The sequence below is a fragment of the Microbacterium sp. CJ77 genome, assembly GCF_002911615.1.
Taxonomy (GTDB): domain Bacteria; phylum Actinomycetota; class Actinomycetes; order Actinomycetales; family Microbacteriaceae; genus Microbacterium.
Window position 1 is genome coordinate 456,838 of sequence record NZ_PQBR01000025.1, and the last position, 50,164, is coordinate 507,001.

41 protein-coding genes, 1 tRNA gene and 1 riboswitch (1 of these 43 cut by a window edge) are annotated in these 50,164 nt (G+C 68.8%); of the genes, 29 read left to right on the forward strand and 13 right to left on the reverse strand.

Features of this window, described 5'->3' with window-relative positions; translation table 11 throughout:
* The 4 genes from C2868_RS16925 to C2868_RS16940 all read left to right on the forward strand — a co-directional run.
* On the forward strand, positions 1 to 267 hold the final stretch of the coding sequence (locus C2868_RS16925) for an ABC transporter ATP-binding protein (RefSeq protein ID WP_100810028.1). Its footprint begins 1,671 nt before the window's first position; 267 of the gene's 1,938 nt are visible here — the last part of the coding sequence; its start codon lies beyond the left edge, outside the window; the stop codon is at positions 265 to 267.
* Positions 264 to 2,084, forward strand: a complete 1,821-nt coding sequence (locus tag C2868_RS16930) for an ABC transporter ATP-binding protein (RefSeq protein WP_100810029.1) — start codon at positions 264 to 266, stop codon at positions 2,082 to 2,084. Before C2868_RS16925 ends, C2868_RS16930 begins: the two co-directional genes overlap by 4 nt.
* Before the next feature lie 61 nt (positions 2,085 to 2,145).
* Positions 2,146 to 3,117 (forward strand): acetylxylan esterase, encoded by a 972-nt coding sequence (locus C2868_RS16935; protein ID WP_100810030.1) that lies wholly within the window; start codon positions 2,146 to 2,148, stop codon positions 3,115 to 3,117.
* Positions 3,118 to 3,172: 55 nt separating this feature from the next.
* On the forward strand, positions 3,173 to 3,970 hold the full coding sequence (locus tag C2868_RS16940) for an alpha/beta fold hydrolase (RefSeq protein WP_100810031.1): 798 nt from the start codon (positions 3,173 to 3,175) through the stop codon (positions 3,968 to 3,970).
* A 21-nt stretch (positions 3,971 to 3,991) separates the two neighbouring features.
* Here C2868_RS16940 and C2868_RS16945 read toward each other — a convergent pair whose 3' ends face one another.
* On the reverse strand, positions 3,992 to 4,444 hold the full coding sequence (locus C2868_RS16945) for a GNAT family N-acetyltransferase (protein WP_100810032.1): 453 nt from the start codon (positions 4,442 to 4,444) through the stop codon (positions 3,992 to 3,994).
* Positions 4,445 to 4,642: 198 nt separating this feature from the next.
* Here C2868_RS16945 and C2868_RS16950 point away from each other — a divergent pair, with 198 nt between their 5' ends.
* Entirely contained in the window at positions 4,643 to 6,859 is a 2,217-nt protein-coding gene (locus C2868_RS16950) for an NADP-dependent isocitrate dehydrogenase (protein ID WP_100810103.1), read from the forward strand.
* Positions 6,860 to 7,209: 350 nt separating this feature from the next.
* Here the strand turns inward: C2868_RS16950 and C2868_RS16955 are convergent, their stop codons facing one another.
* Positions 7,210 to 8,643 carry a L,D-transpeptidase gene (locus C2868_RS16955; RefSeq protein WP_100810033.1) on the reverse strand — a complete coding sequence of 478 codons (1,434 nt, stop codon included), beginning with the start codon at positions 8,641 to 8,643 and terminating at the stop codon, positions 7,210 to 7,212.
* 99 nt (positions 8,644 to 8,742) lie between these two features.
* Entirely contained in the window at positions 8,743 to 9,207 is a 465-nt protein-coding gene (locus C2868_RS16960; protein ID WP_100810034.1) for a hypothetical protein, read from the reverse strand.
* 62 nt (positions 9,208 to 9,269) lie between these two features.
* Here C2868_RS16960 and C2868_RS16965 point away from each other — a divergent pair, with 62 nt between their 5' ends.
* Positions 9,270 to 10,490, forward strand: a complete 1,221-nt coding sequence (locus C2868_RS16965; RefSeq protein ID WP_100810035.1) for an extracellular solute-binding protein — start codon at positions 9,270 to 9,272, stop codon at positions 10,488 to 10,490.
* Positions 10,491 to 10,516: 26 nt separating this feature from the next.
* Here the strand turns inward: C2868_RS16965 and C2868_RS16970 are convergent, their stop codons facing one another.
* From C2868_RS16970 to C2868_RS16980, 3 genes are read right to left on the reverse strand one after another with little or no spacing between them, the layout of a single operon-like run.
* A complete protein-coding gene (locus C2868_RS16970; RefSeq protein ID WP_100810104.1) occupies positions 10,517 to 11,920 on the reverse strand; it encodes an FAD-linked oxidase C-terminal domain-containing protein in 1,404 nt (467 codons plus the stop codon).
* Between the two features lie 14 nt (positions 11,921 to 11,934).
* On the reverse strand, positions 11,935 to 12,345 hold the full coding sequence (locus C2868_RS16975) for a YrdB family protein (protein ID WP_100810036.1): 411 nt from the start codon (positions 12,343 to 12,345) through the stop codon (positions 11,935 to 11,937).
* 22 nt (positions 12,346 to 12,367) lie between these two features.
* Positions 12,368 to 14,158, reverse strand: coding sequence for a sigma-70 family RNA polymerase sigma factor (locus tag C2868_RS16980; protein ID WP_100810037.1), 1,791 nt, complete (start codon positions 14,156 to 14,158; stop codon positions 12,368 to 12,370).
* A 444-nt stretch (positions 14,159 to 14,602) separates the two neighbouring features.
* Positions 14,603 to 14,687, forward strand: a riboswitch (ZMP/ZTP riboswitch).
* 35 nt (positions 14,688 to 14,722) lie between these two features.
* Here C2868_RS16980 and glyA point away from each other — a divergent pair.
* Together glyA and C2868_RS16990 are read left to right on the forward strand one after the other, a co-directional pair.
* Positions 14,723 to 15,997 carry a serine hydroxymethyltransferase gene (glyA, locus tag C2868_RS16985; protein ID WP_100810038.1) on the forward strand — a complete coding sequence of 425 codons (1,275 nt, stop codon included), beginning with the start codon at positions 14,723 to 14,725 and terminating at the stop codon, positions 15,995 to 15,997.
* Positions 15,998 to 16,300: 303 nt separating this feature from the next.
* The gene (locus tag C2868_RS16990; RefSeq protein WP_100810039.1) at positions 16,301 to 17,185 is read left to right on the forward strand and encodes a bifunctional methylenetetrahydrofolate dehydrogenase/methenyltetrahydrofolate cyclohydrolase; all 885 of its coding nucleotides are present in this window, start codon (positions 16,301 to 16,303) and stop codon (positions 17,183 to 17,185) included.
* Positions 17,186 to 17,328: 143 nt separating this feature from the next.
* Here the strand turns inward: C2868_RS16990 and C2868_RS16995 are convergent, their stop codons facing one another.
* Positions 17,329 to 17,886 (reverse strand): hypothetical protein, encoded by a 558-nt coding sequence (locus tag C2868_RS16995; protein ID WP_100810040.1) that lies wholly within the window; start codon positions 17,884 to 17,886, stop codon positions 17,329 to 17,331.
* A 126-nt stretch (positions 17,887 to 18,012) separates the two neighbouring features.
* A complete protein-coding gene (locus C2868_RS17000; RefSeq protein ID WP_100810041.1) occupies positions 18,013 to 18,807 on the reverse strand; it encodes a transglutaminase family protein in 795 nt (264 codons plus the stop codon).
* 137 nt (positions 18,808 to 18,944) lie between these two features.
* On the opposite strand from C2868_RS17000, the gene C2868_RS17005 reads away from it, so the two are divergent.
* A complete protein-coding gene (locus C2868_RS17005; protein WP_100810042.1) occupies positions 18,945 to 20,015 on the forward strand; it encodes an alpha/beta hydrolase in 1,071 nt (356 codons plus the stop codon).
* 61 nt (positions 20,016 to 20,076) lie between these two features.
* Positions 20,077 to 20,535, forward strand: a complete 459-nt coding sequence (locus C2868_RS17010; RefSeq protein ID WP_100810043.1) for a hypothetical protein — start codon at positions 20,077 to 20,079, stop codon at positions 20,533 to 20,535.
* A 50-nt stretch (positions 20,536 to 20,585) separates the two neighbouring features.
* On the opposite strand, the gene acs is transcribed toward C2868_RS17010, so the two are convergent.
* On the reverse strand, positions 20,586 to 22,553 hold the full coding sequence (gene acs / locus C2868_RS17015) for an acetate--CoA ligase (RefSeq protein WP_103663568.1): 1,968 nt from the start codon (positions 22,551 to 22,553) through the stop codon (positions 20,586 to 20,588).
* 422 nt (positions 22,554 to 22,975) lie between these two features.
* On the opposite strand from acs, the gene C2868_RS17020 reads away from it, so the two are divergent.
* From C2868_RS17020 to C2868_RS17065, 10 genes are all read left to right on the forward strand, one after another.
* Positions 22,976 to 24,268 carry a TadA family conjugal transfer-associated ATPase gene (locus tag C2868_RS17020; protein ID WP_103663569.1) on the forward strand — a complete coding sequence of 431 codons (1,293 nt, stop codon included), beginning with the start codon at positions 22,976 to 22,978 and terminating at the stop codon, positions 24,266 to 24,268.
* Positions 24,265 to 25,185 (forward strand): type II secretion system F family protein, encoded by a 921-nt coding sequence (locus C2868_RS17025; protein ID WP_103663583.1) that lies wholly within the window; start codon positions 24,265 to 24,267, stop codon positions 25,183 to 25,185. The genes C2868_RS17020 and C2868_RS17025 overlap by 4 nt, the downstream gene beginning before the upstream one ends.
* A gap of 153 nt (positions 25,186 to 25,338) precedes the next feature.
* Entirely contained in the window at positions 25,339 to 25,542 is a 204-nt protein-coding gene (locus C2868_RS17030) for a DUF4244 domain-containing protein (RefSeq protein WP_103663570.1), read from the forward strand.
* Positions 25,543 to 25,613: 71 nt separating this feature from the next.
* Positions 25,614 to 25,910 carry a TadE family type IV pilus minor pilin gene (locus C2868_RS17035; protein WP_258034469.1) on the forward strand — a complete coding sequence of 99 codons (297 nt, stop codon included), beginning with the start codon at positions 25,614 to 25,616 and terminating at the stop codon, positions 25,908 to 25,910.
* Positions 25,910 to 26,245: an Rv3654c family TadE-like protein gene (locus C2868_RS17040; RefSeq protein ID WP_103663572.1), complete on the forward strand. Its 336-nt coding sequence runs from the start codon at positions 25,910 to 25,912 to the stop codon at positions 26,243 to 26,245. The genes C2868_RS17035 and C2868_RS17040 overlap by 1 nt, the downstream gene beginning before the upstream one ends.
* 226 nt (positions 26,246 to 26,471) lie before the next feature.
* The gene (gene topA / locus C2868_RS17045; protein ID WP_036301768.1) at positions 26,472 to 29,186 is read left to right on the forward strand and encodes a type I DNA topoisomerase; all 2,715 of its coding nucleotides are present in this window, start codon (positions 26,472 to 26,474) and stop codon (positions 29,184 to 29,186) included.
* On the forward strand, positions 29,186 to 29,836 hold the full coding sequence (gene tmk / locus C2868_RS17050; RefSeq protein WP_051514201.1) for a dTMP kinase: 651 nt from the start codon (positions 29,186 to 29,188) through the stop codon (positions 29,834 to 29,836). The genes topA and tmk overlap by 1 nt, the downstream gene beginning before the upstream one ends.
* Before the next feature lie 168 nt (positions 29,837 to 30,004).
* Positions 30,005 to 31,165 (forward strand): DNA polymerase III subunit delta', encoded by a 1,161-nt coding sequence (locus C2868_RS17055; RefSeq protein WP_036301770.1) that lies wholly within the window; start codon positions 30,005 to 30,007, stop codon positions 31,163 to 31,165.
* Positions 31,162 to 32,709 carry an alpha/beta hydrolase gene (locus C2868_RS17060; RefSeq protein WP_374935795.1) on the forward strand — a complete coding sequence of 516 codons (1,548 nt, stop codon included), beginning with the start codon at positions 31,162 to 31,164 and terminating at the stop codon, positions 32,707 to 32,709. The genes C2868_RS17055 and C2868_RS17060 overlap by 4 nt, the downstream gene beginning before the upstream one ends.
* 199 nt (positions 32,710 to 32,908) lie before the next feature.
* A tRNA-Thr gene (locus C2868_RS17065) sits at positions 32,909 to 32,984 on the forward strand.
* Between the two features lie 116 nt (positions 32,985 to 33,100).
* Here C2868_RS17065 and C2868_RS17070 read toward each other — a convergent pair.
* Positions 33,101 to 34,096 carry a LacI family DNA-binding transcriptional regulator gene (locus C2868_RS17070; RefSeq protein WP_051514202.1) on the reverse strand — a complete coding sequence of 332 codons (996 nt, stop codon included), beginning with the start codon at positions 34,094 to 34,096 and terminating at the stop codon, positions 33,101 to 33,103.
* 156 nt (positions 34,097 to 34,252) lie between these two features.
* Between C2868_RS17070 and C2868_RS17075 the strand changes: the two genes are divergently transcribed.
* The 3 genes from C2868_RS17075 (at position 34,253) to C2868_RS17085 (ending at position 40,408) form a co-directional block, all read left to right on the forward strand.
* Positions 34,253 to 35,602: an MFS transporter gene (locus tag C2868_RS17075; RefSeq protein ID WP_051514204.1), complete on the forward strand. Its 1,350-nt coding sequence runs from the start codon at positions 34,253 to 34,255 to the stop codon at positions 35,600 to 35,602.
* 64 nt (positions 35,603 to 35,666) lie between these two features.
* Positions 35,667 to 38,162 (forward strand): alpha-L-rhamnosidase, encoded by a 2,496-nt coding sequence (locus tag C2868_RS17080; RefSeq protein WP_036301777.1) that lies wholly within the window; start codon positions 35,667 to 35,669, stop codon positions 38,160 to 38,162.
* Positions 38,159 to 40,408 (forward strand): glycoside hydrolase family 3 C-terminal domain-containing protein, encoded by a 2,250-nt coding sequence (locus C2868_RS17085; RefSeq protein ID WP_036301779.1) that lies wholly within the window; start codon positions 38,159 to 38,161, stop codon positions 40,406 to 40,408. Before C2868_RS17080 ends, C2868_RS17085 begins: the two co-directional genes overlap by 4 nt.
* Positions 40,409 to 40,487: 79 nt before the next feature.
* Here C2868_RS17085 and C2868_RS17090 read toward each other — a convergent pair whose 3' ends face one another.
* The gene (locus C2868_RS17090) at positions 40,488 to 41,132 is read right to left on the reverse strand and encodes a GntR family transcriptional regulator (protein WP_036301780.1); all 645 of its coding nucleotides are present in this window, start codon (positions 41,130 to 41,132) and stop codon (positions 40,488 to 40,490) included.
* 23 nt (positions 41,133 to 41,155) lie between these two features.
* Positions 41,156 to 41,695, reverse strand: a complete 540-nt coding sequence (locus C2868_RS17095; protein ID WP_036301782.1) for a VOC family protein — start codon at positions 41,693 to 41,695, stop codon at positions 41,156 to 41,158.
* A 178-nt stretch (positions 41,696 to 41,873) separates the two neighbouring features.
* On the opposite strand from C2868_RS17095, the gene C2868_RS17100 reads away from it, so the two are divergent.
* Genes C2868_RS17100 through C2868_RS17110 form a run of 3 tightly spaced genes read left to right on the forward strand, consistent with a single transcriptional unit; the run spans position 41,874 to position 46,825 of the window.
* Complete coding sequence (locus C2868_RS17100) at positions 41,874 to 44,051, forward strand: thiamine pyrophosphate-dependent enzyme (protein ID WP_036301784.1); 2,178 nt, start codon at positions 41,874 to 41,876, stop codon at positions 44,049 to 44,051.
* A 2-nt stretch (positions 44,052 to 44,053) separates the two neighbouring features.
* Positions 44,054 to 45,415: a dihydrolipoamide acetyltransferase family protein gene (locus C2868_RS17105; RefSeq protein ID WP_100814177.1), complete on the forward strand. Its 1,362-nt coding sequence runs from the start codon at positions 44,054 to 44,056 to the stop codon at positions 45,413 to 45,415.
* A gap of 27 nt (positions 45,416 to 45,442) precedes the next feature.
* Positions 45,443 to 46,825 (forward strand): aldehyde dehydrogenase family protein, encoded by a 1,383-nt coding sequence (locus C2868_RS17110; RefSeq protein WP_036301794.1) that lies wholly within the window; start codon positions 45,443 to 45,445, stop codon positions 46,823 to 46,825.
* 7 nt (positions 46,826 to 46,832) lie between these two features.
* On the opposite strand, the gene C2868_RS17115 is transcribed toward C2868_RS17110, so the two are convergent.
* The gene (locus C2868_RS17115; RefSeq protein ID WP_036301807.1) at positions 46,833 to 47,693 is read right to left on the reverse strand and encodes a LysR family transcriptional regulator; all 861 of its coding nucleotides are present in this window, start codon (positions 47,691 to 47,693) and stop codon (positions 46,833 to 46,835) included.
* On the opposite strand from C2868_RS17115, the gene C2868_RS17315 reads away from it, so the two are divergent.
* From C2868_RS17315 to C2868_RS17125, 3 genes are all read left to right on the forward strand, one after another.
* The gene (locus C2868_RS17315) at positions 47,637 to 48,152 is read left to right on the forward strand and encodes a Xaa-Pro peptidase family protein (RefSeq protein WP_051514215.1); all 516 of its coding nucleotides are present in this window, start codon (positions 47,637 to 47,639) and stop codon (positions 48,150 to 48,152) included. The two genes, C2868_RS17115 and C2868_RS17315, sit on opposite strands and share 57 nt — an antisense overlap.
* An 86-nt stretch (positions 48,153 to 48,238) precedes the next feature.
* Positions 48,239 to 49,018, forward strand: a complete 780-nt coding sequence (locus tag C2868_RS17120) for a cyclase family protein (protein WP_103663574.1) — start codon at positions 48,239 to 48,241, stop codon at positions 49,016 to 49,018.
* 121 nt (positions 49,019 to 49,139) lie between these two features.
* Positions 49,140 to 49,895, forward strand: coding sequence for an MBL fold metallo-hydrolase (locus C2868_RS17125; protein ID WP_103663575.1), 756 nt, complete (start codon positions 49,140 to 49,142; stop codon positions 49,893 to 49,895).
* The last annotated feature ends 269 nt before the right edge of the window (positions 49,896 to 50,164 follow it).

Below are 50,164 nucleotides of genomic sequence, written 5' to 3' on the forward strand. Positions count from 1 at the left end.
CCCTCGACCGTCGCGCTCGCCGATCGCGTCGCGCTGCTCGAGGACGGCCGCATCACGGGTGTCGGCACGCACTCCGAGCTGCTGCGCACGAGTGCCCACTACCGGCACGTCATCTCGAGTCTCGAGGCGGAAGCGAGCAATCCGAGGCCCGAGCGCCCGGACGGGATACCGGACGCCTCGATCGCCGAGGCCGACCCCCTGTCATCCGCATCCATCGTCGACCGTGAGGGGCCCGGCGCCGCCGGCCTGGGAGGGGTGAACCCGTGAGCACCGTCACCGGAACCGAGGGCGAAGACCGCTCCGACTATACCCGGGCCGAGAGTCGACAGATCCGTCGCCGGTCGCTGCGCCTGCTGGGCTCGCTGCTCACGCCCGTGCGCGGCAACCTGATCCTCGCGCTCACCGTCCTGGTCGTCTCGACCGCGCTGCGCGTGCTCGGCCCCGCCCTGATCGCCTACGGAATCGACACGGCGCTGCCGGCGGTGCTCTCGCGCGCCGACTGGCTGCCGACGATCGGTGTCGTTGCGGCATTCGTCGTGTCGGCGATCGGCGGAGCTGTGCTGATCGGCTGGTACGTCGTCGTGACCGCACGCCTGACGCAGACGATCATGCTCGACCTGCGGATGCGGATCTTCCGCCACACGCAGCTTCTGAGCCTCGAGTTCCATGAGTCCTACACGTCGGGTCGCATCATCTCGCGGCAGACGAGCGACCTCGACTCGATCCGGGAGCTGCTCGACGGCGGCCTGAACGAGCTCGTCTCGGGCCTGCTCTACGGCGGATTCACCCTCATCGCGCTCGTGCTGCTCGACTGGCAGTCCGGCATCATCCTCGTCGTGATGGGCGTGCCGCTGTGGCTGCTGATGCGCTGGTTCTACCGGCGTTCGCAGCTCGTGTATCGCGAATCTCGGGTGGTCAGCGCACAGGTGATCGTGAAGTTCGTCGAGACGATGACGGGCATCCGCGCCGTCAAGGCGTTCCGACGCGAGAAGCGTGACGACGAGGACTTCGGCGAGCTCGCCAGCCAGTACCGTGACGTCAATATCCGGTCGATCCGCCTGTTCGGAACGTTCGAGCCCGGCCTGATGGCGGTGGCAGCGACCACCGTCGCGCTCGTGGTGCTCTGGGGTGGCCTCCGTGTCGCGGGTGTCGCCGGGGGCGCCCTCGACGTCGGTGTTCTGCTGGCCGCGGTCCTCTACGTGCGCAACTTCTTCTCACCGCTGCAAGAGGTGGCGTTCTTCCTCAACTCGTACCAGTCCGCGACCGCGGCGCTCGAGAAGGTTTCGGGCGTGCTCGAGGAGCAGCCGACGGTGCCGGATCCCACGAAGCCCGTCGACCTCTGGAAGGCCCGCGGTCACGTGCGATTCGACGGGGTGGAGTTCGGCTACGGCGGCGACCGCACGATCCTGCCCGACTTCACGCTCGACATCCCGGCCGGCCAGACGGTCGCGCTCGTGGGAACGACGGGTGCGGGCAAGTCCACGCTGGCCAAGCTCGTGTCGCGCTTCTACGACCCCACGCGGGGCCGCGTGACGCTCGATGACGTCGACCTGCGCGATCTGCACCCCAAGGATCTGCGCCGCGCGATCGTCATGGTCACGCAGGAGGCGTACCTGTTCAGCGGCTCGGTCGCCGACAACATCGCGTTCGGCAAGCCCGAGGCGACGTTCGAAGAGGTCCAGGCGGCCGCGCGCGCGGTGGGAGCGGATGCGTTCATCCGGGCGCTCCCGGACGGCTACGACACCGATGTGAACAAGCGCGGTGGCCGGGTCTCGGCGGGCCAGCGTCAGCTGATCTCGTTCGCCCGCGCCTTCCTCGCCGACCCCGCCGTGTTGATCCTCGACGAGGCGACGGCTTCGCTCGACATGCCGAGCGAGCGGTTGATCCAGGATGCGCTGCAGCACCTGCTCGCCGACCGCACCGCGATCATCATCGCGCACCGCCTGTCGACGGTCGCGATCGCCGACCGGGTGCTCGTGATGGAGCACGGCCGGATCGTGGAGGACGACACTCCGCAGGCGTTGATCGCGGGAACGGGACGTTTCGCCAAACTGCACGAGGCGTGGCGCGAGACCCTCGTCTAGGGAGTTGCGATCGTCGCTATGATCCAGGCGGGGACTTCCCCGACTGACGACGGGGGCTCCCATGGCGCAGACCGACCTGCCGCTCGAGACGCTGCGGGTGTACCGGCCCGAGGTGGCCGAACCATCCGACTTCGACGAGTTCTGGGCCGACACGCTCGCGCAGGCGCGCACCATGGCGTGGGCCCCGGAACTCGCCGCGGTCGACACCCCCATCGATGAGCTCGTGATCGAAGACCTGACGTTCGCCGGCTTCGGGGGCGAGCCGATCAAGGGCTGGGTCACCCGGCCGCGGGGCGAGGGTCCGTGGCCGACGGTCGTGGAGTTCATCGGCTACGGCGGTGGGCGCGGCCTGCCGGGCGAACGGCTGCTGTGGGCGGCTTCGGGATACGCGCACGTGCTGATGGACACGCGGGGCCAGGGGAGCGGCTGGGGCTCGGGCGGCGATACCCCGGACCCGCACGGTTCGGGCGCCGCCGGTTCGGGGTACATGACACGGGGCATCACGGCACCCGAAACGTACTTCTACCGCCGCGTCTTCACCGACGGCGCGCTGCTGATCGACGCCGTGCGAGCCCTGGACTTCGCCGACCCCGATCGCATCGCGGTCACGGGCGGCAGTCAGGGCGGTGCGATCTCGCTCGCGGTCGCCGGGCTGTCCGGCGCGAGCGTGCGGGCGGTGATGCCGGATGTCCCGTTCCTCTGCCACTTCCGACGCTCGGTCGAACTGACACCCGAGGCGCCCTTCACCGAGGTCGCCGCCTACCTGGCCGTGCACCGCGGTGCTGACGACAACGTCTTCCGCACCCTGTCGTACTTCGACGGCGTGAACTTCGCCCGGCGCATCGAGGTCCCGGCCCTCTTCTCGGTCGGCCTCATGGATCCGATCGTCCTGCCCTCGAGCGTCTTCACCGCGTACAACCACCTCGCAACGGACGACCGTGAGATCGAGGTGTACGCGTACAACGGGCACGAGGGCGGCGGGCACGCGCAGTGGGTGCGCCAGGCGCGCTGGCTCGCGGCGCGCATGGGCTGAGCAGAAGAAGGCGGGCGGACGGGGCAGCCCCGGGTCGGCGTGGGATGCTGGTGCCATGACCGCTCCCTCGACGATGCTGACCGAGATGCCCGATCCGCAGTTCGTGATGTCGGTCGAGGGCTACCGCATCGCGACCTACACGTGGGGCGACGAAGCGGCCGAGCCGGTGCTGTGTGTGCACGGCTTCTCGTCGAGCTGTCGCGACAACTGGGTCGACACGGGCTGGGTGCGCGATCTGACCCGCGCCGGATTCCGCGTGATCGGGGTCGACCAGCGCGGCCACGGCGCGAGTGACAAGCCGCACGATCCTCGCGCGTACGCGATGGACGACTTCCTCGCCGACCTCGAGATCGTGCTCGACACCTATCTCGTGGACGAGGTGCGATATGTCGGATACTCGCTCGGTGCGCGCGTGGGGTGGCAGTTCGCGGTCGAGGCCTCGCATCGCGTTTCGCGGGCGGTGCTGGGCGGCATCCCCGACGGCACACCGCTCGGACGGTTGAAGCTCGAGCAGGCGCGAGCGTTCGTCGAGGACGGTGTCGAGATCACCGACCCGGTCACGCGCAACTACGTGACCCTGTCGGAGCGGGTGGCGGGCAACGATCTGCGCTCGCTCATCGCTCTCGCCGAGGGAATGCGCCTGGGCGACGCGGACCCCGACCCCACGCATCCGCCGCGCCAGCCGATCCTCTTCGCAACGGGAAGCGACGACGCGATCATCGAGCGATCCCGCCTACTCGCCGAGGCGACGCCGAACGGCCGCTTCGTCGAGATCCCCGGGCGGCACCACTTCAACACGCCCGGTTCGCGGGACTTCCGGAATGCGGCGCTGGAGTTCCTCGTCGAGCCGTAGCCTCGTCGCGCGGGGTCCGCGTCAGATACGGATCTCGGCGATGACCTCGCCGTACTCCGTCTCGCCCACGGGTGTGAATCCGACGCGACGGAAGAAGGCCTCGGGTCCCCCCTCGCCCGCCTCGTAGATGACGTTGACGTGGTCGAGTCCGCGCGAGCGTGCCTCCTCGACGAGCGACTGCACGGCGAAGCGCCCGACGCCACGGCCCTGGTCGTCCGCGTCGACGTTGATGCGCCACAGCACCGAGCGGAAGTAGTCGATCGAGGCATCCTCGTCGAAGTTCGCGCTGACGAAGCCGACGACCTCATCGCCGTCCGAGACGACGCGCTGCCAGGAGGTGGTCGGATCGGCAACCGTGGCCGCGACCCCGTATGAGACCGGTGCGAGGTACTGTTCCTGCCCCGGCTTCAGAGACAGGTTGTTCACCGCCACGATCGTGGAGGCGGACAGTTCGACCAATCGCAGCTCAGCCATAGCGACAGGCTAACGGCTGATGGCGCGACCACCCACACTTCGATGTTTCGGAATGTGACCTGACGATGAACATCCGGAGCGTCGCACGGAGTCCCCGCCCCGTCCTTCCGGGGGTCTACGGTGCCGAACTATCTTGACGTCGAGATACATTTTGCAGCGGTGGGATAGGGTGGACAAGACGTGAATGGAGACTTCCTGGTGACCGAATCGACCATCATCTACACCCACACCGATGAGGCCCCGGCCCTCGCGACGGCATCTTTCCTGCCGATCGTTCGCGCCGTCGCGCGGCAGGCGGGCGTCGACGTCGAGACGCGCGACATCTCGCTCGCCGCTCGTGTGCTCGCCGCTTTCCCGCAGAAGCTGACGCCCGAGCAGCAGGTCGGCGACGCGCTCGCCGAGCTCGGCGGCCTCGCCACGCTTCCCGAGGCGAACATCATCAAGCTGCCGAACATCTCGGCTTCGATCCCGCAGCTCAAGGCCGCCATCGCCGAGCTGCAGGCGCAGGGATACGACATCCCTGACTACCCGGATGAGCCCACGACGCTCGACGAGAAGGACGTCCGTGCGCGCTACGACCGCATCAAGGGCTCGGCCGTCAACCCGGTGCTGCGCGAGGGCAACAGCGATCGCCGCGCGCCGCTGTCGGTGAAGAACTACGCCCGCAAGCACCCGCACGTGAACAAGCCGTTCCCCGCCGGTTCGAAGACCCGTGTCGCGACCATGGGTCACGACGACTTCAAGAGCAACGAGAAGTCCTGGGTCGCCGCCCACGACGACGTGCTGACCATCCGCCACACAGCGACGGACGGCACCAAGACGGTGCTCAAGAGCGACCTCAAGGTTCTGCCGCGCGAGATCATCGACGCGACCTTCCTCTCGGCCAAGGCGCTCGACGCCTTCCTGGCAGAGGCGCAGGATGCCGCCAAGGCCGACGACGTGCTCTACTCGGTGCACCTCAAGGCGACCATGATGAAGGTCAGCGACCCGATCATCTTCGGCCACGTGGTCCGTTCGTACTTCGCCGATGTCTTCGCCCGATACGGCGACAGGATCGCGGCGGCCGGCCTCGACCCGAACAACGGGCTCGGCGCGATCCTCGCCGGTCTCGCCGATGTCGATGGTGGCGACGAGATCATCGCCGCGTTCCACGACGCCCTGGCTGCCGGGGCACGCGTATCGTACGTCAACTCCGACAAGGGCATCACGAACCTGCACGTTCCGTCGGACGTGATCGTGGATGCTTCCATGCCCGCCCTCGTCCGCAACGGCGGCAAGCTGTGGGGTGCCGACGGCGGCGAAGACGACACGATCGCTGTGATCCCCGATTCGTCCTACGCGGGCGTCTACCAGGCCGTGATCGACGACGTGATCGCGAACGGCCCGCTCGACCCCGCCAAGATCGGCACGGTGCCGAACGTCGGTCTCATGGCCCAGGCGGCCGAAGAGTACGGCAGCCACGACAAGACGTTCGAGATCGCCGCCGACGGCATCGTCCAGGTCCTCGACAGCTCGGGCGAGGTGCTGATCGAGCACGCGGTCGAGAAGGGCGACATCTGGCGCGCGACGCAGACCAAGCACATCGCCGTCATCGACTGGGTGCGTCTTGCCGTCTCGCGGGCGCGAGCCACGGGTTCGCCCGCCGTCTTCTGGCTGGATGTCAACCGCTCGCACGACGCGCAGCTGATCGCCAAGGTGCACCAGGCTCTCGCCACGCTCGACGTCCACGGTCTGCAGCTGTCGATCCTGTCGCCCGAAGAGGCGACGCGCTACACGCTGTCGCGCATGCGGCACGGCCTCGACACCATCTCGGTGACGGGCAACGTGCTGCGCGACTACCTGACCGACCTGTTCCCGATCCTCGAGGTCGGCACGAGTGCCAAGATGCTCTCGATCGTTCCGCTGCTCGCGGGCGGTGGCCTGTTCGAGACCGGTGCCGGCGGTTCTGCCCCGAAGCACGTGCAGCAGCTCGTGGGTGAGAACTTCCTGCGCTGGGACTCGCTGGGCGAGTTCTTCGCTCTCGCTGCTTCCTTCGAGCACCTCGCGGACCGCACCGGAAACGCCCACGCGAAGGTTCTCGCCGACACGCTGGATGCCGCGACCGGAACGTTCCTCGAGAACGACCGGTCGCCGGGTCGGGCCGTGGGCATGATCGACAACCGCGGCAGCCACTTCTACCTGGCGCTGTACTGGGCGCAGGAGCTGGCGAAGCAGACCGCCGACCCCGAACTCGCCGCGCGCTTCGCGCCGGTCGCCGCTGAGCTGGCCGCGAACGAGCAGACGATCGTGGACGAACTCGCCGCGGCGCAGGGCACGCCCGTCGACATCGGCGGCTACTACCACCCCGACGAGCAGCGGGTCGACGCCATCATGCGTCCCTCGAAGACGCTGAACCGCATCATCGACGCCCTGTAGCGCAGACGCGCTCTCGCGCAGACGGAAGAAGAGCGGATGCCTGAGGCATCCGCTCTTCTTCCGTTTCGGCAGTGTCGACCCGTACTCCGCACTTGTCCGCACCCGCGTCCCACTTCTCGATCTGTGTGTCCCACTTCTCGGTCTGTGTGTCCCACTTTCAATCGGTATTCGAGGGGAATAGCGATGAGAAGTGGGACATGCCTGAACTGTGTGTCCCAGTTCTGCGAGGTATGCGGATGGGATTCCAGGGATAAGTGGGACATCGGTGGGGGGAGTGACCGAGATCAGACGCTGAAACGAGAAGAGCGGATGCCTGAGGCATCCGCTCTTCTTCTGCGCGTCGGCGTCGTCTACGCGTGCACCCACACGTCGGTGCCGGCGTCGGCCCACTGGTAGATCTGCTTGGCGAGCGCGGTCGGCATGCCGACGCAGCCGTGGCTGAGCGGGCGGCCCCAGATGTTGCGCCAGTACACGGCGTGGAACGCCTGGTCGCCGCTGAAGTACATGACCCACTCGACGTCGGGCTGCAGGTAGCCGACCTCGGTGTTGCCCATGTCCTGAACGCGCACCTTCGCGTTCACGGTGAAGTTGCCCTGGCGCGTGGACCAGCCGGGCATGCCGCTCGAGATCAACCAGGAGTCGATCACGACGTCGTTCTCTTTCACGTACAGGCGCTGGTCGGAGAGGTCGACCTCGAGCGATCGCACGATCGTGGTCGTCTGCGCGGGAGTGACCGCGACATCGAGTGCGTACGCCGCATCGCCTCCCGCGAGCTGCGAGGCGAACGCGGCAGCGATTCCCGCGGTGGCGCCGAGGACACGCCCGTCGGCCCCGGCCTGCTCGGTGCGGAGCACCGTGCCGGCCTTGTTGACGACCTGCACGCCGTTCGTCGCGGCCCGATCCACGGCGGCGGGCAGAGTATCGACCACGGCCTGGATCGCGGCGCGATCGGCCGAGATGGCGATCGTGCCCTGGTCGGGATCGGGCGTCAGGGTGAGCCAGGAAGCAAGCACCTCGGGCGCGATCGGGACGGTGCGTTCTTCGCCGACGTAGAAACCGACCGATGCGACCATGGCGTTCAGCTGTTCGGCGCGGGACGTCGCTGCCTCGGTCGTGATATCTGCCTCGAGGTCGACGAGTTCACCGTCGAACGCCGCGGGGAGCGACGGATCGAGCAGCCGGGCCTCGTACGCCCGCTCGATCGTCGTGTGATCGAGACCGCGGCCGAGGACCGCGGGGGCCACGACGTACGAACTAGTCGCGGCATCGAAGGTGACGACAGCATCGACCGGGTCGACCCAGTCAGTGGCGAAGGCATCCGCGAGCGCCGCCTCGGATGCGGAGGAGTCGAGGGTCGGCGCGGCGCGATCGGGGTTCGGGAACCATCCGCCCACCTGCCACAGGGGGTTCGTTTCGATGGCGGCCTGCGCGAGCTCGTCGGCGTCGATGGATGCGCCCATGTCGGCACCGGTGATCGTCGCGGTCGTCCCGGCGATGTTCACCTCGACACCCGTTCCCGAGATGGTCTGCGAGACCTTTTCGGACGCGGCGCCCACCGTCAGTCCGCCGACGGGGACGCCCGCGATGGTCACGCCGGGGGCGATCAGGATCGTTCCGAAGAAGGCCGCGGCACCCGCGAGAGCGAGGACGGGAAGCCCGATCCAGAGGGCGAGGGGCCAACGGCGCCGCTTGCGGGGCGGCGCCGGCGTCCATTCGACGCGCGGCGCAGGCGTCAGCGCCGATTCGTCCTCTGTGGACGCTGGCGTCGAAATGAGATCAGTCACGGGCCCCCCCTCACCCGCGGAGGGGTGTGCCTCGATTGTAGGCGAGGGCGGGTAACGAAGGCGCAACGACTCCCTACCGCGCTCTGCGGGGGCTTTCTCCTACTGCAGGCAGAGTTGCTGGAACGAGGTGAAGCTGTCCTGCAGTTCGGTTCCGAGCTTCTGCAGTTCGGCGACCTTCGACGCATCGCCCTGGGCGAGGGCAGCCATCGCCTCTCCGGCGGTCTCGAAAACGGTCTGGATGTCGGGCAGCAGCGCGGCGACCTCGGCGTTTTCGACCTGTGTGCTCGCTTCGCCGAGGGCATCGGCCGCGGCCTGGAACGCGGCGGCCGCGTCGGCGGGGTTCTCGGCCGTCACGCCCGCGAAATCGTCCGACACGCTCTGGATCGTGTCGTTCACCGAGGCGCACGCCTCTTCCACGGTCTGCGCTGCCGAGGCGCCGCCGCCGGACGCGGATTCGCTCGAGGACGGGACGCCGTCGGGGGCCTCGCCGCCGCCACCCGTGCACGCGGTGAGTCCGAGCAGTGCTGTCGCGGCAAGCGCGAGTGTGATCAGGCGTCGATTCATGACAGGTTTCCCCTCGGTGAAGCCCCTAGCCTATGGGTGTCCCGCCAACGCGAAGGAACGCCATGATGAAGTCGCTCGGAGCCGTCGCCCTGCTCGGGGTGTCGGCCCTCGTCCTCGCGGGTTGCACGGCGGACGGCGAATCCGCCGAGATTCGCGTCTGGCTCGTCGGTACCGAGACACCGCAAGAGGCGCGCGACTACCTGATCGAGACATTCGCGGACGAGTACCCGGGTTCGACCATCCTGATCGAAGAACAGACGAGGGACGGGCTCGTCGACACACTGGCCGCTGGCCTGTCGAGCGCGGATGGCCCCGACATCGTCGAGTTCGGCGCCGCACTGGCCCCTGCCTTCACCTCGAGCGGCGCGCTGCTCGACCTCACGGACGACTACGACGCGCTCGGGGGCGATGATCTGCTCCCCGGCCAGGTCGTCGCGGGAACCCACGATGGGGCATTCTTCGCTCCGCCGCTCTTCGCGAAGGCCCGCGCCGTGTTCGCCGACCCAGCGCTCGTGGGGGCGGCGCCCGCGACGCTCGACGAGTTCGTGACGACGGCCAAGACCCTGACGGCGGCCAACCCCGGCACCTCCGGCCTGTACTTCGCCGGCCGCGACTGGCAGAGCGCGCTGCCCTTCATCTGGGCGCACGGCGGTGAGGTCGCGGTGGACCAGGGGGGCGTGTGGGACGCGCAACTGAGCTCGGATCCCTCGGTGGCCGGGCTGCTTCAGGTGCAGGACTTGATGATCAACGCCTCGCTCGCCCCGCGGGACGGCGACAACGCCGAACCCTGGGTCGCCTACTGCGAGAAGCGGGCCATCCAGTTCTCGGCACCGGCCCGGGCCCTCGAACTCGCGAGCGCGTGCGAGTCGGCGACCCCGCAGCCCTCCCCGTTCGTGTACGCGCTGCCGGGCCGGGAGGGCGGAACCGCCCCGGTTCTGGCGGACGGATCGAACATCGGCATCTCGGCCGCGTCCGAGCATCCGGGACTCGCGAGGAGTGCGCTGAAGATCATGCTGAGCGACGAGTTTCAGATGCTCTACGGCGAAAGCGGCCTGGTTCCCGCCAAGACATCGCTCGCCCCGGCGCTCGGTGATTCTCCCGCGGCGGTCGCGTTCGCCGCGGTCGCGGGCAGCGCCCGACTCACGCCCGCGTCGCCGAGGTGGGCCGAGGTCGAGGCATCCGGTGTGCTCGAGGAGCTCATGGGCCAGATCGCGATCGGCGGGGACATCGCGGCGCTCGCGGCAGCGGCCGACCTGCAGATCGAGGCGGTCCTGAACGGCTGACGCGGTGCCCTTGGGACCCGCCGGGCTCAGGGGGCGAAGACCTTGCCCGGATTCAGGATGCCGAGCGGATCGAACACCCGCGCGATATCACGCTGCAGGGCCCACTGATCGTCGCCGAGCTCGTCGGCCAGCCAGCGTCGCTTGAGGGTACCGATGCCGTGCTCGCCGGTGAGCGTGCCGTCCAGCGCCAGAGCAGCACGGAAGAGAGCATCCGCGGCCGCCCAGATGTGATCGGGCACCTCTTCTCCGTCGAACGTGAAGTTCGGATGCAGGTTGCCATCGCCCGCGTGCGCGACCGTCGGGATCGTCACGTCGTACTCGCGTTCGATGCGGGCGATCTCGCCGAACATGGCCGCGAGCGCACTGCGGGGAACCGAGACATCCTCGATCAGCGTCGTCTTGCCGCGTGCCTCCATCGCCGGATGCATCGAGCGCCGGATCGTGAGCAGTCGCTCACCCTCGGCCCGGTCGCGCGACACCCGGACGGTGCCGCCGTTCGCCGCGAGCGTTGCGCCGATGACCTCGGCTTCGGCTCCCGCGGCCGGCCCGTCGGTCTGCACGATCAGTTGCGCGGCGCCGGGCGTCGGTGCCGGTATGCCGAGATACGAATGCGTGGATGCGAGGCTCGTCGCGTCCATGAGCTCCATGATCGCGGGTTGCACGCCCGATGCCGTCACCGCTGCGGACGCGCGTGCTGCGGACTGCACGTCGCGGAAGGTCGCGGCGATCGTGCAGACGTCGCCGGGCACGAGTCGGCGGAGCTTGAGGGTCGCACCGACGACGACCCCGAGCGTGCCCTCCGAGCCGATGACGAGGGAGGTGAGGTCGAGTCCCGTCACCCCCTTCACGGTGCGGTGCCCGAGACGCAGCAGGCGTCCGTCCGCGAGCACGATATCCACGCCCAGCACTGCGTCACGGACGACGCCGTACTTGGCGCAGAGCAGTCCGCCGGCACCCGTCGCGATGTTGCCGCCCACCGTCGAGATCGCCCGGCTCGCAGGATCGGGGGCCCACCACAGGTCGTGCGCGGCGAGTGCCGCGTTGAGATCGGCATTGATGATTCCGGGCTCGACCACGGCGAGCAGGTCGTCGGGGCGCACCTCGAGGATCGCGTCCATCGACCGCATCGACAGCACGATCTCGCCGGGTCCGCCCATCGCGGCGCCGGCAAGGCCCGTGCCTGCTCCGCGGGTCACGACGGGTGTGCGCGTCGCGGTCGCGATACGCATGGTGCGTTGCACGTCGTCGACGGATCGCGCGTGAACGACGGCGAGCGGTCGGCCGGCCGTGCGGTGACCGGATTTGTCGGCGCGGGCGGCCTCGAGCGAGGCATCCGTCGTGTCGACCCGTCCCGGAAGCTCGGCGCTCAAGAGGGCGACGACGTCGTCAGCCGTGGGTTCTGCGCGTTCCGTGCGGGCGTCGGTGGACACGTCGGGACCGGATGTCACGCGAAGCGTCGTCGTCCGACGACGAGTCCGGTCGTGACGGCCACCACACCGAAGGCGAGGCCGATCCAGGGCTGCCCGACACTCCACCACGCGAGGGTCGCGCTCACGAAGATCAACAGCTCGATGAACGCCGCGACGAACGGATGCACGGCGACGACGGCGCGGGGAGAGAGGAAGAGCGCCCAGACGAGGATCGCGAAGAGGGGCGCGCCGATGCCGAAGACGAGGTTCCAGGGGAAGGCGAATGCGAGGAAGCCCCACAGGGCGAGCGTTCCGAATGCGACGAGCTCGGTCAGCAGTCGCACGACATCGATGACCCCGGGCCGTTCGACCATCCCCGGCGCACGCCCCGCTGGCGGGGTCGCTGTCGGCTGAGGTGCGCCGTCGAGCGCGGACGAGTCGGTCATCGTTCCAGTCTACGAGCGGCGGCTAGTACGACCGATCCCAGGCCCGGGGAGACGAACCCGCGACCTCGATCGGTGCCCCGGACGCCGGGGCGTAACGGACGGTCATGGGGGAGAAGTAGTACTCGAGAGGATTCAACGGAACGTACAGGTGCCCGGTGTCCGGTCCGAGCAGGAGCGTGGCTCGCGTGACCGAGCCGATGTCGATCGACAGGACGGCGCCTTCTTGGCCGAGCACTTCGATATCGAGTCCGTAGTCGAAGCTCTCGACGTCCATCCGGCCCGTGATGGCGAATGCCGTGGGTCCGCCCGCGGGGAGCGTCGGCTGGTCCGGGTCTACCGGGTCTACCGGGTCGACGGGGTCGACGGGGTCGACGGGGTCGACGGGGTCGACGGGGTCGACCGGGTCGACGGGATCGACGGGGTCGACCGGTTTCGCGGGGATGCTTGGCGCGACGGGAGCGGGGGGCGGTGCTGCATCGGGGGCCGTCGGCCGGGGCCGACTCTCGCGAGGGGGCGCCACGCGTGGTGCGGCGGAGACGTCTTCCGGTGCGGGAGACGACGTCAGGGGAACGACCGTCTCGGTTGACGGGAGCGCGGACGGTGACGGGCCGGATCCGGGTGCCGCGGTCGAGGGGGCCACGGCATCCGTCGCCGGCGGTTCGGGCGCGCCGCGCCCGGCGGCCCCCGTATCCGAGGCGGGGGCGAAGATCGAGGGCCCCACCGTGACCACGATGACGGTTCCCGCGGTCACGAGTGTTCCCACCGCGATGGCGACGGCGAGCCCGGCCCCGGAGAAGATTCCCCCCGCACTCGTTGCTGCCGCGCCGGCGGCGACGCCAGCCGCTGACGACCCGGCGCCCGCCGCGGATGCCGCCGACGAGCCCGCGCCCGCACCCGGCGCGCCGACGCCACCCGCGGCGCTCGTGCCCGCACCGACGCTTCCGCTCCCGACCGCCACCGCTCCGGGGGTGATGGCCGAAGGCATGGCCGCGAGCGCGATGACCGGCGCGCTTCCGCCCTGCAACGTCGCGAGATAGCTCGTGGCGCCAGCGATGCCGATGGTCAGGGGGAGCAACACCAGGGCGAGGCGGGACGAGACATCCTTCGCCTCGGCCGCCACGATCGTGCAGCGCGAGCATTCGTGCAGGTGGTCGTCCACCCGACGCGTGTCGCGGGGACCGAGGTTGCCGCGAGCGTAGGCACCGAGCCGTTCGATCGTCCACTGGCAGTCCGAGTCGTCTGCGACGCTCTGCAGGTGCGCCTGGATCCAGGCCTCGCGAAGCCCCTCGCGCGCACGGAACGCGAGCTGCGCGACAGCTGCCGGTTTGAGCCCGAGGAGGGGTGCGATCTCGGCGGGCTTCATCCCCTCGATTTCGGAGTACCAGAGCACTTCTTGCCAACGGGTGGGCAGGCTGCGGAACGCGCGATGCGTCAGCCCGCGATCGAGCGCATCCGCCGTCGCCTCGTCGGTCGACGCGGGGTCTTCCATCGCGTCGATCTCGTCGATCGCCGTTTCCTGACGCGCTCGTCCCCAGCCCGCGGCCGTGTTGCGGATGCTGGTGAACAGATACGCGCGGAACGAGCCCGTGGGGCCGCCGCCCCTGCGGATGGACTGATAGATCCGGGCGTAGGCCTCTTGGACGAGGTCATCGGCGTCGAGCGAACTCGTGATCGACCGCGCGACGGTGATGCCGGAACGGTAGTGGCGTCGCCAGAGCTCGGCGTAGGCGCCGCGGTCCCCCGACCGGGCGCGCAGCACGAGATCCGCATCAGCCTCGCTCGTCGGCGTCGTGTCGACGTCGTCGCTCTCCATACCGATTCCCCTGCATTCGTCATGTCGGCCCCGTCGGTCCCCGAATCCGTCACGTGCGTCTCATGGAAGAGACGCACGTCTGGATGATCTATGACGCGGTTCTCTCCATTCTCACCCGCCGCCGTGACGAGAGCAGACGGTGGGCGTCTGTCGCGCCGCGCGGGCGACGTTCGGGGCCATCTCGGGGCCGGTTTGCGGACGCCCCGGAAAAAGATCGCGAAGTCGCGTAATGAACTGCCGGGCATCGCATCTCTTGGGTGAGAGACGCGCTTCGCTTCATTCCGGGGGGAAGGAGCGAAGTCGCTGCGGCGCCGAGCGTCGCAGCCGCGGGGCGCGGTTTCGGAGAGTCATCCGGGGGGAGGCTGATCCGAACCGCCCCCCGCCTCATCTCGATGTCGGATGCTTCGTTAAACCGCAGGGCTGACGACGGGGCATCCGCTAGACTCGCGGTGTCGCGACTGGCGTTCGGGTGGGTGACCACCGGGGAGCGACTGACTACGGCATTCGACCGCTCGCCTGGGCCGATGCGGAATTTCTGCCGATGCCGTCGTCCTGGAGGTTGCTGTGATCGATCCGCTCTTCAACGCCCCGCTCTCCGAAGTCGATCCCGAGATCGCGCAGGTCCTGCAGCGCGAGCTCGACCGCCAGCGCGGTTACCTCGAGATGATCGCATCCGAGAACTTCGTGCCCGTCTCGGTGCTCGAGTCGCAGGGCTCGGTGCTGACGAACAAGTACGCCGAGGGATACCCGGGACGCCGCTACTACGGCGGATGCGAAGAGGTCGACGTCGCCGAAGAGCTCGCGATCGAGCGCGCCAAGAGCCTGTTCGGCGCGGCATTCGCGAACGTCCAGCCGCACTCGGGGGCGACCGCGAACGCCGCCGTGCTGCACGCGATCGCGCGCCCCGGCGACACGCTGCTCGGCCTCTCGCTCGACCACGGCGGACACCTGACGCACGGCATGAAGATCAACTTCTCGGGCCGCCTGTTCGACATCGTCGCGTACGGCGTCGACGCCGAGACATCCCTCATCGACATGGACGAGGTCCGCGCGCTCGCCGTCGAGCACAAGCCGAAGGTGATCATCGCGGGCTGGTCGGCGTACCCGCGCCAGCTCGACTTCGCTCGGTTCCGCGAGATCGCCGATGAGGTCGGCGCGTACCTGTGGGTCGATATGGCGCACTTCGCGGGGCTCGTCGCCGCGGGCCTGCACCCCTCGCCGTTCCCGCACGCGCATGTCGTGTCGTCCACGGTGCACAAGACGATCGGCGGACCGCGCTCGGGATTCATCCTGACGAACGATCCCGACCTGGCGAAGAAGATCAACACGGCGGTGTTCCCGGGTCAGCAGGGCGGACCGCTCATGCACGTGATCGCGGCCAAGGCGACGGCGTTCAAGCTCGCCGCGACCCCCGCGTTCCGCGACCGCCAGGAGCGCACCGTCCGCGGCGCGCACATCCTGGCCGAGCGTCTGACGCAGCCGGATGTCTCGGCCGCGGGCATCAGCGTCCGCTCGGGCGGAACCGACGTCCACCTCGTGCTCGTCGACCTGCGCAACGCCCAGATCGACGGGATGCAGGCCGAGGACCTGCTGCACGAGATCCACATCACGGTCAACCGCAACTCGGTGCCGAACGACCCGCGCCCGCCCATGGTGACCTCGGGTCTGCGCATCGGTACTCCGGCGCTCGCGACCCGCGGGTTCGGCGACGCGGAGTTCACCGAGGTCGCGGACATCATCGCGCAGGCCCTGCTGCCGGACGCCGACGTCGCGGCGCTGCGCACGCGCGTCGCGGCGCTGACGGCGGCGTTCCCGCTGTACCCGGGCCTCGAGCAGTAACCGGGCCCCGCCCGGGCCTGGCCGGTCGCGGCCGGCGGTCAACATTCCGGATGAATGTGCGGCGCCGCGCCGCGGTTCCCCGTGTTTCCGCGGCTTCGACGGTGGCCGTGGGTGCTCGTTCGCAGGCCTCTCCGGAATTCTGTGCGCCCCACACCACGGCCGTTGCGTCTTCTGCCCTGGTGAGCGCGCCGCTCAGGGCCCTAGAATAACTATCGACATAGGTATTTCGGCCGGCCCCCGGGCCCCGGTCGGATACAGCGCAGTCCCGCAGCGAAGAAGCGCGGACGACCGACGGGAGAGACGATGACGGCGAAGAAGCTGGACGGCAAGGCGACAGCGGCGGCGATCAAGGCCGAGCTGACCGAGAGGGTGGCGGCGCTCAAGGCGCGCGGGGTCAACCCCGGAATCGCGACCGTGCTGGTCGGCGCGGATCCGGGTTCGCAGCTGTACGTCGGTATGAAGCACCGTCAGTCCGAGGCGATCGGCATGAACTCGATCCAGATCGAGTTGCCCGCCGACGCGACCCAGCAGGACGTCGAGGAGGTCATCGATCGTCTCAACGCAGACCCGGCCTGCCACGGCTACATCGTGCAGCTGCCGCTGCCGAAGCACCTCGACACCGATGCGATCCTCGAGCGGATCGATCCGGACAAGGATGCCGACGGCCTGCACCCGACCAACCTCGGCCGTCTCGTGCTGAACGTCAACGGCGAGATCACGTCACCCCTGCCCTGCACCCCGCGTGCGGTCATCGAGCTGCTGCGCCGCAGCGGCTACGACCTGGCGGGCAAGCACGTCGTCGTCGTCGGCCGCGGTGTGACGATCGGGCGCTCGATCGGCCTGTTGCTGACGCGGCGCGAGGTCAACGCGACCGTGACGCTGACCCACACCGGAACCCCGGACATCCCGTCGTTCATCCGTCAGGCGGATGTCGTGGTCGCGGCCGCGGGCGTCAAGCACCTCGTGCGTGCGGAGGACGTCAAGCCCGGTGCTGCGGTGCTCGACGTGGGCGTCACGCGCGGCGAGCCCGACCCCGAGACGGGCAAGTCGGCCGTGTACGGCGATGTCGACCCGGCTGTCGCCGAGGTCGCCGGATGGCTCTCACCGAACCCCGGTGGCGTCGGCCCGATGACCGTCGCGCTGCTCATGACGAACGTGGTCGAGGCCGCGGAGCGCTCGATCGCCTGACCCCGCGGGCCCGGTCTGCCCGGGGCATCCGCTATTCCGACCGAAACACCCCTGGCGTCGCGAAACACCCTGTGTCTGGGGTGTCTCGTCCCGCCCGGGGTGTTTCGCCGTGCTCGGGCGGGCGGGCGGTGTCCGGCGGCGCGTCAGCCGAGCTCGTCGAGCATGCGACGCTGCTCGTCGGTCAGGCCGTCCTTGAGTTCGCGGCGAGCGGATGCGTCCGCGCCCGGCGTGACCGAGGCATCCGTCGTCCCGCCAGACTTCGGCGCGCGCCCGAGCTTCGCCGAGGCGGAGTCATACACGCGTGCGGCGTGCTTCTCGACGCGGTCGTCGATCGCGTCGTAGATCGCCCAGGCGATCAGCAGGGCGATCGGCGGCACCACCCAACCCGAGAACCAGCCCTGGACGTGCACCGACGTGAGGAGCACGACCAGCACCCATACGATCACGGCCACGATCAACACGAGAACGTACTGCGTGAGCTTCTCGCCGACCTTCGTGCGCTGGTTCGCCGAGCGCGCCGCCATACCCTGGAACCACTTCGTGATCAGGGGCTTGATCCACAGCGTCGCCGCGGTGAGCACGATCGAGCCCCAGAACGCGGCCCAGCCGACCGACACCGAGGCGAGCAGCAACCCGATCAGCCAGAGCACGACGAGGTTGAACAGGTACAGCGAGACGAACCGCACGATCCACTTGCGCATGGGTCCAGCGTGCCTGGTCTCACGTTTCGGCGCCAGTGCGACACTTCCGCTGCGTCGATCGATGCAGCCGATGTCGCGATCCGTGGCCGAAGCGTGACTCGACCGGGATCCGGCCAGCGCGGGCGTTCAGCCCAGGCGCACCAGGGCCGTCACGTCGTCGCGCGGCAGTTCGTCCACCACCGCGGTGACCTCGAGCGAACGGAAGTCGACGCGCCCGCGCTGCGTGGTCAGGAACGCGGTGTCGGATGCGTCGCGCCCGGTCGCGATGCGCACCATGCTGCTGCGCGGGGCGAGCGTCGTGGCATCCACGACGTGCCAGGCTCCGTCGACATAGGCCTCTGCGACGGCGTGGAAGTCCATCGGGGCGAGGCCCGGGGCGTAGACCGACACGAGCCGGGCCGGCACGTTCCGGGCGCGCAGCAGGGCCACGCACAGGTGCGCGTAATCGCGGCACACCCCCTGGCGGGCGAGCAAGGTGCGCACCGCTCCGTCGGTCGGCAGGCTCGATCCGCTCACGTACCACAGGCGCGTGCCCACCCATGAGCTCACCGCGTCGAGCAGGTCGACGCCCTCGAGCCCCGGGAACTCCGCGGCCGCGGTCGGCGCGAGCGTGTCCGACTCGCAGTAGCGGCTCGGGCGCAGGTACCGGATCAGATCGGTCGGAACGAGCTGTTCCTCGGGCGTCCGTCCGAGGATCGTCGCCGTGTAGCTCGCCTCGAGATCGCCCGCGCCGACCTCGACACGGTGGAGGCGCGTGCCGTGCGAGTCGACGAGTTCTTCGGGCTCGATGGCGGCGCCGTTCACGCTCACGAGCAACCGCTCCGATGCCAGGTCGGCGCCCGCCGCGACCGCCATCGAGAAGATCAGCTCGGCCGGTTCGGTGACCGTGAGCGTCATGTGTGCGCCGACGTCTCGCTTCATTCGTCGATCATCGCAGCGCGGTGTGTCAACCGCGTGAACGGATGCCGGGGGTTGACGCTCCTCGCCGCTCCCTGTAGCGGGCCCGCGCCTCCCGGATCCGTCGCGTGGGCTGTGCCACACTGGCGCCGGAGGCGCACATGGTGGAGCACGTGACACGGCAGAACGAGGTCGGCCCCGAACACTCGGCCCGTCACAGGCCCCGGCACAGGTGGGTGCGGGTCCTGCTCTGGATAGGCATCCCGATCATCGCGATCCTGGTGGTGATCAGCATCGTCACGTCCGTCACGCCGTGGCCGTCGGCTATGGTCATCCGTTCGGTGTTCGAGCGCGGGGGAGCGGCCACGCTCGCCGAGATGGAGCCCTACGTTCCCGACACACCCCTGCGCGAGCTGCTCGATGTCGCATACGCCCCTGGCGGGTCCGATACGACGATGGATGTCTTCACCCCGGCCGCCGAGGGAGAGGTGCTGCCGACCGTGGTGTGGGTGCACGGCGGGGCGTGGATCTCGGGCTCGAAGGCCGACGTGGCGCCCTACCTGCGCATCCTCGCGAACGAGGGGTACACGACGATCGGCGTGAACTACACGCTCGGTCCCGAGGGCGCTTATCCGATCGCGATCACTCAGCTGAACGACGCACTGGCGTACATCGACGCGAATGCGCAGGAGTTGGGCGTCGACGCATCCCGTATCGTCCTCGCCGGGGACTCCGCGGGTGGACAGATCGCCAGCCAGCTCGCTGTGCTGATGACGAACCCGCGGTACGCCGCCATCATGGGCGTGGACCCGGCGCTGCAACCCGATCAGCTGGTCGGTGCGATCCTCAACTGCGGGGTGTACAGCCTGCCCGCGATGGCCGAGCTCGACGGCATCGCGGCGTGGGGGTTCAAGGTCGCGCTCTGGGCGTACACGGGCACGAAGAACTGGTCGGCGTCGTACGAGGGCGCGACGATGTCGACGATCGAGTGGGTCACCGACGACTTCCCGCCGACCTACATCTCGGGTGGCAACGGCGACGGGCTGACGTGGCTGCAGTCGATCCCGATGTCGCAGCGTCTGCGCGATGTCGGAGTGGATGTCACGGAGCTCTTCTGGCCCGCGCAGCACGTTCCCGCCCTGCCGCACGAATACCAGTTCCACCTGGATCTGCCCGAGGCGCGCGACGCGCTCGCCGCGACGATTGCGTACCTGGCGGACGTCACCCGCTGAGCGCGGCAACCGCTTCGCGTGTCAGGATGCGTAGAGACATCCGCGCCCGAAAGGACTCCCCATGGCATCCCTCCCTCCGCTTTCCGCACTGCGCCGCGTCGGTGGACTCACGGTCGCGGCGGGCACGTTGCTCGCGGTGGCGGGCTCGGGTGCCTGGCTCGCCGTGACGAAGCAGCTGCGCGCCGAGAAGATCTCGGTGCCCGGCAACGCGCCGATTCTGGCGGGCAAGCCCGTGCAGGACCCGGTCACCGCCTACGTCGAGGCTGTCGTGATCAAGGGCAACGCCGAGCGCGGCGCCGGGGGGCGGACGTTCGCCGACATCAGCGAGGCGCTCCGTCACGTCGAGAAGGGCAGCGACGAGGAGGGCAAGCTGCGCGGTCAGAGCGCGTCGCTCGCGACGGCGGCATCGCTGCGGACGGCGCTCATGACCTCCGTGCTCGCGTACGGGGTGAGCGCACTCGTGGCCGCGCTCGGCGCATTCTTCGTGATCGTCGGGTCGCAGCTGCGCCGCATCTCGTGACCTTGGCGTGGGAGAGTCGCGCCGGGGGCTGACCCGACGCGACCCGCGGATCAGCGCACCTGCGCGCTGATCACGCTCATCACCATCGTGTCGGCGAGCGTCGTGGTGTCCCCGACATCCCGGCCCTCCGCGACGTCGCGCAGCAGGCGCCGCATGATCTTGCCGGAGCGGGTCTTGGGCAGCTCGGCGACGATGTAGACGTCTCGCGGACGCGCGATGGGGCCGATCTGCTCGCCCACCCAGGCGCGCAGGCCCTGTGCGAGACCGTCGGGGGAGTGCTTGTCGAGGTAGCTCTGCTTGATGATCACGAACGCGACGACGGCCTGGCCGGTCGTCTCGTCGGATGCCCCGACCACGGCCGCCTCGGCCGTGGCCTCGTGTGCCACGAGCGACGATTCGATCTCCGCCGTCGAGAGCCGATGGCCCGAGACGTTCATGACGTCGTCCACCCGGCCGAGCAGCCAGATGTCGCCGTCGTCGTCGAGCCGCGCGCCGTCGCCCGCGAAGTAGAAGCCCTTGTCGGCGAACTTCTCCCAGTACGTCTCGACGTAGCGGTCGGGGTCGCCCCAGATGCCGCGCAGCATGCTCGGCCAGGGTTCGGTCGCGACGAGCAGGCCGCCGTTGCCGGTGCCGACGTGCTCGCCCGCGTCGTCGACGACGTCGATCGAGATACCCGGGATCGGCACCTGTGCACTGCCGGGTTTGGTCGTCGTCACGGCAGGCAGGGCCGAGATCATGATCGCGCCCGTCTCGGTCTGCCACCAGGTGTCGACGATCGGCGCCTTGCTCGCACCGATCACCTCGCGGTACCACATCCATGCCTCGGGGTTGATGGGTTCGCCCACCGAGCCGAGCACGCGCAGGCTCGACAGGTCGAACTTCTGCGGAATCGCGCGACCGAGCTTCATGAACGAGCGGATGGCTGTGGGCGCCGTGTAGAAGATGCTCACGCCGTACTTCTGGATGATCTCCCACCATCGACCCGGGTGCGGGGTGTCGGGCGTGCCCTCGTAGAGGACCTGCGTCGCTCCGTTGGCGAGGGGGCCGTACGCGACGTACGAGTGCCCGGTGATCCACCCGATATCGGCCGTGCACCAGTAGACATCCGTCTCGGGGCGCAGGTCGAAGACGTTGCGGTGCGTGAAGGCGGCCTGGGTGAGGTATCCGCCCGACGTGTGCAGGATGCCCTTCGGCTTACCCGTCGTGCCCGACGTGTAGAGGATGAACAGGGGGTTCTCGGCGGGGAAGGGCTGCGCCTCGTGATCGACGGATGCCTCGGGCACGGCGTCGTGCCACCACACGTCGCGTCCCTCGGTCCACTCGACGTCGTTCTCGCCGCGCCGCACCACCAGAACGTGCTCGACGCTCGCCTGCACACCGGACCCGTTGCGGTCGGCCAACGCCATGTCGACGGCGGGCTTGAGGGGCGAGACCTTGCCCTTGCGGTAGCCGCCATCCGCGGTGATCACGACCTTCGCGCCGGCGTCGTCGATGCGGGAACGCAGGCTGTCCGCCGAGAATCCGCCGAAGATGACGGAGTGAATGGCGCCGAGGCGCGCGACGGCGAGCATCGATGCGACGGCCTCGGGGATCATCGGCAGGTAGATCGCGACGCGGTCGCCCGCCACGACTCCGAGATCCGTCAGGACGTTCGCGACGCGCTTGACCTCGTCCGTGAGCTCGGCGTAGGTGATGCTGCGGGAATCTCCGGGCTCGCCCTCCCAGTGCAGCGCGACGCGGTCGCCGTTGCCGGCCTCGACGTGGCGGTCGAGGCAGTTGTAGGCGACGTTCAACTCACCGTCGTCGAACCACTTCGCGAAAGGAGGGTTCGTCCAGTCGAGCGTGCGCGTGAACGGCTTCGACCAGTGCAGCAGGTCGCGTGCCTGGTCGGCCCAGAAGCCCTCGCGGTCTTCGGCGGCACGCTCGTACAGGGCCGCTGCGAGGGTCGCGTCGGCGAACCCCTCCGGCGGGGCGAAGTGCCGCGTCTCGTTGAGCAGGTGGTCGATCTCGCTGGACATGAATGCGCGCTCCTTTGTGCGTGTCGCCTCGGGCGCTCGGGAACGCCGGGGGATCGTCTCTGAGAATGTACCGGCGTTTTCGGCGGCGAGACTACCGCCGAAAGTCAGTGGCTCGGCAGTCGGGTGCCGTTGGGTGCTTCCGGGTGAGCGGCAACTGATATACCGCCTGATCTGCCCGAATTGGTCGGCGCTGACGAATTCTGTGCGTATGCTTTTCGCGGCCGAACATTCGATTCTGGCATCGCGACGTCCCCTTGTGCGGACGTCGCACGGCGGCATCCCGTTCCCCCCACGGGATGCCGCCTTCTTCATTCTGCCTCGCGCTTCGGCGCCCGTCCTCCCCAGCAGGGTGGTCAGCGAGGAGTCCTCAGAACCCCGTTGCGACGCGGGGTCGGTCGGCGAGAAATTCCTAATCTCGTCGCATGCCCCCTCCCTTCGTTCCCGCGCCGCCGCCGGACGTCGTCGTCCGCCCGTGGAGGGACGGATCCGTGCGAGGTCTTCCTGCGTGGGGCGAACTCCTGCGGGGCGACTCGGTTGGAGGTGAGCCAGCGCGGGGAGCGCCGGCTCGGGGAGAGCGGGCGGGCGATGATCTGGCCCCGGCCGCTCCGCGCGGCCGGGCGGATGGCTTCGTGCCGGCGTTCGAGAATGGTGGTCGCGGGTCGAGCGTCGGTTTCGGATCCAGCCTCGGCTTCGGGGTCGGGGTGGTGCCCGATGGTGCGTCCGCCCGACCGGCGCCCGCGGAGGCGGTGGCCGAGGCGCCCGCGGCCGTCGAGCATCCGGCGCCGCTCGCTCCGCTGGCCGCGTATCTGGACGATCCGGCGGTGACGGATGTCTTCGTCAACGGTTCGCGCGGGCTGTGGGTAGACCGGGGCGCGGGGGCGGTGCGCGACCCGCTGTGGCGGGCCGATGAGGACGCGGTGCGCGAGCTCGCACTCCGGCTCATCGGGCTCGGCGGGCGGCACATCGACGAGGCGAGTCCGTGCGTCGACGTACGGTTGACGTCCGGGATGCGGATCCACGCGGTGCTGCCGCCGATCTCGACGGGCGGCACCACGGTGTCGATCCGGATCCCGCGGGTCGTCCGGCCGAGGCTCGATGACCTGGAGCGGCGCGGGATGTTCCGCGCGCATCCGGGCTCGATCGGGTGGTTGCGATCGCTCGTCACGGATCGCATCAACGTGCTCGTGACCGGCGCGGCGGGAAGCGGCAAGACGACGTTGCTCGCGGCGCTGCTCGCCGAGGCCCCGGCATCCGATCGCATCGTGACGATCGAGGACGTCGCCGAGCTCACGATCGCCCACCCGCACCACGTTGCGCTCGAGGCGCGGCAGCCGAACCTCGAAGGGGCAGGCGGCGTGGGGCTGGCGCGGCTGGTCCGCGAGGCGCTCAGGATGCGCCCGGATCGGCTCGTGCTGGGGGAGTGCCGGGGCGACGAGGTGCGCGAGCTGCTCGCCGCGCTGAACACGGGCCACGACGGCGGCGCGGGCACGGTTCACGCGAGCGGACTGCGCGAGGTCCCGGCCCGGCTCGAGGCGCTCGGAGCGCTCGCGGGGCTCGATGATCTGGCGTTGGCGCGGCAGGCGGTCAGCGCCATCGGGGCCGTGGTGCATGTCGCGAGGGCGGCTGATGGCACTCGTGCCCTGGTGGGCGCGGGGCGATTGGCCGTGGAGGACGGGCGGCTGGCGATCGTGGAGCAGGTGCCGTGGCGTTCATGACTCGCCGGGAGCATGGCGCGCCCGTTGTCGACGCGGCCGTGGTCTCGGATGTCGCTCGTCGCGCCGCCGTCCTGCTGCAGGCGGGCGTCGCTCCGCATGCCGTCTGGCGACATCTCGCTGAGAGGGATGCGTCCGCCGCAGCCGTCCTCGCCGATCTCGAGCGCGATGTGCCCGAGGTTGCGGCGATCGCCGCCCGCGGGGAATCGTGGCGCGAACTCGCGATCGCGTGGGCGTTGGCGTCCGCGGTGGGAGCAGCGCTCGCCGAGGCCCTCCGCTCCTTCGCCCACGGGCTGAGGGACTCCGCCGAGGCGCGGGATGACGTGACCGTCGCGCTGGCCGAACCCGCCGCGACGGCACGACTGATGCTCTGGCTACCCGGCGTCGGGCTGCTGATGGGGGTAGCTCTGGGGTTCGACACGGTGGGAATCCTGTTCGCCGATCCCCGCGGGATCGCCTGTCTCGCGGCCGGATCAGCGCTCGTCGTGGCGGCGCGGGTGTGGACGGCGAAGCTCATCCGGACTGCCTACCCTGAGCCGGGATTGCCCGGGATCGATGCGGAGCTGTTCGCGATCGCGTTGAGCGGCGGGGTGTCGATCGACGCCGCCGCCGTCCATGTCGGGCGCGCGCGGGCCGCAGTCGATCCGGGGCGCGGCGAGGTGCAGCCGGACATCCCGGCAGCGGTGCGAGACGTGCTGGACCTCTCTCGCTCGGCGGGTGTTCCCGCGGTCGAGTTGCTCCGCGCCGAATCGGCGAGCGCCCGTCACCGCGCCCGCGTCGACGGGCGGCTGCGTGCATCGAAGCTCGGGACGCGTCTGCTGCTGCCCCTCGGTATCTGCACGCTCCCGTCGTTCCTGCTGCTCGCGGTCGCGCCGCTCCTGCTCTCGATCCTCGGCACCACCGACCTGCCGACCCTGTAGAGGAAGGAGTCACCGCACTGCTCGCATGGCACGTGTTTTCGCTCGCGGCGAGCCGTCACCGCGACGAGTGCCAGGGAAAGCACCCCCTGCGGCCCCGACACGGGCCCGTTCGTTCGATCCGACCACGTACAGACACGTATAGAGAGGTACATCATGAAAGATCACTTCAGCCCCCGAGCCGTCCGTTCCGCTCGTCGGAAGCTGCTCGAGGACGACACCGGAGCCGCCACCGCCGAGTACGCGATCGCCACGATGGCGGCCGTCGCCTTCGCGGGGCTGCTCGTCGTCATCATGCGTAGCGACGAGGTGCGCGGAATCCTCACCGATCTGGTCCGCCGGGCGCTGACGGTGGCATGAGGGTGCTGCGTCGCCGGGATTCTCGCCGGGCGCCGCTCGGTGATCAGGGTTCGGTGGCGGCGGAGTTCGCGGTGACACTTCCTGCTGCGCTGCTCCTCATCCTGGTCGGTGCCGGCGCACTCGCCGCCGGGGTCCAGACGGTGCGCTTGCAGGGTGCGGCGGCGGATGCTGCGCGCCTCATTGCACGCGGAGAACCGCAGCCCGCCGATGTCCTCGTCGGGCGGCTCGCGGGTGGTGCCGCCGTGCGGGTCGACGAGGGCGACGGGCTCGTGTGCGTCACGCTGACCTCGCCCGTTGCGGTTCTGGGACTGGGCGCGACGGGACTGGATGTCACGGCGCGAGCCTGCGCTGCCGCGGGCGGTCGCTGATGCCCGGTGCGATCCTCGTCGTCGGTTCGATCGTCGTGTGCTCGACGCTCACGATCGGACTCGCCGCAACCGGCGGGGCCGCGGTGGCGGCGCGGCGGGCGGCGGGCGCGGCCGATAACGCCGCGATCGCCGCGGCGGACACCGTTTCGGGTGCCCTGTCGGGGGAGCCGTGCGAACGCGCGACGGAGGTGGCCGAGGCATCCGGCGCTCGATTGGCAGCCTGCGAGGCGGAGGATCTCGAGGCCTTCGTGACCGTCGAGGTGTCTTTCGCGGGATTGGCGGCGACGGCGCGTGCCCGCGCTGGGCCGCCCCGCGGCTCGGTCGATTCGGGGTAGCAGCGCGGGTCTGAGCGGCCGAGCCGACCCGGATCGACCGAGGCGCAGACCGCCCAGCGAGGGAGCTCGGACCCGTACCGCTGGAGCGCCGCACAGGGCTCCGCTCGTGCGCCGCTCAGGGCCACAACCGCGCCGCGGCGTCACACCCGCGCAATCACGCGGCGCGCCGTCCCGACCCGGCTCACAGTGTGCGGTGTGTATGGTGTGCATCGGAGAAAGGACCCCCGTGGCCACCAGCAAGAAGCTCGTCATCGTCGAGTCTCCGACGAAGATGAAGTCGATCCAGTCGTACCTCGGTGACGACTACGAAGTGTTGTCGTCTGTCGGACACATCCGTGATCTCGCCGACAAGAAGGACATCCCCGCCGACCTGAAGAAGACCTCGGTCGGTAAGTACTCGATCGACATCGAGAACGACTTCGCCCCCTTTTACGTCGAGAGCGACCGCGGCAAGAAGACCGTCGCCGAACTCAAGCGAGCGCTCAAGGGTGCCGACGAACTCCTGTTGGCCACTGATGAGGACCGCGAGGGCGAAGCCATCGCGTGGCACCTGCTCGAAACGCTCAAGCCGAAGGTCCCGGTCAAGCGCATGGTGTTCCACGAGATCACCAAAGACGCGATCCAGGCCGCCGTCGAGAAGACGCGCGAGCTCGACCACGACCTCGTCGACGCGCAAGAGACCCGCCGCATCCTCGACCGTCTGTACGGCTGGGACGTCTCGCCCGTGCTCTGGCGCAAGATCGGCTCCGGCAGCAACGGCGCCGCCCTCTCGGCCGGCCGCGTCCAGTCCGCCGCCACGCGCCTCGTCGTCGACCGCGAGCGCGAGCGCATCGCCTTCGTCGGCGCCAACTACTGGGACATCGAGGCTCAGGTAGAGAAGGATGCCTCCGCCTTCGGCGTCAAACTCGTCCGCATCGACGGCGCGGCCATCGCGCGCGGAACCGACTTCGATGACAAGGGTCAGCTGAAGAAGGCCGTGGTCGTGCTCGACGAGGCCGCGGCCCGCCAACTCGCAACCGACGTGCAGACGGCGGGGGAGGCATCCGTCACCCGCGTCGAGGCCAAGCCCGGTACGCGCAGCCCGTACGCCCCTTTCACGACCTCGACGATGCAGCAGGAGGCCGGTCGCAAGCTCTCGATGAGCGCGAAGCACGCCATGAGCGTCGCTCAGCGGCTGTACGAAAAGGGTTACATCACCTACATGCGAACCGACTCGGTGTCGCTGGGTACGCAGGCGATCCAGGCCGCGCGCGAGCAGGCCGTGCAGCTGTACGGCTCGGCGGCCGTGCCCCTCAACCCCCGCGTCTACAAGAGCAAGAGCAAGAACGCCCAAGAGGCGCACGAGGCGATCCGTCCTTCGGGCGAGCACTTCCGCACCCCTGCGTCGCTGAGTGGATCGCTCGATCGCGACGAACAGCGCCTGTACGACCTGATCTGGAAGCGCACCGTCGCGAGCCAGATGGCCGACGCCAAGTACGAGACCACCACCGTGACCCTCGAGGTCGCAGCGGGTGAGCGCCGCGTCGAGTTCACCGCATCCGGCACCGTTTACACCTTCAAGGGATTCCTCGAGGCATACGAAGAAGGCCGGGACGAGAAGCGCGGCGACGCCGACAAGGCCGACGACCAGTCGCTGCCGCAGGTCGCCGTCGGCGACGCGCTGCAGGTCACCGAGGTCGAGCCCAAGGGCCACCAGACCACCCCGAAGCCGCGCTACACCGAGGCATCCCTCGTCAAGGCGCTGGAGGAGAAGGGGATCGGGCGCCCGTCGACCTTCGCGAGCATCATCGACACGATCCTCGACCGCGGGTACGTCACCAAGCGCGGCCAGGCCCTCGTGCCGAGCTGGATCGCCTTCAGCGTCGTGCGGCTGCTGGAGGAGAACTTCCCCGACCTGATCGACTACGACTTCACGGCCGCACTCGAGGACGACCTCGACGCGATCGCCCGCGGCGAGCAGGGCCGGGTGTCGTGGCTGCGCGAGTTCTACTTCGGATCCGAGGATCACGCGGGGCTGCGCAACATCGTCGACAACCTCGGCGAGATCGATGCCCGCGAACTCAACTCGCGCCCGGTATCGGAGGGCGTGACGCTCCGCATCGGCAAGTACGGCCCCTACCTCGAGGTCGTCGACCCCGCCAACCCGGAGGCGGACCCGCGCCGCGTGAATGTGCCGGAGGATCTCGCGCCCGACGAACTCACCCCCGCCAAGGCGCAGGAGCTCATCGAGGCACCCGTCGCCGGGGATCGTGTGCTCGGCGAGCACCCCGAGACGCACAAGCTCATCGTCGTCAAGGACGGCCGCTACGGCCCCTACGTGCAGGAGCTCGAGCCCGAAGAACCCGCCGGCGTGGACGAGGCGACCGGCGAGATCGTCGACGCCCCCGCACCGAAGAAGCGCGGCGCGAAGAAAGAGGTCGCGCCCAAGCCCCGCACCGCCTCGCTGTTCAAGAGCATGTCGGTCGACACGATCGACCTCGAGACGGCCCTGCGCCTGCTCGAACTGCCCCGCACGGTCGGCACCGACCCCGAATCGGGCGAGGTCATCACGGCGCAGAACGGCCGGTACGGACCGTACCTGAAGAAGGGCACGGACTCGCGTTCGCTCGAGAACGAGCAGCAGATCTTCGACATCGACCTGCCCGGCGCGCTCGCCGTGTACGCCCTGCCGAAGTACGGCGCCCGCCGCCCGTCGAGTGCGCTCAAGGAATTCGAGGCGGACCCGGTCAGCGGCAAGCCGATCCGCATCCGCGACGGCCGCTTCGGCGCCTATGTGACCGACGGCGAGACGAACGCGACCATCCCGCGCGGTGAGAGCGTCGAAGACATCGACTTCGAACGTGCCGTGCAGATCCTCGCCGACAAGCGGGCGAAGGGTCCCGCGCCCAAGCGCACCGCTCGCAAGCCCGCCGCCCGCAAGGCGCCGGCCAAGAAGAAGTGATGACGGATGCCGGGGGCGCTGCGGTAACCCGGCGCCCGGGCCTGTGGGTCACGCTCGAGGGCGGCGACGGCGCCGGAAAGACGACGCAGGCCGCCCTGCTGCAGGAGTGGCTCGAGGCATCCGGTCGCAACGTCGTCCGCACGCGCGAGCCCGGCGGCACCGAGGTCGGTGTGCTGATCCGCGACATCGTGCTGCACCACCGGGGCGAGGTGGCGCCGCGCGCCGAGGCGCTGCTCTACGCGGCCGACCGTGCTCAGCACGTCCAGACGCTGGTGCTTCCGGCGCTCGAGCGCGGCGACGTGGTCGTGCAGGATCGCTACCTCGATTCATCCGTCGCGTATCAGGGCGCCGGACGAGTGCTCGACGCCACCGAGGTGCGGGACCTCTCGCTGTGGGCGACGGGCGGGCAACTGCCCGACGTGACGATTCTGCTCGACCTCGATCCGGCTGCCGCGCGAGCCCGACTCGACGCCGATGACAAGCCGTTCGATCGGCTCGAGGCCGAGCGCGAAGACTTTCACACCCGCGTACGCACCGCCTTCCTCGATCTGGCCTCGGCCGAGCCGGGGAGGTTCCTCGTGCTCGACGCGACCCTTACCGCCGACGAGCTCGCCGCGCGCGTGCGAGCCCGTATCGAACCCCTGCTGTAATCCACGGTCGGCAGGGCGTCGCGCCGGTGTGCGGCCCCGGCGCGGACAACATTCCGGAACATTCGGCCTCGGCGGGGCCGAACGGACCTCCGCGGAGCCGAATAGACAAGTCATCCGGAGTGTTGTGCGCCGATGGGATGCGTCGGACGCCGCGGCTAGTCTGGGGGAGTGCCCAGCCCCGTCCCCGCAGCCCTTCCCTGGGGCGCCGTCTGGGGTCAGGACGCCGCCGTCGCATCGCTGTCCGCCGCGGCGAGCGGTGATGCCGAGGGGATGACGCACGCCTGGCTGCTCACTGGCCCCCCGGGTTCGGGGCGCTCCACCCTCGCCTACGCGTTCGCCGCGGCGCTCATCGCGAACGACGAGCACGATCAGGGTGCGATGCGCCAGGTGCTCGCGGGCACACATCCAGACCTCACCGCGCTCCGCACCGAGCGTGTCATCATCACGATCGACGAGGCCCGCAAGCTCGTCGAGCGCGCTGCATATTCACCCTCGCTCGGGCGTCACCGCGTGATCGTCGTCGAGGACGCGGACCGGATGACCGAGCGCACCTCCAACGTCCTGCTCAAGTCGCTCGAAGAGCCGCCCGAGCGCACGGTGTGGATTCTGTGCGCGCCCAGCGAGGCCGACCTGCTGCCAACCATCCGCTCCCGCGTCCGGTCGGTGCGGCTGCGCGAGCCCGAGGTTGCGGACGTGGCGCGCCTCGTCGCCGAGCGCACCGGTGCATCGCCCGAGATCGCCGAGCAGGCCGCACGGCACGCGCAGCGGCACATCGGTATGGCCCAGCGCCTCGCCACGGACGAATCCGCCCGCGCGAGGCGCGAAGAGACGCTGCGTGCCGTGCTCGCGGTCCGCAACGTCGGGGACGTCGTGACGGTCGCCGCTCGTATCGTCGAGGTCGCGACCGACGATGCCAAGGCGCTCACGGCAGAGCGCGACGCGACCGAGCGTGCCGAATTCCTCCGCACGATCGGCGTCACGGAGGGCCAGGCGGTGCCGCCCGCGGTCCGCTCGCAGTTGAGTGCCCTCGACGAAGACCAGAAGCGTCGCGCCACGCGGAGCCTCCGAGATGGCATCGACCGCGTCCTCACCGACCTGCAGTCGATGTTCCGCGACATCGTCATGCTGCAGTTCGGCCGCGACACCGACCTCGTGAACGTCGAACTCGAGCCGGAACTGCGTGCCGCCGCATCCGCGTGGACGCCCCAACGAACGCTTGCGGTGCTGGATCAGCTGCAGGTGACCCGTCGTAACCTTGAACAGAATGCCGCGCCGGCTCTCGCCCTCGAGAGCATGCTCGTGACCGCGGCGACCGGAAGGATCTCGTGACCCGTACCGAACGCCGCGGCCCCGCACGTCTTGCGGGCCGCATCCTGCGCGCCTCGATCGCTCTGGTGGCGGCCTCCGTGATGTTGAGCGGATGCCTCTACGCGGCCATTCCCGAGAACGCGACCTCGTCCGCGCCCGCGATAGAAGACCCGACGACGCTCGACGGTTTCTACGAGCAGGAGGTCTCGTGGAGCGACTGCGGCGGCTTCGAGTGCGCGATGGTCGCGGCCCCGCTGGACTGGGAAGACCCTTCGGCCGGAACCATCGAGCTCTCGGTCATCCGCTCGGCCGCGACCGGGCCCGACCGGATCGGATCCCTCCTGACGAACCCCGGCGGCCCCGGCGCGAGCGGTGTCTCGCTCATCCGCGACTCGCTCGACTTCGCGGTCGGGTCCGCACTGCAGGAGTCCTACGACATCATCGGTTTCGACCCGCGCGGGGTGGGGGAGTCGACGGCCGTGCGCTGCTTCGACGCCGCCGACATGGACGCCTACCTCTACGACCTGCCGACAAACCCGCGAGGTTCGGCCGAATGGGAGGCGGAGCTGACCGACCGCAACACCGCGTTCGCCGATGCCTGTGAGGACAACAGTCAGGGCATCCTGCCGTTCATCAACACGGTCAGCGCTGCGCGCGACATGGATCTGCTGCGCGCCGTGCTCGGCGACGACGAGCTGTACTACCTCGGGTATTCGTACGGTACCTTCCTCGGCGCGACGTATGCCGACCTGTACCCCGAGAACGTGGGGCGCATGGTGCTGGATGGGGCGATCGATCCGTCCATCTCGGGTCTCGAGGTCGGCACCGAGCAGGCGATCGGGTTCGAGAACGCGCTGCGGGCGTACATGGCGGACTGCCTGACGACGCAGGAATGCCCGTTCCGCGGGTCGGTGGATCAGGCGATGGCAGACCTCGGTGCGCTTCTGGCGAGTGTCGACCGCACGCCGCTTCCCGCCAGCGATGGGCGGGAGCTCGGCGCGGACAGCCTGGTGACGGCCATCGTCGCCGCCCTGTACTCGCAGGAGAGCTGGGGCTTCCTGACGCAGGCGCTCGACGAAGCGCTCCAGGGTGACCCCGAGACGGCCTTCCTGCTGGCTGACTTCTACAACGGTCGGGAGGGCGGTGTGTACACCGATAACTCTGCCGAGGCCTTCCGCGCCTACAACTGCATGGACTACCCGGTGGACGGCTCGCAGGCGGATCAGGATGCATCCAATGCCCGCATCGACGCTGAGGCCCCGACGATCGCGCCGTACTGGGAAGGCCCCGACCCGTGTGACGTGTGGCCGCACGAACCGACCGGAACGCGGGGACCGATCGCTGCGGCCGGTGCCGCGCCGATCCTGGTCGTGGGGACCACGGGTGACCCCGCGACCCCGTACGCCTGGTCGGTGGCCCTGGCCGAACAGCTCGAGTCCGGCACCTTGATCACGAACGTGGGCGAGGGGCACACGGGCTACAACAAGGGCAACGTGTGCGTTGACGACGCGGTCGAGGCGTACCTGATCGACGGCACCGTGCCACCGGACGGGCTCTGCGAGTAGCACCCGCGCCGCGCAGCCCGCGGGGTGCCGAGTGCGCCAAGTGTTGCCGAGTGCGCCACCTGTTCGCCGGGCGTCAGGGGTGCATTCGGTACTAACCGGCGCACTCGGCGTGGCAGGTCGAGGTGCGGTCGCGCGCGAGTTCACGGCGCGGCTCGGCAGCCTGTAAGATCGTTGCTTGTGCATCGCGCAAGCGGCGCGCGCCACCTTAGCTCAGACGGCAGAGCGATTCACTCGTAATGAATAGGTCAAGGGTTCGATTCCCTTAGGTGGCTCCACAAAACCCCAGGCCAACTCGCGGCAGCTTGGCGTCGCGAATCGCTCGCGGCCCGGAGGTGAACCAGTAGCCCGGTCATGACCTCCGGTCCGAGTCGGATCAGGATGTGCAGTCGGATCAGGCGGTCGACTCGCGCACCCGCAGAGTGACCTGCGGGCTGTGCTGCCGACGAGGCGGATCCTCGCCGGCGGCGGCCGCCAGAGCAAGGTCGGCGAAGTAACGGCCGAGCCCCTCGTCGTCGACGTGGACGGTCGAGAGAGACGGGACGAACACGCTGGAGATGGGAGCGTCGTCGTGCCCGATCACGGCGATGTCGCGGGGCACGGCGATTCCCTCGCGGAGGGCGGCGCCGACGACGAGGGCCGCGACGTCGTCGTTGTACGCGACGATGCCGGTAACCCCAGCCTGCCGCCAGCCGCTCACGATCTCGCGGACGTTCGCGGCGTCGACGGCGGCGTGCGGGACGTCCTCGATGCCGTGTTGTCGTGCGGTCGCGGCGGCGAGTTCGTATCGGGATGCCGCCAGTTCGGCGAGGCGCGGATCCGCTGACGCCGCGTAGGCCAGCCGTCGGCGCTGTCGCTCGACGAGGTGTTCGACCTGTAGGCGGGGGCCCTGGCTGAAGCTGAAGGGCTGCTCGTCGTCCTCGGTGGACTCGGTCGGCTGCGGGATGACGGCGCCCACGCCCGACGCGCGGATCTCGTCGAACAGCTCCTCGCCGAACGGGAGCATTCCCATCACGACGTCGGGCTGCAGGGTCTCCCAGAGCGGTCGTGCGTTTCCGCCCGGATGAGGTGTCATCGTCACGAGCGAGTAACCCGCTTGGTCGAGGGCCGCGGATGCTTCGTCGACATGGCGGCGCATGCTGTAGTCGATCGGCCAGTCGGGGAGCACGAGGAGGATGATCCTGTTGCGCCCGCTCGCGAGGGCCTGGGCGGCCAGGTGCGGGCGGTAGCCGAGTCGTCGCGCTGCGGCCAGGACCTTCTCTTGGGTCGCCTCTGAGATGGTCTGGCCCGGAGTCGAGTTCAGGACGAAGCCGACGGTGGCGCGAGAAACACCCACCTCACGGGCGATGTCCGCCGCGGTCACCCGTCGCTCTGCTGTCCTGTCCGACACGGATCCTCCGGGTTCATGGTATTGCTTCAGGGGCTGGTCTCTTGTCGGCCGACGGTGCCTCGCAAAATAACTTGCGCGTGCTAGTAGTCTCCGCTACTCTGCTGCAAGCTAGCTCGCGCTAGTAATCCTCTCGCAATTGTGACAATGGAGTCTTCTATGACGATGCACTCGGACGACGCTGCGGCCTTCCCGCTCGCGGCACCGCAATCCCTCCCCGCCGTTCCCGGTGCGCTCGACGAGGTCGTGATCGACCCGAGCGTCCCGCCGACGGGTCAGAAGGCCAGCGCGTCGTATATCTGGTTCCAGGTTCTCGGCCAGTTCGGTGTTTTCGTCGCCTTCATCACCCCGCTGGCGATCTCGTTGTCGATCCGACTGTCCGAGCTCGCGCCCGGCCGCGAAGAGTATCTGGGCTACATCGCCGGCTCGGGCGCGCTGGCCGTCATGCTGACCGCTCCGCTGTTCGGGGTCCTGAGCGACCGCACGCGCACTCGCTGGGGACGCCGTCGGCCCTTCATGGTCGCGGGGATGACGCTCGGCGTTCTCTCGCTCGTCGTCATGGCCCTCGCCCCGAATGTCTGGGTGCTGGGCGCGGGATGGATCCTGGCCCAGATCGGTTGGGGTCAGGTCTTCCAGAATCTGCAGACCTCGATGGCCGACAAGCTCTCCGAGACCCAGCGCGGCAAGGTGGCCGGTCTGGCCGGCTTCGCGACCCAGGTGGCTCCCGTTGTCGGTGTCGTGATCGCGGGCAGCTTCGCGGGTAACGCGCTCCTGCTGTTCCTTCTGCCCGGCCTGATCGGCGTCATCGCCGTCATCCTGTTCGTTCTGTTCACGCGTGAAGCGGACACGCGCGGTGCGCGCTTCGCCGACACGCTCTCGCTCGGCACGCTCTTCAGCAAGTACCTCTACAACCCGCGGACATACCCCGACTTCTCCTGGGTCTGGCTCGGGCGCTTCCTCTTCTACTTCGGTCTGACCCTCAACACCACGTTCACCGCATTCTTCTTCGCGTCGAGGCTCGGCGTGGACGTCGTCGAGGTCGCTCCGATCATCGCGTCGCTCGGCCTCTTCGGCATCCTCGCAACCACGGTCGGCGCGATCGGTGGCGGATTCCTTTCCGACAAGCTCCGCCGTCGTCGCCTGTTCGTGCTTGCCGGTGCCGTCCTGTTCGCGGCGGGCGCGATCGTGATGGCTTTCGCCGCCGACATCACCATGCTGTACGCGGGATCGCTCATCACGTCGGTCGGTATCGGAATGTTCGCCGCCGTCGACCAGGCGCTGATCCTCGACGTCCTGCCGGAAAAGGATACGAACGCGGGACGCTTCATGGGCATCATCGGCTTCGCCGTGTCGATCCCGCAGGCCGTCGCCCCGTTCATCGCCCCGGTGTTCCTTGCGGTCGGCGCGTCGGCGGTCGGTGACAAGAACTACACCCTGCTGTACATCGTCGCGGGGATTTTCACGGTCCTCGGCGGCCTGGTCGTGTTGAAGGTGCGCTCCGTCCGCTGAGGGCCGGCCGGTCCATCGGTCGACGATCAGCACCCCGAACATCCGCTCTCCGAGGAGTTTCATCGTGCCCATCGCCCCGTCCGCCGCGTTCATCACCCCCGTCACCTCGACGGGGGCGAGCGGCGAACCCGCCGCGTACCTGCGCCGCGAGTTCGCGGTCGCCGAGCAGCCCGTTCGCGCGACTCTGCGGGTGACGGCGCTCGGCCTCATCGAACCGCACCTGAACGGCGAGGTGGTCGGTGCCGAGGTCCTCGCGCCCGGGTGGACGTCGTACCGTCACCGGCTCGCGGTCAGCACGCACGATGTGACCGGGGGCATCGTCGTCGGCGGCAATGCCCTCGGCGCGGTGCTCGGCGAAGGCTGGGCGCTGGGCCGACTCGGCTGGGACGGTGTGCGCAATCACTTCGCGGACCGCCCGGCAGCATGGCTGCACCTCGAGCTCGAGTACGCCGACGGTTCGGTCGACGTGATCGCGACCGACACCGCCTTTCGGGCGGGCACCGGGGGCGTCGGGGTCAACAGCATCTACGACGGCGAAACCTACGACGCCCGGGTCGAGCCGACCGGGTGGGACACCTTCGGCTTCGACGACTCCGCCTGGGGCGACGTGGAGTCGTTCGACTGGTCGGCAGACACGCTGTTCGAGGCATCCGCTCCGCCGATCCGCCGCATCGACGCGCTCGTTCCCGTCGAGATTCTGAGCACGCCCGCCGGCCGCACCGTCGTCGACTTCGGGCAGAACGTCTCGGGTTGGGTGCGCATCTCGGTCGAGGGCCCGGCCGGTACCGAGATCACGCTCCGCCACGCCGAGGTGATGACGGGCGGTGAGCCCGACTACGAGACGATCCGGACCGCGCGGGCGACCGACCGCTACACGCTCGCCGGTGAGGGGCGCGAGACGTGGGAGCCGCGCTTCACGTTCCACGGATTCCGCTACGTGGAGGTCGAGGGATGGCCGGGCGTCCCCACGCCCGACGATTTCCAGGCCGTCGTCATCCACTCCGATATGACGCGCACCGGATGGCTCGAGACCTCGAATCCGTTGCTGAACAAGCTGCACTCCAACGCGGTCTGGTCGATGCGCGGAAACTTCGTGGGCGTTCCCACGGACTGTCCGCAGCGGGACGAGCGCCTCGGCTGGACGGGGGACATCAACGCCTTCACCCCGTCTGCCGCCTTCCTGTACGACGTGCGTGGGGTGCTCGGGTCGTGGCTGCAGGACCTCGCCGCGGAACAGCGCGAGAAGGGATTCGTGCCCTGGGTCGTGCCCGACGTCCTCTCGACGCCGTCCTCGCCGACCGCGCTCTGGAGCGATGTCGCGGTCAGCCTGCCGTGGGCCCTGTACCGCGAGTACGGCGACGAGCAGATCCTCGCCCATGCGTACGCGTCGATGACCACGTTCATCCGTCAGGTCGCCGCGTCGCTCGATGCGAACGGCCTCTGGAGCGGGGGCTTCCAGTTCGGGGACTGGCTCGACCCGGACGCGCCCGAGAACAATCCGGCCGGCGGGAAGACCGACCGGCACCTCGTCGCCGCCGCCTACCTCTGCCGGACGACCCGCGAGATGACCGAGACCGCACGCATCCTGGATCGATCCGACGATGCCGACGAGTTCGAGCGGCTCTCCGAACGTGTTCGGCGGGCATTCCTCGACGAGTACGTCACCGCCCGCGGCCGCGTCGTCAACGAGACGGCAACCGCCTACGCGCTCGCGATCGTCTTCGACATCCTCGACGATGCTCAGAAAAAGCACGCCGGTGACCGGCTGGCCGAGATCGTCGCGCAGGCCGCCTACCGGATCTCGACGGGCTTCGCGGGAACCCCGCTCGTCACCGACGCCCTCTCGTCGACGGGGCACCTCGACGCGGCGTACCTGATGCTGCTCGAGACGGGATGCCCGTCGTTCCTGTACCCGGTCACGATGGGCGCGACCACGATCTGGGAGCGGTGGGACTCGGTGCGTCCCGACGGCACCATCAACCCGTCGGGCATGACCTCCCTGAACCACTACGCGCTCGGCGCGGTCGTGGACTGGATGCATCGCACCATCGGGGGGCTGACCCTGCTCGAACCCGGGTACCGCCGCATGCGGATCGCCCCTCGGCCCGGCGGCGACCTGACCTCGGCGTCGCTGCGCCACGACACGGTGCACGGCCCGGTGCGCGTCGAGTGGGCGGTGGACTCCGGCTCGGCGCGGGTCACGGTCGAGATCCCGCGCGGCACGTCGGCTGAGGTCGTCCTGCCGCTGCACCCCGAGGGACTCACGGCGGAGGTGACGGATGCGGGGGAGCACTCGTGGACGTACGCGCTGCCGGATGGGCCCGCCCCGGTCGCCCTCAGCCTCGACTCGACCCTGCGCGAGGTTTCCGATGACCCCGCGGCATGGCGGCGATTCACCGACGTCTTCGGCACCCACTTTCCGGGGGTTCCCCTGGACGCCAAGGCGCCGGAGGCGGCCGCGATGACGATCGCGACGCTGCTCGAGTACATCCCCGGTGCCTCCGACGCCCTCCGGGCGGAACTCGAACGATCCCTCACGCAGACCGGAGCGGCCTCATGAATCCCGACCTCACCTCCCTGACCCTCGAGCAGAAGGCAGCGCTTCTCTCCGGGCGCGACTTCTGGAGCACGAAGGAGATCCCCGAGGCGGGCATCCCGTCCATCGTGCTGACGGACGGACCCCACGGCATCCGTCGTCAGACCGGCGGGTCCGACCACCTGGGCATCAACGCCGCCGAGCCGTCGACCTGTTTTCCGCCGGCCGTCGCCGTCGGCTCGAGCTGGGATCCCGAGATCGCGCGCCAGGTGGGCGCTGCCGTCGGCCGAGAGGCGCTGGCTTTCGGCGTTTCCGTCGTCCTGGGCCCCGGCGTCAACATCAAGCGGTCCCCCCTGTGCGGCCGGAACTTCGAGTACTACTCCGAAGACCCGCTGCTCTCGGGCGTGCTGGGCGCGGCTCACGTGGCGGCCATGCAAGAGGTCGGTCCCGGGGCATCCGTGAAGCACTTCGCCGCCAACAATCAGGAGCACGAGCGGATGCGGATCAGCTCCGACGTCGACGAGCGGACGCTGCGGGAGATATACCTGCCCGCTTTCGAGCGTGTCGTCACCGAGGCTCAACCGGCCACCGTGATGGCCTCGTACAACAAGATCAACGGCGTTTATGCGTCGCAGAATCCGTGGCTGCTCACAGACGTCCTGCGTACCGAGTGGGGCTTCGCGGGCGCGGTCGTCTCGGACTGGGGCGCCGTGAGCGATCGCGTGGCGGCAGTCGCGGCCGGTATGGACCTGGAGATGCCCGGCAGTGGCGGATCGACCGATCAGCAGATCGTCGACGCGGTGCGGAGCGGACGGCTGGATGAGAGCGTGTTGGACGAGGCCGTTCGCCGCGTCGTCCAGCTCGCGCGCCTGCCGCACACGGCGAGCGGCGAGCTGGATGTCGAGGGGCACCACGCCCTCGCCCGGACGCTCGCCGCGGACTCCATCGTCCTGCTGAAGAACGAGCAGGCCACACTCCCGCTCGGGGCGCCCTCCCGCATCGCTGTTGTCGGTGCTTTTGCGGTCGAACCGCGATTCCAGGGAGGCGGAAGCTCCCACATCAACGCGACGCGAACGGACGCCGCTCTCGACAGCATCCGCGAGCACGCCGGTGCCCGGGGGATCGGTGTGGAATACGCTCCGGGCTTCGTCCTGGCCGACGCGGAGGGCGCCGAGCAGCACCGCCGGGAAGCGGTCTCGGTCGCCTCGGGCGCGGGCGTCGCGATCGTGTTCGCCGGGCTCAGCGACCGCGAAGAGTCCGAGGGTTTCGACCGGACGACGCTCTCGTTGCCGGGTGCGCAGATCGCCGTGATTCGCGAGGTCGCGGCCGTCGCCGAGCGCACGGTCGTCGTGCTCTCCAACGGGGGCGTCGTATCGCTCGAGGGGTGGCACGACGAGGTCGACGCGATCGTGGAGGGTTGGTTACTCGGTCAGGCGGGCGGGTCGGCTATCGCCGACGTGCTCTTCGGCGTCGTGAATCCGTCGGGGCACCTCGCGGAAACCATCCCGCTGCGTCTGCAGGACAACCCGAGCTGGAACAACTTCCCGGGCGAGCAGGGTCACGTGCGCTACGGCGAGGGCGTGATGGTCGGGTACCGCCACTACGAGACCGCGGCCCAGCCGGTGCGTTACCCGTTCGGGTACGGGCTCAGCTACACCACGTTCGAGACCGGCGACCTGCGGGTCGAGACCACAGGGTCGGACACCGCCGCCGTGACGGTCACGGTCACGAACACGGGCGCTGTGGCGGGCAAGCACGTCGTTCAGCTCTATGTATCGACCACGGCCGGTCCGGTGCGCCGGGCGGCCCGCGAACTCCGCGCGTTCACGAAGGTCCGGCTCGAGCCGGGCGAGTCCCGCACGGTCGAGTTCGCTCTCGATCGGCGAGCGTTCGCGTACTGGGACATCGAGTCGGCCGGATGGGTCGTGCCCGCGGGCGACTACGCGATCCAGATCGGCGAGGACGTCTCGCGCATCGTTGCAGAACAGACGATCACGTTGGCCGGAGACATCCGCGTCCGTCCGCTGACCCTCGAGTCGGCGGTGGGCGAGTGGTTCGCGCATCCCGTCGTCGGTCCCGTTCTGATGCAGGGGCTGAGCGCGGGGATGACCGACGAACAGCGCAAGCACTCCGAGAAGAACCCGGACGAGCTGAAGATGGTGGAGTCCATGCCGATGCGGCAGTTCCTCGCCTTCACCGGCGGCGCCTTCCCGCCGGAGGCGCTGGAGCAGTTGATGCAGCTGAGCCGCGCCTCGGCGGTCGCCGTGTGAGCCGGGCACGATGCACCCGCGGTTGCGAAGTTCGAACGTGTGACGGACCGACGTCGCCGACGCCCGCCCGTCGCCATGCTCAGCCGAATACTTCGGGGTGCCGCGAGAGTTCGAGCCGGCTGCGGCGGATGTGTCGAGCGAGGACCTGTTCGGCTTCGTCGGCGTCACCGTTGCGGATCGCGTTGACGATGAGGTGATGGTCGTGGTGGACGCTGCGGTCCTCCTCGAGGTAGAACAGGCGCGTCGCGGCCCGCCGGTAGTGCTGCGTTCGATTCCAGAGGTTCATGACCGTCGGGCCGAGGACGGGTGTCTCGATCGCTTTCAGGCTTGACAGGTGGAAGTCGCGGTCGAGCTGAAGGAACCTCTCGACATCGGTGGATTGCTCCATGGAGCGCGCGAGGGCCTCGAGGTCGTCGCCCAGCGCGGACGTGATGTGGGGGACGTTCATGCGCAGAAGAAGCGGCTCGAGGCGTTCTCGCATCTGATACATCTCTTCGCACTCCGCCATCGTGATGCGCGAGATCCATGCTCCCGTGTTCGCGACGAGGTCGATCAACCCCTCGGCTTCGAGCGTGCGGAGAGCCTCGCGCACCGGCAGGCGACTTGCGCCGTGTTCTTCGGCGATTTCGTCGGGTCGCAGTCTCTCGCCGGGCACGTAGGCGCCAGCGAGGATCCTCTCGCGCAGACTGTCGGCGATGGCTGCGCCGGTTGCGCCGTGGCTCATGCGGCGGGCATCTTTCTCGGTCCTCATAGTTGCGGGTATGCCGGATGCCAGAGCAGGCGTGCGGACGAGTTTTCGTATGCCTTACCCGCGGGGAAGCTCACGAGTTCGAACTGGAGGCCCCAGGGGCTGCGGAAATAGATCCAGCGCTGCCCTTCGGCGGACTGCTTGCTCGCGGTGGGATTCCCCATGACGTCGACCCCCTTACTGCGAAGATACTCGACCGCCACGTCGAGGTCGTCGACGTAGAGGGCGATGTGGAACCCGCCGATATCACTGTTGCGCGGTTGCGGATTCTGCCCGTCGGCCGGTTCGTAGAGGAAGACCTCGAAGTTCGCCCCGTGACCGAGGCGGTAGAAGCGGATCTCGCTGATGACGGTGCGGGGGTGGACGCCGAGATGCGTGAGCATCCAGTCGTCGTCGCTCGACCGTTTGGCGCCGAGCCGATAGATCTCATCGCAGCCGAGCACATCGACGAGGAACGCGTGCGCCTCATCGAGGTCGGGCACGGTGAAGCCGATGTGATCCGTTCCCCGCAGGCCGGGTATGCCGTTGCCAACGCTCATCAGGACCTCCGTGTCATCATCTTCACATCCCCGCCCATCGTCGAATTGTATCCGATAGCAAGGAACTGTCCGCGATTTTGAGGATATGGCTGCTTCTTGTGCTTGCATTGGATCAAATCCTCCTCTAACCTGCACAGGTCGGGGATGTCCCGGGTCGTTCGAGGGAGTTGAGGCGAGGATGCCGAAGAAGAAGCGCCTACAAACCGGTGTGGACTGGTACGAGCTCACGACGACCCAGGCCGACTGGGATGCCGCTGGCCCGGCCCTGCTCGGCACGATGCTCGCGCAGATGCATCTGATCCGCGCGTTCGAAGAGACCGTGCTCGAGCTGGCGGGCGAAGGCTTGGTGCATGGCCCGGCGCACTCCAGCATCGGCCAAGAGGGCGGCGCGGTCGGGTCCATCGTCGGGCTGCGCTCCGCGGATGGCGTGAACGGCTCGCACCGAGGTCATCACCAGTTCCTGGCCAAGGCGCTGACCCACGTCTCGGGCGGTGTGATCGATCCCGCCGAGCCGGTCAACGACGTGATCCAAGAGGTGCTGCAACGCACGCTCGCCGAGATCCTCGGCCTCGCGCAGGGATACTGCCGCGGTCGCGGCGGATCCATGCACCTGCAGTGGTTCGAGGCAGGTGCGCTCGGAACGAACGCCATCGTCGGCGGCGGAGCGCCCATGGCAACCGGCAACGCCTGGGCCCAGAAGCACAGCGGCACGTCAGACCTCACCATCAACTATCTCGGCGACGGCGCCGCGCAGATCGGGTCCGTGCTCGAGTCGATGAATCTCGCCGCGGCCTGGAAGCTCCCCGTGTCGTTCTTTATCGAGAACAACCTCTACGCCGTGTCGACGCGCGCTGACGAGATTACGGCCGACACGCGCTTCTCGGTGCGTGGGCAGGGATTCGGTATCCCCTCGTGGCGCGTCGACGGCATGGACCCCCTCGCCGTCTACCTGGCGACGCAAGAGGCGGCCGCCGTAATGCGCTCGGGCGGTGGCCCGACGGTCATCGAGGCCGAGGTGTATCGGTTCTTCCATCAGAACGGTCCCTACCCGGGCAGCGCGTTCGGCTACCGCACCAAGGACGAAGAGGCGACATGGCGTGCGCGCGATCCTCTCGAGCTGGTGGCGAAACGGATGCGTGAGCGCGGGCTGATCGACGATGCACAGGTGGCGGACCTGCGCACCCGCGTCCAGTCCGCGATGTCCGACGCCGTCGGTGAGCTGCTGCAGCCCGACCCGGACAACGCCGGCAAACGCCGCATCAAGCCCGAGCTGTGGCCCGAGACGAGCTTCGTCAACGTGGGCGTCCGGGGCGACGGCCAGGAGCTTGCCAGCCTGACGACCCTCGGCGCGGTTGGAGAGACCCGCGCGCTGAAGTTCGTCGACGCGGTGGCCCAGGTGATGGATCGCCGCATGGATGTCGACCCGCGGATCGTGGTGATGGGCGAAGACGTCCACCGCCTGAACGGCGGCACCAACGGCGCGACCAAGGGCCTGGCGAAGCGCTACGGCGACGAGCGCGTCCTGGGCACGCCCATCAGCGAGAACGCGTTCACCGGCCTCGCCGCGGGCCTCGCGCTCGACGGTCGCTTCCGACCGGTCGTCGAGTTCATGTACCCCGACTTCATGTGGGTGGCGGCCGACCAGGTGTTCAACCAGATCGGCAAGGCGCGCCACATGTTCGGCGGAGACAACCCCGTCCCGCTCGTCCTGCGCACCAAGGTCGCGATCGGCTCCGGCTACGGGTCGCAGCACCTGATGGATCCGGCGGGCATCTTCGCCACCAGCCCCGGCTGGCGCATCGTCGCCGCATCGAACGCGACGGACTACGTCGGTCTGATGAACGCCGCCCTCGCCCTCGAAGACCCGGTGCTCGTGATCGAGCACGTCGATCTGTACGGACGGGCAGACCAGGTGCCCGTCGGCGACCTCGACTACATCATTCCCCCGGGAAGCGCGGCCATCGTGCGCGAGGGCCGCGACGTCACGGTCATCAGCTACCTGTCGATGGTCCACGACGCCGCCGAGGCGATCGAGCAGACCGGCGTGGATGCCGAGCTCATCGACCTGCGCTGGCTCGACCGTGCCTCGATCGACTGGGACACGATCGGCAACAGCATCAAGAAGACGAACGCGGTGCTCATCGTCGAGCAGGGCGCGCAGGGCACGTCGTACGGCGCGTGGCTCTCGGACGAGATCCAGCGTCGGTTCTTCGACTGGCTTGATCAGCCGATCGCCCGCGTCACCGGGCAAGAGGCTTCCCCGAGCATTTCGAAGGTTCTCGAGCGGGCCGCGATCGCCCGCACGCCCGAGGTCGTCGCCGGTCTCGAGGCCGTGCGCGCAGGATTGGGAGGCTGATCATGGCTGACGTCATCCGGATGCCGGAGGTGTTGGCCGGCGCGACCGAGGCCGCGATCCAGACCTGGCTCGTCTCGGCGGGAAGTTCCGTCACGGTGGGCCAGCCGCTGGCCGAGATCGAAACCGACAAGGCGATCGTGGAGTTCTCTGCCGAACAGGCCGGCACGGTCGGTCGTGTCCTCGTCGCCGAGGGCGACAGCGTGTTGGTGGGCGAGCCGATCATCGTGCTGCTGGCCGACGGCGAGGGCGAGACTGCCATCGCGCTCGCGCTCGCCGCGGCGGGCGTCACTGCCGGAGCTGCCGCTTCCGCCGAACCCGAACCCGAGCCCGCCGCACAGGCGGCCGCCCCGGTGGAAGAGAACGACGCGACGGCTGCTCAGGCAGCCGAGGCGCCGACACCGACGCCCGTGGACCCGAGTGACGCGACAGCACCTGACTCGGGCCGTCGCCTGTTCGCCAGCCCCCTCGTGCGCCGCCTTGCCGCCGATGCAGGCGTCGAGATCACGGATGTGAGGGGGAGCGGGCCGCACGGACGTATCGTCCGCCGCGATCTCGAACGCCACCTCGCTGCAGCACCCGTGACGGCACCCGCCGCAGCACCCGCCGCAGCGCCCGCAGCGCAGCCGACGGCGGCTCCGGCCACCACACCGACTCCCGCCGCATCCGCATCCACCGCGGGCGCGTCCTTCGTCGACGTTCCCCTCGATCGCATGCGCAAGGCGATCGCCCGGCGCCTGACCGAGAGCAAGTCGACGGTGCCACACTTCTACCTCGTGGCCGACTGTCGCGTCGATGCGCTGCTCGAGCTGCGCCGGACGGTTAATGAGAGCGCGCCGCGCAAGATCTCGGTGAACGACTTCGTGCTGAAGGCCGTCGCCGCGGCCCTGGTCGAGGTTCCCGAGGCCAACGCGATCTGGAACGGTGACAGCATCCGTCACTTCTCGTCGGTCGACATCTCGGTCGCCGTCGCAACCGAGGGTGGGCTGACGACCCCCGTCCTGCGGGGCGTCGAGACCCAGTCCCTCAGCCAGGTCAGCGCAACCGTCGCCGAGATGGCCGGTCGCGCACGAGAGGGCCGCCTGAAGCAGAACGAACTCGAGGGGGGCAGCTTCTCGGTGTCGAACCTCGGAATGTTCGGAACGAGCGAGTTCTCGGCGATCCTCAATCCGCCCCAGTCCGGAATCCTCGCGGTGGGCGCCGCCCGGGCGGTGCCCGTCGTGGACGACGCGGGCCAGCTCGGCGTGGGCCAGGTCATGACCGTGACACTGTCGGCCGACCACCGGGTTCTGGACGGTGCCGTCGCTGCCACGTGGCTCGCCGCGTTCCAACGTCGGATCGAGAATCCGCTCACGATCCTCATCTGATCCGTCCGTCCCAGAAACCAGGAGACCATGGCTGTCATTCGCAGTATCAATCCGTCGTCGGGCGCCGAACTCGCCGCGTTCGAAGAGGACTCGGACGAGTTTGTCGAGAGTCGCATCGCGGCAGCATCCGCCGCGGTTCCCCTGCTCGCCGAGCTCGGTTTCGCGGGTCGCGCAGAGCGGATGCGTGCCGCCGCGGACCTCCTCGAGTCGGAGGCGGACGAGGTCGCGGCCGTCATCACCGCCGAGATGGGCAAGCCGATTGCGCAGGCTCGTGCCGAGGTCGCGAAGTCCGCCTATGCGATGCGCTTCTACGCGGACAACGCGGAGAAGTTCTTGACGGGCCGGGAGCTCGACGACCCGGCCGCGGTTTCTGCGTCGTCCGCGCGCACGAGCTTCGAGCCGATGGGTGTTGTGCTCGCCGTCATGCCCTGGAACTATCCGGTCTGGCAGGTCGTGCGCTTCGCGGCCCCCGCCCTGATGGCGGGAAACGCAGGCTTGCTCAAGCACGCGTCCAACGTTCCCCAGGTCGCCGTCTACATAGGCGAGCTCTTCGCGCGCGCCGACTTCCCGCAGGGCGCGTTCTCGACGCTCCTCATCGCGGCTCGACGAGTCGAGGCGGTCATCCGCGATCCGCGCATCGCTGCCGTCACGCTGACTGGCTCCGAGGCTGCGGGTCGCTCCGTGGGTGCGGCGGCGGGAAGCGTGCTGAAGAAGGCCGTGCTCGAACTCGGCGGTTCCGACCCGTTCATCGTCATGCCATCCGCACGGCTCGATGCCGCGGTCGAGACCGCGGTCAGGGCCCGGACGAGCAACAACGGCCAAGCGTGTATCAACGCCAAGCGCTTCATCATCCACGAAGACGTATATGACCAGTTCTCGGCGCTCTTCGCCGAGCGCATGGCGGCGCTCGTCATCGGTGACCCTGCCGATGATCTGACCGAGATCGGACCCCTCGCGACGGAGTCGGGGCTGCGTGAGCTCGAGGAGCTCGTGGAGGACGCTCGAGTCAAGGGGGCATCGGTCGTCACGGGCGGGCGCCGGAATGATGTCGCCGGGGGCTGGTATTACACCCCGACGGTCATCGCGGACATCACCACAGACATGCGCCTGTACGAGGAAGAAGCCTTCGGCCCCGTGGCCTCGATGTACAAGGTGGCATCCCTTGACGAGGCACTGTCGGTCGCCAACGACAGCCCGTTCGGGCTCGGGTCGGCGTTCTGGAGCACAGATGCCGACGAGATCGCCCGCGCGGAGCGCGGTCTAGAAAGCGGCGCGGTGTTCGTCAACGGCATGACGATCTCCTACCCGGAGCTGCCTTTCGGTGGCATCAAGCGCTCGGGCTTCGGGCGTGAACTCTCGGTCGAAGGTATTCGGGAGTTCTGCAATCTGAAGACCATCTGGGTCGCGTGAGCCCGGCTCAGCCCTGAGTACCCGCGCTGCGGCACGCATCCACGTACAACTGCCGCAGCGGGCGTGTGATGTGGGGTCCCACCGCGAGGAATGACGGCAGGTAGAGCGCGGGCTCGACGGGAAGCGTCACCATACCTTCGTAGGAGTGCTCCGCCTCGTATCCCTCGAAAACGGGGGTCCACATCGGCGTTCGGCTCGTGGCGAGTTCGGCGAACGTCGATTCGATTCCCGAGAAGGGGATGCCGGGGGTGAGGACACGACCCGAGCCGGCCAACGCTGCGTTCAGCAGGTCGTGCAAGGCCGGGTTGGCGGACCTCTCGACGATCGCGACGGGGGTCGCGGCTAGCTCGGGGAGGGTGGCGAAGGCACGTTCGGCCAACGGGTGGTGGTCGGGGAGGGCGGCCACGATCCTCTCGTCCCACACATGAGACGTCCACAGGGCGTCGCTCCTGATCTCGCCGCGGATGATGGCGGCGTCGAGCGAACCGTCCAGGAGCATCGTCGTTCGCCGGGCGGGGTCGATCGCATGAGGTCGCGCGGTGACCCCATGCAGGGCAAGAGAGCGCAGAATGGCGGTCAGCCTTCGTCCCATTCCGCTCGGCACCCCGAGTCTTTGCACCCGGGGTGTCTCGACGCGTCGGCCTGCCTCGTCGGTAATCGCTTGCGCGCGTCCGAGCAGGTCGCGGGCGAGGCGCAGGATGGCGGCGCCGTCTGCCGTCAGCTGGATCGCGCGACGTGAGCGGTCGAAGAGTTCGAGTCCGAGTTCTATCTCGAGTCGCCGGACCTGCTCGCTCACAACGGACTGCGGAAGATGCAAGCGAACCGCAGCGCGGCTGAACTGCAGTTCCTCGGCGACGGCGACGAAGATGCGGACCTGTCTGAGTTCTACATGGACCGTGCGATCGCCCTCGTCCGCCCGGGCGCGACGACAGCAGATATCTGCGCTGTCTGGCCCCAGGCTCACGAGTTCGGATTCGCGGACGAAGAGTCGGCGTTCGCGCTGCAGTACGGCCACGGAATCGGTCTGTCGATCTGGGAGAAGCCGATCTTCTCGCGGTTGACCTCTTTCGACCACCCCGAGGAACTCAAAGAGGGCATGGTATTCGCGCTCGAGACGTACTGGCCCGCCGCGGATGGTTGGGGGGCCGCGCGCATCGAGGAAGAGGTCGTCGTCACGGCCGACGGCTGCGAGGTCATCACCAAGTTCCCGGCCGAGGAGCTCCTGATCGCCGGTCCGCGCTATATCGCTGTCGGCGGGCCCCTGAAGAACGAGCGCGATTCGCAGTCGCACCTGAACACTCCGTGGGGCCAGGCCCGGCCGGAGTAGGGCGCAGACACCGTGACCCGCACTGCTCTGCGGGGGTCTCCGACTCGACTCCCGGCTCGTGCCGTTTCGCCAGGAAGGCGCATCCCATGACAACTCTGGTCGACCTGACCGGCATGTTGCGTGCTGAGCGGGTAGAGATCATCGATCTCACCAACAAGCTCACGCAGAACACCCCCAGTCTGAAACTTCCGTTCCCGTTCGGGAGCCCGGCCCCGTTCGAGCTCGAAGAGATCTCGGCCTATGACGATCGTGGGCCCGGGTGGAAGCACAACAACATCCACATCGGTGAGCACACGGGCACGCACCTCGACGTCCCGATCCACTGGGCATCGGGTCGTGACGGCGACGACGTCTCGCAGGTGCCACTCACGCGACTGATCGGCCCCGCCGTCGTACTCGATGTCACGGCCGAGGCAACCGAGGACGCCGACTTTCTGGTGGACGTGCACCACGTGCAGGCCTGGGAAGCGCAGCACGGTCCGCTCCCGCCCGGCGCCTGGTTGCTCGTTCGCACGGGATGGAGCGCATACAGCCAGGACGAGGCGAAGTTCGTCAACCGCGACGAGATCGGTCCGCACACCCCCGGCTTCACCGCCGCCTGCGCGAAGTGGCTCGCTGAGTCGCCGATGGTCGTGGGTGTGGGGGTAGAGACATTGGGGATCGACGCGGGGCAGGCGGACAAGCTGACGCCCCCGCGACCCATGCACCATTTCCTCCTCGGGGGCGACACCTACGGGATCACGTCTTTGCAGAATCTGGACAGGATCCCCACGACGGGTGCCGTGATCATCGTTGCCCCGTTGCCGATCGTCGGGGGTACCGGCAGCCCGGCACGCGTGCTGGCGCTGGTCGAACGCGACAACTGAGGAGCTGTCGCAAAGCGAGTGAAGAGCAGTCGCAAAGCGAGTGAAGAGCAGTCGCAAAGCGAGGCGCTGCCTCAAGGCGACGGTGCCGACAGACCGAAACAACAAGAGCAAGGTGGGACAGATGATCCGTATCGAGTTGACCAAGTTCGGACACGCGTGTGTGCGTCTGGAGAAGGCTGGTCGTCGCATCCTGATCGACCCGGGCAACTACACCGACCTGTCCGTCGCATTGGACGGCGCGGAGCACATCCTCGTCACGCATCAGCATCCCGACCACCTGGATGAGGCTCCCGTGCTGGAGTACCTGGCGGCGCACCCGCAGGTTACGGTCCGTGCACCCGAGGTGCCGGCCGCGCGCCTCATCGAGGCCGCCGCGGCCGCGGGAGTCGATGCCGATCAGATCATTGCGACGGGTGCCGGTGAGAAGTTCGAGGCGGCCGGATTCTCGGTGCGCACGGTCGGGGGGCAGCATGCCGTCATCCATTCGTACATCCCCGTCGTCGCGAACACCGGATACATCGTCGACGGCCTCGTCTATCATCCGGGCGACAGTTTCATCGTGCCCGCGGGCCCGGCGCCCGACACTCTGCTCGTGCCGTTGAACGCGCCGTGGAACAAGATGGCCGAGATGGTCGATTTCATCACCGCCGTACGCCCTCGTCAGGCGATCCCGGTGCACGACGGTCTGCTCAACGACCTCGGGCGACCCCTGTACTCGAAGCGCGCCCGAATGTTCGCGGAGCGGCACGGAGTTGCGTTCACTGACCTCGCCGTCGGTGAGGGCGTCGTCATAGAGGGCGAGGAGTCTGGCGCCGCGGACGATATCGCGGATGGCGTTTTCTCGGACGATCTTGATGTCAAGCACTTCAACGGCTGATCCCGATTGCGTGATTGTCAGTCTCTACTGAACACGCGTCGTCGAGTCCGAAGCGGATGGACTGCGCATGGGGCGCGACGGAAGTTCGCATTTTTGTCGCGAGTCGGTCTCTGCTTGCCGGGGAACGATCATCATGTGATGCCGTTTTGCCTGATACATCAGGAATTCTACGAATGCTCTGGCGAGGCGATTGATCGCGCAAGCATGCGCGTCTCAGGCCCGTCGAGCCAGCGCGGCCAGCTTCCGTACGCTCAGCTGGTGTTAAGTAA

What these genes read in the sequence shown, in the direction of transcription:
- C2868_RS16935 (WP_100810030.1), top strand. Translation starts at nt 2,146, where the DNA reads ATGGCGCAGACCGACCTGCCGCTCGAGACGCTGCGGGTGTACCGGCCC.
- C2868_RS17075 (WP_051514204.1), top strand. Translation starts at nt 34,253, where the DNA reads ATGACGATGCACTCGGACGACGCTGCGGCCTTCCCGCTCGCGGCACCG.
- C2868_RS16975 (WP_100810036.1), bottom strand. Translation starts at nt 12,345, where the DNA reads ATGACCGACTCGTCCGCGCTCGACGGCGCACCTCAGCCGACAGCGACC.
- C2868_RS16960 (WP_100810034.1), bottom strand. Translation starts at nt 9,207, where the DNA reads ATGAATCGACGCCTGATCACACTCGCGCTTGCCGCGACAGCACTGCTC.
- C2868_RS16990 (WP_100810039.1), top strand. Translation starts at nt 16,301, where the DNA reads ATGACGGCGAAGAAGCTGGACGGCAAGGCGACAGCGGCGGCGATCAAG.
- C2868_RS17110 (WP_036301794.1), top strand. Translation starts at nt 45,443, where the DNA reads ATGGCTGTCATTCGCAGTATCAATCCGTCGTCGGGCGCCGAACTCGCC.
- C2868_RS17105 (WP_100814177.1), top strand. Translation starts at nt 44,054, where the DNA reads ATGGCTGACGTCATCCGGATGCCGGAGGTGTTGGCCGGCGCGACCGAG.
- C2868_RS17085 (WP_036301779.1), top strand. Translation starts at nt 38,159, where the DNA reads ATGAATCCCGACCTCACCTCCCTGACCCTCGAGCAGAAGGCAGCGCTT.
- C2868_RS17020 (WP_103663569.1), top strand. Translation starts at nt 22,976, where the DNA reads ATGCCCCCTCCCTTCGTTCCCGCGCCGCCGCCGGACGTCGTCGTCCGC.
- C2868_RS17315 (WP_051514215.1), top strand. Translation starts at nt 47,637, where the DNA reads ATGCAAGCGAACCGCAGCGCGGCTGAACTGCAGTTCCTCGGCGACGGC.
- C2868_RS16995 (WP_100810040.1), bottom strand. Translation starts at nt 17,886, where the DNA reads ATGCGCAAGTGGATCGTGCGGTTCGTCTCGCTGTACCTGTTCAACCTC.
- C2868_RS16940 (WP_100810031.1), top strand. Translation starts at nt 3,173, where the DNA reads ATGACCGCTCCCTCGACGATGCTGACCGAGATGCCCGATCCGCAGTTC.
- C2868_RS17030 (WP_103663570.1), top strand. Translation starts at nt 25,339, where the DNA reads ATGAAAGATCACTTCAGCCCCCGAGCCGTCCGTTCCGCTCGTCGGAAG.
- C2868_RS17090 (WP_036301780.1), bottom strand. Translation starts at nt 41,132, where the DNA reads ATGAGCCACGGCGCAACCGGCGCAGCCATCGCCGACAGTCTGCGCGAG.
- C2868_RS17040 (WP_103663572.1), top strand. Translation starts at nt 25,910, where the DNA reads ATGCCCGGTGCGATCCTCGTCGTCGGTTCGATCGTCGTGTGCTCGACG.
- C2868_RS17095 (WP_036301782.1), bottom strand. Translation starts at nt 41,695, where the DNA reads ATGAGCGTTGGCAACGGCATACCCGGCCTGCGGGGAACGGATCACATC.
- C2868_RS17025 (WP_103663583.1), top strand. Translation starts at nt 24,265, where the DNA reads ATGACTCGCCGGGAGCATGGCGCGCCCGTTGTCGACGCGGCCGTGGTC.
- C2868_RS17125 (WP_103663575.1), top strand. Translation starts at nt 49,140, where the DNA reads ATGATCCGTATCGAGTTGACCAAGTTCGGACACGCGTGTGTGCGTCTG.
- C2868_RS17000 (WP_100810041.1), bottom strand. Translation starts at nt 18,807, where the DNA reads ATGAAGCGAGACGTCGGCGCACACATGACGCTCACGGTCACCGAACCG.
- C2868_RS16965 (WP_100810035.1), top strand. Translation starts at nt 9,270, where the DNA reads ATGATGAAGTCGCTCGGAGCCGTCGCCCTGCTCGGGGTGTCGGCCCTC.
- C2868_RS17120 (WP_103663574.1), top strand. Translation starts at nt 48,239, where the DNA reads ATGACAACTCTGGTCGACCTGACCGGCATGTTGCGTGCTGAGCGGGTA.
- C2868_RS17010 (WP_100810043.1), top strand. Translation starts at nt 20,077, where the DNA reads ATGGCATCCCTCCCTCCGCTTTCCGCACTGCGCCGCGTCGGTGGACTC.
- acs (WP_103663568.1), bottom strand. Translation starts at nt 22,553, where the DNA reads ATGTCCAGCGAGATCGACCACCTGCTCAACGAGACGCGGCACTTCGCC.
- C2868_RS16945 (WP_100810032.1), bottom strand. Translation starts at nt 4,444, where the DNA reads ATGGCTGAGCTGCGATTGGTCGAACTGTCCGCCTCCACGATCGTGGCG.
- tmk (WP_051514201.1), top strand. Translation starts at nt 29,186, where the DNA reads ATGACGGATGCCGGGGGCGCTGCGGTAACCCGGCGCCCGGGCCTGTGG.
- C2868_RS16980 (WP_100810037.1), bottom strand. Translation starts at nt 14,158, where the DNA reads ATGGAGAGCGACGACGTCGACACGACGCCGACGAGCGAGGCTGATGCG.
- C2868_RS17100 (WP_036301784.1), top strand. Translation starts at nt 41,874, where the DNA reads ATGCCGAAGAAGAAGCGCCTACAAACCGGTGTGGACTGGTACGAGCTC.
- C2868_RS17005 (WP_100810042.1), top strand. Translation starts at nt 18,945, where the DNA reads ATGGTGGAGCACGTGACACGGCAGAACGAGGTCGGCCCCGAACACTCG.